The organism is Pseudoflavonifractor sp. An85 (assembly GCF_002161235.1).
Classification (GTDB): Bacteria; Bacillota; Clostridia; order Oscillospirales; family Oscillospiraceae; genus Enterenecus.
This window is the reverse complement of record NZ_NFHE01000019.1, coordinates 1-52046: the sequence shown is the minus strand read 5'-3', so window position 1 is coordinate 52046 and position 52046 is coordinate 1. Positions and strand designations below refer to the sequence as shown.

Here is a 52046-nt window from a genome sequence, read left to right as displayed (position 1 = left end):
GTGTGGGCTGGCTTTTGCATGCCCAAAACGCTGCGGAAGTTCCACATACTGGATTCGTTTTTGCTGTTGAGAGTAAAAAAGGATGTGCCACAAAACTTACGTTTTGCGACACATCCTTTTCGCGGATGAAATTACTCAGCCTCGGCCACCACGTTGGTAGCGCGCACGCCCTTGGCGCCGCGGGGATCGGGCTCGGTCTCGAAGGTGACCTTCTGGCCCTCCAGCAGCTTCTTGTAGCCCTCAGCCACGATGGCAGAGAAGTGCACGAACACGTCCTCGCTGCCGTCGTCGGGGGTGATGAAGCCATAGCCCTTCTCAGCGTTGAACCATTTGACAATACCGGTCATGTGGAATTCCTCCTGAATGATAAATTGCGGTTTTGAGGCAAAAGAGAAGCCCACCCCTTTCATGTACGAAAAGGGTGGGCGCAACAGTTCATACATCAAAACAACGTGGTCATTATAACATTCGTCCCCCAGAGGTGTCAAGAAATTTCATGTCGGACCCTGTCTGCCCCATCTGATATTCTCCTGGTACGGGGGTGTTGACATTTTCCTTGTCCATCAGTAGAATGTTATCTGCTCGTTTGCGAATATTATAATAATGTAGTAAGAAGGTTTTGCTGCTATGTCCTTGATTTACTTCGATTATGCCGCCACCACTCCCGTCTGTTCCCAGGCCAAGGAGGCTGTGGTGGAGGCTCTGTCCCACTTTGGCAACCCCTCCTCCCGCTATCCCCTGGGCCGGGAAGCTGCCCAAGGGGTGAAAACCGCCCGGGAGACCGTGGCCCGGGCTCTGGGCTGCACGCCCCAAGAGGTGTATTTCACCTCCTGCGGTACCGAGGGCAACAACTGGGCCATTCGCCGAGGGGTGGAACTGAACCGCCGGAGGGGCAAACACATCATCACCACCGCCATTGAGCACGCCGCCGTGCTGGAGACCTGCCGGGATCTGGAGCGCCAGGGCTACGAGGTGACCTACCTCAAGCCCGACCGGGAAGGGCACATCAACCCTCAGGATCTGGCCGCCGCCCTGCGCCCGGACACCGCCCTGGTGTCCATGATGCTGGTAAACAACGAGGTGGGTTCCATCCTTCCTGTTGCTCAGTGCGTAAAGCTGGTGAAAGCCTTTGACAAAACCATTCTGTTCCACTGCGACGCCGTCCAAGGCTTTTTGAAAGTGCCCTTCACCATGGCGTCCCTGGGGGCGGATTTTGTCTCCGTCAGCGGCCATAAAATCGGCGCCACCAAGGGCATCGGCGCTCTGATGGTGAAAAAGGGTGTGCGTCTCACCCCCTACATCACCGGCGGTGGACAGGAAAATGGCATGCGCTCAGGCACGGAGGCCACCACTCAGATTGCCGGGTTTGCCGCCGCCTGTCAGGCTACCATGGCCCAGGCTGATCGGTTACAGCGTACCGCCGCCATCAAAGCTTACACGCTGGAAAATCTGAAGAAAGCCATTCCCCAGCTGGAGATCATCGCCCAGGGAGACGCGCCCCATATCTGCGCCGTCACCCTGCCCGGGTACAAAAGTGAGGTAGTGGTGCGTGTGCTGGGAGACGCGGGCATCTGTATCTCCTCCGGCTCAGCCTGCCACAAGGGCAAGCCCAGCCACGTCTTCGCCGCTCTGGGGCTGCCCAAGCCCTGGCTGGACGGGACCCTGCGCCTGTCCTTCTCCCCTGCCTCCACCCAAGAGGAGGCGGACCAACTGGTGGAAGCTTTGAAAGAGGCGGCCACCACCCTGTTTACCACACTGTCTTAATCTGACGATTTTGGAGAGGTCTATCATGCGTTCCTTTTTCCGACGGGAGCCGGGCTTCTATCGCCACCTGGTCGCCTTGGCTCTCCCCATTCTCATTCAAAACCTGATCACCAACTCCCTGGGACTGGTGGACACCTTCATGGTGGGCACCTTGGGTGAGGGCCCTCTGGCGGGCGTCACCCTGGCCAACATCCCGGTGTTTGTGGTACAGCTGATGATGTTCGGCATCCAAAGCGGCTCGGCGGTGCTCATCAGCCAGTACCGGGGCAAGGGAGACTATGCCTCCATCAACCGAGTCATGGGTATCGGCATGTATGTGGCCGGGGCCATCACCCTAGTGTTTGCCCTCATCATGGGCTTTGCCACCCAACCCTTCATGCGCCTGTTCGGCAACGACCCGGAGGTCATCGCCACCGCCGCCCGCTACGCCCGCATTGTGGGCTGGTCCTACTTCTTTGACAGCTTTGTGCAGGTGTATATCGGGGCCCACCGTGCCATGGGCAAGCCCAACCGGGGCATGTATATCCTGGCCGTGTCCATGCTGGGCAACACCTTCCTCAACTGGGTGTTCATCTTCGGCAACCTGGGCGCTCCCCGCATGGCAGAAGAGGGCGCCGCTCTGGCCACCTTGCTGGCCCGTATTCTCTCCTGCACCATCGCCGTGGTGTGGGCCATCCGGGATAAGGGCTTCCGTATCCAGCCCGCCATCTTCTTCCGCCCCGGCCTGGAGATGACCCGGCGGTTCATCCGCTTCTCCACCCCCGTGATGTGCAACGAGACCTTCTGGGGCCTGGGCACTTCCCTGTTCCCCACCATTATGGGCCACATGGACGGTTCCAAGGAGATTCTGGCCGCCTACGCCATTGCGGGCAACATCACCAACCTGTGCACCGTGGGCGTGTTTGCCATCGGCGGCACCGCCGCCATTTTGGTGGGGCAAGAGATCGGTTCCGGACGCACGGACCGGGTGTTCAGTCTGGGTGCATTGCTGGATGTGCTGGCCTTTGCCTTCGGTCTGGTGTCCGGCGGCGTGTTCCTGCTCATCCTCTACTTTATCATAGCCCCCTATCTCTACCCCCTGTTCCATCTGTCCCCCCAGGCTGGGGACATCTGCACCATGATGCTCACCATCGTGTTCTGCTTTATGCCTCTGCGCTCCTTTGACACCACCAACATCGTAGGTGTGCTGCGCGGAGGCGGTGACGTGCGCATGGCCACCCTCATTGACCTGTCCCCCCTGTGGCTGGCCGCCATCCCCCTGGCTGCTCTGTGCGGTCTGGTGCTGGAGCTGGGCATTTTGTGGGTGTATCTGTCCATGATGAGTGAGAACATCATCAAATGCATCTTCGGCCTGCGCCGCTTCCTCAGCGCCCAGTGGATTCACGACGTGACCGTGGTCCAATTTGAAAAAGAAAAATCCTAACCACACTCCGCAACGCCGGAGGGGCGGGAACTCGGTTCCCACCCCTCCGGCGTTTTTTATTTCATTGGCACGGTACTGAGTTTCTTCAAACTTCCCATCAATCGCCGCAGAGGATGCTGATGGTGATAGGCCGCAACGATGCACGACTGCCCCCGGCAGCCCTTGGGCAGCTCAAACATGCGATACTCGCCTTCCCGTCGGCTGTACGTGTCACCCACCAATCCAAACGCCTCACCTCGGCGCAAAATTCCCATATATGTATCAAAATTATCCACGGGGAGCCGCTTGGCAGCTCGAACCTGAGGCATCAACTCCTGGGCCTTGATGGGACTACGGTCCCGGTAAATCAGCAGCTGCTCTTGGGCAATGTCCTCTTTGGTGATCTCCTCTTTGTGATACCAGGGATGACGCTCGGAGACAATGATATACAAGGGGCTGACATACAGAGGAATACAGGTGAAGTTTTTCCAGTGGTGTCCAGAGAATACCGGGAAAATGGCCAGATCCAAATTGTCCTGTTCCAACATCTTCTGCACCTTATGCACGTCGGTGGCCAGCAGCTCCACCCGCAGATGGGGAGACGCTTCCTCCAGACAAGAAATGGCGGGAGCCACCATGCGGGTAAAGGATAGTCCGTTGAAATACCCCACCCGCAGCCGTCCGTCCTTCTGTTGGATGTATTCCTGCACCTCAGTATATCCATAGCGCAGTGCTTGCAGCAACGGAGTGAACACCTCTCGCACCTTCTCCCCCGCCGGGGTCAAGGTAACCCGAGTGGTGGAGCGCTCCAACAGTTTGGCCCCCAGCTCCTGTTCCAACTGCTGGATCTGCTTGGACAAGGCCTGATGGGAGATGTGCAGCCGCTCCGCCGCCCGAGAGTAATTCAGTGTCTCTGCCACTTCCAAGAAATACTCGATTTTTCGTACATCCACCAGTTTCCCCTCCTTTTGAAGGTCATTATACCCCCTTTCCACCATTTCGTCAATCGCACTTGCAAGTTGTGATTGCAATCTTGGCACCAACATGTGCTTCCATCTTGGCGAGTTTTTGATACATTATCCACAGAACAAACAACAATTATTTCAATATTGTTGTGAATCTATGCTATTTTCAGGAGGTCTGCCCCATGTTTGAGTATCGCCCCATGCGCAGCGTCATCTATGCAGACTGTGTGCGGGAAGAGTACCGTCACAAGCTGCAGAGATGGCTTTATTCCGTGCATATCCCTGACAGCATCAGCAAATTTGGCCCTTATTGTACCAAATACGCCTTCTACAATGCTTTGCCCACCCCCCTCAGGGAGAACGCTTTGGCACCCGTAGGATGCAAATGACGGAACATTACTGGATGGTCAATGAGATGACCCCGGAGATGAGCGTCAATGCCTTTACCGAGCGCATGCCTGTGGAGGTGCTGCGCTGGCAGGGCATGATTCCCGACAATGGCACCGACCTGTCCCACGAGGCCAATATGGACGGAGACACCCACCGTGCCTCCGGAGGAGACAATGGCTGCCCGCCTTTCGTCTTTGCCCACGTTCCCATCAACTGGGCGGAAGATTACAAGGGCAAAGGCCGCACCATTGACGACGGCCCCAACTACCGTTGGCAGTTTGTGCTGCGGTGGCCCTGTGAGAAAACCGGCGAGAAGTGGTTCCACGAGGTGTTCGTCCCCTACTTTCAGAACCGCCCTGAGGTCAACCGCTTCGTCTCCAGCAAGATCTACCACGATGTGGTGGGTTGCTCCTTCCACCGGTTGGTGGAGATGTGGTTTGAGGGCCCCGAGGAGTGGTACACCGCTGCGGTTGAGGGCACCCAGAACATGGAGGCCCCCGATTGGGCACAGGAGCCCCAGTTTTCCTTTCTCAAATCCAACTACAACATCGTGGGCATGTTCCTCTCGGACATGGTCTCCAGCGATAACCTGACCCAATATCGGGGTTACATCACCATGCGCTAAGTTCATTGACATAATTCGAAACAGGAAAGGAAGATTCAATCATAAAAATTTTAGGTCTGTCCGCAGGTACTCCCAACGGAAGCAACGACTGCATGTGCAAGGAGGCCCTGATGGGCGCCAAGGAGTGCGGCGCTGAGGTGGAGTTCATCAACGTCACCCAGCTGAACATCAAGCACTGCACCGGCTGTAAGGCCTGCGTCGTGGGCCTGTTCAACGGCCGCGGCAACGCCTGCGTCATCAAGGATGACCTCCAGTGGGTCATTGACAAGATGCTGGAGGCTGACGGCATCGTGTGGGCCGCTCCCATCTTCGAGAAGTGCGCCCCCGGCATCTTCCACACCATCATGGACCGCTTTGGCCCCCGTCTGGACCGCGGCAACCTGATGATCGCCTCCAAGATCGCTGAAGAGAAGGGTGGCGTGGCCATTGACCCCCGCTATCTCCAGGAGAAAGTGGTCACCTTCATGGGCATCGGCGGCTCCGACTGGGCTACCCGCATCCAGTGCGACTTTGCCACCAACGCCCTGACGCCCAAGTGGACCGTCATCGACAACCAGTGCTTCCCCTGGTCCCTGAGCATCATCATGAACGATGAGGCCGTGGCCAAGGCCCACCAGATGGGTGTGGACGTGGCCAACGCCGCCAAGAAGATCGAGGACGGCACCTTCGTCCCCGGCCACGGCATTTACAACGAGGACTACAAGGGTCCTGCTGGTGTGTGCCCCCACTGCCACAGCAACAACTTCTACCTCCAGGAGGACGGTACCGCTGTATGCTGCCTGTGCGGCATTGAGGGCGAGATGAAGAACGTGGACGGCAAGTATGTCTTTGAATTTGACCATGAGAAGTGGATTCCCCACGCCCATGACTCCATCCCCGGCAAGTTCATCCACGGCGACGACATCCAGCGCAACGAGGCCGAAAACCGGGGTATCATGCAGAGTGATGAGGCCAAGGCCCGCAAGGCCCGTTACCGCGATTTCATCCAGTCTTCCAAACCCAACTGCTAAGAGAAGGAGGTTTCTCTTATGTCTATTCCCTTCTACGCCAAAAGTGAGCACAACCAGGGCTACATCAAGAACATGGAGGTCGTGGGTTTCAGCGACCTCAACGGCATCAACGCCTTTCAGATGGCCCTATATAAAACCGACGAGGGCAAGTACTACATGTACTGCGGCTCCTTCAAGGGCAACGGTGTGAACATCGTGGATGTCACCGACCCCACCCATCCCGAGGTGGTGGGCATCGTGTACGTCAGCGACCCCAATGTGTACTTCGCCCAGTCCACCCCCAAGGTGCAAGTGGCCGACGGCCTGCTCATTCTGGCCCTGGGCGGTGGCGTGCCCTTCCTCCATGGCATCAAACCCGGCGACCCTGCCCTGGGCGGGTTGCAGATCTATGACCTGAAGAAGGACCCCCTGCACCCCGAGCTGCTGTCCCACTGGGACACCGGCGTGCCCAACGGCATGGGCGTGCATCGCTTTGCCTACAACGGCGGCAAGTACGTGTACATGCCCGCCGAGTGCCCGGGCTTTGTAGGCTTCATCGTCCGCATTCTGGACATCTCTGACCCCCGCAATCCCGTGGAGGCTGGCCGCTGGTGGCTGCCCAAGCAGTTTAAGGACGGCATGGTGGAGGGCACCTACGCCGTGGGCCATGACGCAGAGAAGTTCTGGGGCATGTACCACGCCTGCAACATCAACCCTGAACGGCCCAATGAGCTGTATATGGGCTACTTCGGCGGCGGCGGTATCATCCTGGATATCTCCGCCCCCACCCGTCCCAAGCTCATCTCTCAGCTCATGGTGCAGCCTCCCTTCGCCGGCAAGTTCGACGGCGCTCAATGCCACACCTACATGCGCCTGACCGGCCGCAACTTCGCTGTACTCACCAACGAAGGCGAACGCTTCCCCTTCTTCACCAAGGAAAAGATTCTCAACGGTGTTCACAAGGGTGCTCAGCCCATGAACAACCTGCACATGATCGACGTGTCCGACCCTGCCGATCCCACTCTGGTGGCGGAGTTCCCCTATCCCGAAGTGCCGGAGGATTTCCCCTATCCCAACTTCAATGACTGCGGCATCGGCGCTCCCGGCCCCTTCGGCCCCCACAACATCCATGAGCCCATGGGTAAGGCCTGGCTGGAGGACAACCCCAACCGGATTTACTGCTGCTACTTCCACGCTGGTATGCGGGTGTTTGACGTCTCCGACCCCTACTACATCAAGGAGGAGGCCTACTTCATTCCCCCCAACCCCGAGAAGCTGCTCTTTGACGTGCCGGTCCCCGGCCCCATGATCGCCACCACTGAGGACTGTGTGGTGGACGACCGCGGCTACATCTACATGGACACTTGGCACGACGGCATGTACATTCTGCGCCTGACCAAGAAATAATGTTCCCCCCAAGTCTATGGAACGAATGGAGAGATGAAGATGTTTCGCAAAGATCAATTCGGCATTGTATTCAACACCATTTTCGCCATTGCTTTTGCCATTGCACTTCCTGTCTTTATTGCCTTTCGCAATGGAAACCTGAGTTTCGAACAGTTCTGTATGGATTTCATCCCAGCCTTTGCTGTCACCTTTACCATCGGTACCTACATCGACCTCAAAGGCTTGGGGGACGGCTTCGCCCGTTTCTGTCGGGTCAAGAATGAGAACGGCCTGCTCTTCCACATCCTGCGCGTGGCTTCCATTAGCTTTGTGATGACCTTCCTGATGAGCCTCATCATGCTCTTCATGAATGTGGGCTTTTCCCTGGGTCCTGTGTTCTTCCTGGCCTTCCTGGGCAGCTTTGGCCCCACCTATGTCTTTGCTCTGGTGGTTGCCTTTGTCACCTTTGGTGTGGGCATGCCCATCACCGGTGCGCTGTGCACCAAAACTCCCCGGGGTGTTCCCCAGCACTAATTCTTCCCAATGGGCCATTGCAGAAGCAATGGCCCATTTCTGTCATTTGGAGGTTGATTCATGAAACGACACACCGATACCTGGACCCTGGCCCTGTGCATCGCCCTGCTCCCCCCTTTGTGGGCGGTGGCCGCCCCTTACTTAGGAGTCACCACAGGCGCCGTGGCCCTCATCTGCGCCGGGGTTCACTCCGCGGAATGGGGGCGGCACAGTACCCCGGTCTCCCTGTCCCTTGGCTTCCTGTTGGGTGACTTCTGGGCCGTGATAGCCCTGTACACCATGGAGTGGATGGAGCTTTATCCGGATGTGGAGCTGTTTGTCACCCTGTTTGTCCTGGGCGGTCTGGCAGTGCTCCTCTCCGCCCTGGCTCCCCGCTGGATTTTCTGCCCTTCCTGGCTGTGTGGCTGGGCCATCGGCCTGACCATTCTCTCCCCCGTGGGTGTGGCCGAAATGGGCTCTCTGCCCGTGCAGATTGGCGTAGCCATGCTGGTGGGGGTGTGGTATGTGGGAGTCTTCCTGGGAACTGTACAGCGCAAGCTGTCCACCTGGGTCTCCTCATCCTGATATTACGCCAGCAGCTGGCTGGGACGTGTCCCAGCCAGCTGCTGTTTTAGATTCCCTTGTACTTTTTCCGGGTGGCCAAGCCGCCCCGAATGTGCCGCTGGGCCTTGTTGACCTCCAGCACCGCCTTCACCTGCTCATACAGAGGGCGGTTAAAGGTGGGCAACCGCTCAGACAGATCCTTGTGAACCGTAGATTTGCTCAAGCCAAATTTCCGGGCAGCACTGCGCACTGTGCCCTTCTCCTCTATGATGTACAGTGCCATTTCACAGGCTCGCTCTTCCATGTTCCCTTTCAAACCGGCAACACTCCCTCATGGTTCTCACAGGAGCATATATATGTGTCAATGCCTCCAAGTATGTGGCATTCCCAAGGTAAGCGTAAAACCTCCCCGCGGCTTGAATTGCGGGTCAGGGCATGAGACAATATCCCAAAACTTGAAATATCTCTCATGCAGTCCAAGGGAGGTATTTGACACATTGGAAGATGGTCAAAAGTGGAGCAAAGTCTGCAAGTAATGTCCAAGCAGGAACGTTTGGAGAATTGGACCGCCAGGATCATGGCCTGCCGCAGCAGCGGAATGACTGTCCGGGCCTGGTGTCAGGAAAACGGTCTTTCTGAAAAGACCTATTACTACTGGCAAAGGCGGCTATTCCAAACACTGTCGGAACAACAGCAGTCGATTCGGCAGCCTGCCTTTGCAGAAATTACACCAACACCTAATGTTCGGCCATCCAGCGGCTTAGCTGTCACGGTCCGGACTTCCGGAGTTGAGGCTGAGATTTACAATGGTGCGGATGCGGCCACCGTGGAAACGGTTCTGCGGATTCTGAAATCATGCTGAGCGATTTCACGGGAGCGGACAAGGTCTACATTGCCTGCGGCTACACCGACCTGCGGCGCGGCATTGACGGCCTGGCCGCCATGGTTCAGAAGCAGTTCCATCTGGATCCTTTCGCCAACACCCTTTTCCTGTTCTGCGGTCGACGCCGGGATCGGATCAAGGCACTGTACTGGGAAGGGAACGGGTTTGTGCTGCTTTACAAGAGGCTGGAGTCGGGTTCTTTCCAATGGCCCAGGAAAGAAAGTGAAGCCAAAACGCTAACTGCCCAGCAATATCGTTGGCTCATGGAGGGCCTGAGTATCGACCAGCCAAAGGCCCACAGGCCGGTAAAAGGTCTGGAAATTATTTGAGAAATTTCCTATTTTACTGTACTTTTCAGGCAGAATATGGTATAATCAACACATGAAAAGTACGAATGATTTCCAGACAAGCAACCCGGAAATGGTGACCATTTCCCGGGCGGAATATGAGGAAAAGAACGCTCGACTGGCATCTCAGGACGAGCGCATTTCCCGTTTGGAAAGTCAGATAGAGCTGCTGACGGAAGCCCTGCGCATTGCCCGGCACAAGCGGTTTGGCGCGTCCTCCGAGAAGACGGACGAATCTTTCATGGAGCAGCTGAGCTTCCTGTTCAACGAAGCCGAGGTGTTCTCCACTGCGGAAAAAGAGGAACCGGAAGCCACCGATGGGGCAGGCCACAAGCGGCACAAGAAGCATACCTACACTCTGGATACCATCCCGGAAGGAATCCCTACGAAGCAGGTGGAGCATCGTCTGGAGGGTGAGGATTTGGTCTGCCCTCAGTGCGGGGATACCATGACGGAGATCGGCAAGGAAGTGGTCAAGACACTGGAAATCATACCTGCCCAGTATATCGTCCGGGAGGATATTTACTACACCTACGCCTGCAAAAGCTGCAGTGAAAATGCTGACGAGGGCTGCGAGACGCCTGTTGTGAAAGCGCCCCGGGAAAAGAACATCATTCCCGGCAGCTTTGCTACACCGGAGGCCATTGCCCATATCATGACACAGAAGTTTGTTATGGGTTCTCCTCTGTACCGGCAGGAACAGGAGATAAACCGTCAGGGTATCCAGCTGAGCCGCCAGACTATGTCCAACTGGATTTTGAAAGTAACGGAAGATTACCTGACACCCGTGTATAAGCAACTGCACAAGGAGCTACTGAAAAGAGATGTCCTCCATGGGGATGAGACTACCCTGCAGGTGCTGCATGAACCCGGGAAAGCACCGCAAAGTGAGAGCTATATGTGGCTGTACCGGACCAGTGGCGATACGGACAAACCGATTGTCCTGTATGAATACCAGCCTGGTCGCGGTGCAAAGCATCCTAAGGAGTTTCTTGCCGGATATAAGGGGTATCTCCATACAGATGGGTACCAGGGATACCACAGCCTGCCAGAGGATATTACAGTGGTTGGATGCTGGGCTCACGCCCGGAGAAAATTCGACGAGGCAGTGAAGTCACTACCCAAAGGAAAGGCGAAAGGCAGTTCCGCATCCCAAGGACTTGCCTACTGCAATCTCCTGTTTGAGATTGAACAGGGATTGGCAGAGAAAACAGCAAAAGAAAGATATAACGAGCGACTGAAACAGGCAAAACCTGTTTTAGACGCGATGTTTGCATGGGCAAATTCCAAAACAGCGGCACCCAAGTCTGCCCTGGGGAAGGCGTTTACTTACCTGAATGAGCAGTGGCCTTACCTGACGAACTATCTAAAAGACAGCAGGCTGGAATTGAGCAATAACCGGGCAGAAAGAAGTATCAAGCCCTTTGTCATTGACCGGAAGAACTTCATGTTTGCCAACACGCCCAAGGGAGCGAAAGGAAGCGCCATTATGTTCAGCCTGATCCAGACCGCCATTGAGAATGGGCTGGATCCCTATCAATACCTGACCTGGCTGCTGAAAAACACAAACAAAGCCGACCTGAAAAATCCGGATATGCCCGAAAAGCTGCTGCCCTGGAACGCACCGGCAGGATGCAGAACAAAGTAGCGTTGGACACTTTCAAAATACACAAAGGAGCAAGATATGAGACTGGAACAATCTGATGCTGAGCTTTTTTACCAGTTATGGTTTCCACTGTTGGATTTTGTGAACAAGAAGTACCATGTGTGTCCCGAAACAGAGACGATAGACCAAAGGCAGGGAGTTGACGCAAGCGATGCCAAAGCAATTGCGGACTATTTGTGGTCACACATTGAGGTTATAGAGGAATATCTCGCTATAGCTGAGCTGCCGAAGGAATATGCGCAAATCGTTGCAGGATGGAAACAATGCAAACCGGGCAGATATATTCTGGAACGACATCTAAAAAAGGGTTCTGTGTTTATCTCAGCGGAAGATGGGTCGGTTTATGTGGTAAAGGGATTGTTCTCCACCTGGGCGGAGATGCTTGGAGAAAGTCCCGTGCTGCTGGATGCTGTGTTAATTCCTTTCCGGGGCAGCATTATTTCGGATGGACTGGTTGTACCGTACCATATCTACTTCGGCAAAGGTGCAAGAGAGGACTTCAAGGAAGCGTACATGAACGCAAAGAGAAACCATACAATACATTTCTCTTTCTAAGTGAATAACCCTGAGCCATCCCAGAGCACAAAACTCCGGGATGGCTTTTACTATGTGCTGCTAGGTTTGACGCTTACTTCCCAAGTTCCGGTTTGAGGATCGGGTGAGTGTTATCTCTCATAAAAACAACCTGGCTCCCCGTATGGGAAGCCAGGTTGTTTCATTTAGCCACAGAGGGTCTTCTCTGCTTCACGGTTGACCTCTTCGGGGTCTCGATAAGTGGGCACCAGCTGCTTCATCAGCGCGATAATTTCATCGTTAGGCCGCTCTGCCGTCACCAGGTTGTCCAAGGAAATCAATCCGCACATAATCTCTTTTTGAGGAATAAAGCTCTGCTCCTCCACAAAGATTTTTTGATTGGGGGTTTCAATCAGGTTCTCGCTGCGCATGAGCAGTTCCTCATACAGCTTCTCACCGGGGCGCAGTCCCACTTCGACAATCTGGATGTCCTCATAGGGCCTCAAGCCGGACAGGCGGATGAGGTTCTCGGCCAAAGTGAGAATCTTCACCGGCTCACCCATGTCCAGAACAAAGATCTGGCTCTGCTTGGCCATGGCCCCCGCTTCCAGCACCAGCATGGCTGCCTCGGGAATGGTCATAAAGTAACGAATGATCCGCTTGTCTGTAATGGTCACCGGGCCGCCGCTTTCAATCTGACGTTTGAACAGAGGCACCACCGAGCCATTGGAACCCAGCACGTTACCAAAGCGTACCGCACAGAACTCCGTGGCACTGTCCCGACGGCTTTGGAGAATCATTTCGCAGAACCGCTTGGTGGCACCCATGAGGTTGGTGGGATTCACCGCCTTGTCGGTGGAGATCATCACAAACTTCTGTACACCGAACTTCTCCGCTGCCCGCACCACGTGGTAAGTGCCAAAGACATTGTTCTTGATGGCCTCAGCCGGACACTCTTCCATCAGGGGCACATGCTTATGGGCTGCTGCGTGGAACACTACATCGGGACGATAGTCCTGGAAAATCTGATAAATGCGCTTTTTATCCCGAATGGACGCAATCTCTACCACAAGGTTCAACTGTCTGCCATACGTGCGCTTCAGCTCCTGCTGAATATCATAGGCATTGTTCTCATAGATATCCAGAACAATCAACTGTCTGGGACGGTACTTGGCAATTTGGCGGCATAACTCGCTGCCAATGGATCCACCACCGCCAGTGACCATGACCGCCTTACCTTGGAGAAACCGCGACACCACATTGGTATCCAACTTCACCGGGGTGCGGCCCAGCAGGTCTTCCACCTGCACGTCCTTCACAGCCGCCATACTGACCTCGCCGTTGAGCAGCTGATACAGTCCAGGCAGCACCCGGAGGTGACAGCCAGTTTGATTGCAGATATTCAAAATAGCGGTCCGATCCTCTTCCTTGGCGGTGGGAATGGCAAAGATAATTTCTGTAATTCCATATCGCTTGACCGCATCGCCAATACAGTTGCGACCACCTACAATGCGCACGCCGTCAATATACTTTCCCTGCAACTGGGGATTATCGTCAATGGCACAGCACAGCCGCCCATTCACTTTGCGACTGGCTCGCAGTTCCCGAGCCAGAATCTGCCCCGCCTGACCGGCTCCAATGAGCATCACTCTGGCCCCGTCCGCATCGTGCCGCACAAAGGTGGTGCGAAACACTCCCACAAACCGGAGGCTGCACCGCACTCCCACCAAAAGAATCATCTGGAACACCAGCATCATAAACCAAACACTGCGGGGCAAGTTTACATCCGCAAAGTTGCACACAATAAAGCCAAGAGCATAGGAAAGTAGAACAGAAGCAATCATCTGCGCCACATCCACCGCGTTCACCGTGCGCCAGATAAACTGATACATGCGCTGCCACCAGAACACCAACAGCATCACGATGCTCTGGATTAACACACAGTAGTACGCAGCATTGAGATACTGCGTCGGGATTTCCCGCCCCGTAAAGTCAAACCGAACCAGCAGAGCAACCCAGGCGGACAAGCACAATAGGATCACGTCCACCACCATGATAAACAATGACTTCCACAGCTTATTTAAGTTCATATTCCATCTCTCATTTCTCACAAATTTGTGTGTACCCTCTGCTCCATGAGTTTCGACCATACAGGATCACAGTCCGAACCGCTGGAGCAAACTGCAATCCTGTACAGACGAAGGCAAGCGCACCGAATTCGGCGCGCTTGCCCCCAGTCAGAAGCTTCTTAGGCGCGAGCCTTCTTCACGGAGAAGAAGAACACCACAGCGCACAGAGCCACGCCCATCACAGCGATGGTCTCGAAGCCCATGCCCAAGTCATCGTCTTCCACGACTCCGCCAGTCTGAGCGTCACCCACAACGATAGCCACGGGAGACAGGCTGGTGAAGGTGGCAGTCACAACATTACCGCTCACAGAGGAGGGTACAACCTCCCAAGCGGTGCCGTTGTAGTGAAGCACCTTCACGTCCTTGCCAGCAATACCAGCAACGGAGAAGGGGATCTTCACGGTGCCGCCGTTGGCAAAGACCTTGTCGGCGTTGGCCAGAGTCACGTCAAAGATGGAGTGCACCTTGGCGTTCTTCACGTCGGCCACGAGCTTGGAGACGGCCTCGTCCTTCAGGTCGAGGGCAACCTTGGACTCACCAATGGTGATATCCTCGGCCTTCACGACAGTGCCGTTGCTGGCAACGATCTCGCCCTTGATCTCAGGGACGATGGATTCATCAACGCTAGGAGCGGGAGCAGCCATGGCAGAAGCAGCCATAGCCACAACCAGCATCATAGCGCCGGCCAGCGAAATGAGCTTTTTCTTCATTTTGGATTTCCTCCTATTAAAATATTTCATAAAAACCTACCTCCCCCTCATCCGGTGGTGTAAGTTTATATGACACCTTAAGATGCCAGCGGGATCTCCTCCACCAGCTTTCCCATGACCACATATCGATAGGAAGCTTCGCCATTGAGGCAAGTGTACAACATCACGATCTTATCCCCAAATTCGGGTGCATACTCTTCGTTGATATTAGCATACAAGCTTCTGGTGTTCAATACTTTTTCAAAATATTGATTGAACTGGTCTTCTTGGCTGAAATCATTATAGTACAAAATATGCTTCTTGTCATGGGGTACTGCGGCAAAAATCTGATAGGTTAACTGCCGCCCAGGCAAATAAATGGTAAAAGTCGTGGTCTCGTCAATGGTGGTGCTCTGCATATAGGATTGCAGAGAACCAAACATACTGCCATCGCTGACGATAGCATGTCCATACACCACAGTCACCGGATCGTTAAAGTCTGTGCTGTTATAGCTGTATTTTGTGAAGATAGATCCAGGTACCGAATAATTCCCGTATACGTCACGCCGCAGATAGTAGCTATCTTCTCCCTCACGTTGGACAATGGGATAGGATATCTTGGCGCCCGGCATCTCAATGTATGCGTAGATATCTTCGGAAATGGCATGCAGCTTGTCCCAGTCCACAGGATCCTCCGCCAGCTCCGGAGTGGCAGAGGGCTGTGCCTGGGTGGGCTGAGTGGAATGCTGAATCACATCATCCGGCAATTCAGTCCGTCTGCTGGCGATCCATAGATAAATCGCTCCAGCCAGAATGCCCACTGCGGCCAACGCAGCAATGATGACCCAAATGCTTTTCTTTTTCATTTCTTGCGGCTCCCGTCATTGTCTTCGTAGTAATAACCATACTTGGTGTACTTCTGGTAATAGGGATTTCCATCTTCTTTTACCCGGTTGAGTACCACACCCATAAGCTCACAACCAGCACGGTCAAGCAACTTCAGGGAATTGGACACCAGACTACGGGGGGTGCCGCCGCCGTGCACCACCAGAAGAGCGCCGTCACAGAAGGATGCAATCAACTCGCCATCTGCCACGTTGGTCAGAGGCGGTGTATCCACCAGCACGTGGTCAAACCGTTGGGCCAGGGCATCCAACATCTCTTCCACCCGTCCATTTTGCAATAAGATGGACGGATTGAACACTGTGTGGGCTGTGGGCAACAGATACGCTCCGGGAAGATTGGTGGCGTAAACCACATCATCCAGAGACGCGCTGCCCGCCAGATAATGGGAGAGACCCACAAAATCTCCGCCGTTGCTGCTCATGCGATAGCGTGTGCGCATCATAGACTTGCGGATATCCGCATCCACCAGTACAACGTTACGCCCGGACTCACCTAGCATGCGCCACAGGTTGGTGGAAATGAAACTCTTGCCCTCACCGGGAACGCTACTGGTAATCAAGATCTTCTTAAAACGATCTCCACAGAAGTTAAAGTTAATACGCAGACGATTGAGTGCCTCTTCGGTGGCATAAGGGAGCGTATTCAGATTGTTCAGAGTCAAGGTCTTCATGGCTTGTTACGCTCCTTTCTTTGCCTTGCGCGTTTGAGGCTTCCTCGTTGGCCGGCCAGACACAGGCCGAGCGTCACCGTCAGCCTCCGGCACCACAGCCAAAGGAACGATACCAAAGTAGCGCTCCAACTCCTCGCTGGAACGGATGGTGTCATTCATCATGAATCGAACCACCACAAAGGCCACATAGAGCACAGCAAACACCAAGGCGCCCAGAGCAATATTGCGAACCAAACTGGGGCTGCTGGGAGAAGTGGGAGTCACGGCCTCCTCGGCAATATTGGGGGCATTGGAGTCCATGACCTCAGGCAGCCAGCTCACACCCAGCTTTGCCATCTCATTGGCAATGTCCCGAGCCTGCTGGGGGTCCGCGCTGGTGGCCTTAATATTCAAAATACGGGTACCAGTGGGATTGGAAATGCTGATCATAGACTTTAAATCCTCTACAGTTGTACCTTCGAGTTTCAAATTTTTGATCACACTCTCCATCATCGGCCGGCCCATCAGCAAGGTCTCATAGTCCGCTGTGAGAGAAGTGCCAATCTGCAGGTCCGTCAAGTCCACCACAGAGTCATTGGAGGCAGAAACCACATAGATGGAAGCCGTAGCCGTATACTTTGGCGTGATCACAAAAACGGTCACCAGACCGGCCACCACAGCTCCCAACACAAAAAATGCAATGATCTTCAACCACTTCTGCCGCAAAATGAAGAAAATGTCCTTAAGGTCAATGACATCTTCTTCTACCATTTGCTGTGACATACGATTTTCCATTTACTCTGTCTCCTCCTGAACTTGAGTGTAGAACAGACTGAACACTGCCTGCTTCACACTGTCTTCATCAGCGTAGAATTCCATAAACTTCTCGCCCATCTTGGACTCACCCTCAATGCTCACAACTCCACCATTGGTGTATCCTTTGCATTTCTGGGCCAGTTTGGTCACGGTTCCGCTTCCCATATCTGTTACCATGTAAGGCGTGATAGTCTGATACAACTCTGCCACGGTTCCGATGTCCTCATTCATCATCTTATGGACCTGAGAAGCCAGCCCATTGAAGTACTCCACCTGTCGGGCCATGCGGGAAATATTGGTGCTGTCACCCACGTAAAAGCGTCCACGGATGTAGGTGTACGCCTGTTCTCCCGTAAGTGTGATGGTCTCCCCCATCACCAAGGAAGGGTCTACCTGTGAGAAGTCATCTTTAATGGTGACGGTCACGCCACCTGCCCAGTCATTGATGAGTGGAATGGCATCCATTTGGATCGCTGCATACCCGTCTATCTTGACGTCGTAGAGGAAGGTTGACACAGCCTTCACGGTGTTTTCGCAGCTATCCTTTAGACCTGTGCCATAGCTGTGGGCCGCAGCAATCTGCATCTTCTCCGTACCAATCTCGTCACCCTGCATTCCCAGTACCGTGACGTCTGTCATGGTATCTCGGTTGATCTGCAACACATGATAGGTCTTTTCGGCATGATCAATGACCAGAACCATCAGCATGTCCGCTTGTCCAGCGCCATCGATGGGATTTGCTTCCGTGGCTTCGCCGTCCCGGTCCACCCCCATAATCAGATATGATTCCACATCTTTTGAGGGCTGGTACCAGTTTCCATCATAGTATACGCTTGGGGTACTGCCACTGTCAACACCCATCATCTCTTCCACGGTTTTTCCGCTGTCGCTACCTTGTTGGGGTTTGTTGCATCCGGCTAACATGCCCATAAACACAGCGACAGCCAAAGCAGCACACCCCAGTTTTCTCGCTTGACTTCTCATCATATCTCCTTATATCTATCACACATCACAGCTCCAGCAGCTTGTTGCCGGTTTGATCAATCCGCTCCAATACCGCTGAGCCCAGCTTGCGCTTCACCACGTCTCTGGCCTGTCCCAGATTGGGGGCACGATTGGTCAGGTTGTGGGTGTCGCTGCCTAACAAGTGCGCATCCCCACGGGCCAGCCAATCCATCCAGCGGCCTCGTTTGTTCCAGTGGAGCAATGTGCCTGCGTTGATCTGTAAGTAGACAAACAGCTCTTTGAGCCGTTGAGGCAAATTGGGGTCCTTCTGGAATTCGTAATACCGTTCAAAGTGAGCCAGCACGATCTGGAGATTGCGATCCAACGTCAGGGTTGTCAGCACGTTCCACTCGTATTCCGTCCAGGGAGCAAAGGGCATTTCCAGCAATAGCACATTGGTGCCTTGGATACAGAGCTGTTCAATTCCATCCAATTCTTCCAATCCGCTGTAAAAGGCCACCTCGGCCCCCAATCGAACACCTGGCATATCCGGCGTCAGAATCGTCCCCACGGCTCGTCTTGCCTTGCCGCGCCGCTCCAAGAACGCCTCCAGCGTATCCCGATGCCCGTAAAAATGGGGGGTGGCCACCATCAGATCGACCCCCGCTTCCCCCGATTGGAGAAGCATCTCCCGGGTCATATCCAGGTTTTGGCTTCCATCATCGATGCCAGGTAAAATATGACTATGGAAATCAATGATAAAGGGAGTTCCCATGTAACTGTCCTCCTAGTGACAGGCTCGCACAAGTTTCAACTATTATACCACGAGCCGTTTCCTCTGACAATCATTTAAAGCGAGTTTTGTCAGGTAATACTAGTCAGACTTCCCTGCATTTTCTACATTTATAGTCACCAATATTCACAATCCCCATTTTTTATTTTCTGCAGAAATCCCTGGCATGTTCTCGCCGCAAGCATTCCCAGTACGCATCCGCTTCCGTTGTGCAGAATATCATCCCACTCAAACAGCCCCAGCCGAAACACCAGCTGGCACAGCTCAATACACAAGGACAGTCCGAAGCCCGTCAGCACGATTGCCTTTGCCGACCGGCCACGGTTGAGAGCCAGCAAGGCCCCAAGAGGGACAAAGAGTAGGATATTCAATAGGATCTGCCAGAGCAACTGGAGATTGTGATGTCGAAGCACCATCTGCCAGGACCATAGGGGCGTCCAGGCCAGTTTTCCACCAGAGCCTATCTCACGGGTAAATATCGTTGTGAGAAAAATAAATGCAGTGTAGATAACTAGAGATTTATGCTTCAGTGTGACCACTACAGCACGTTTCCACATAGCACTGCTCAGCCTGTCACCCAAAAGTACAATTACCGTGAATATAATAAATCCAGCCCATTGAGCCATGGTAATACGACTTAAGATATTGCCTGCATATTGTATCATTGTTTCATCCTATTATCCTTGATTTCTAGCAACTCATACGAATACATCACTTGATGTAACAAAGTCACGTTATTCTGTATGCTGTAATTAGGCCCAGAAGGCCAGCATTTTGACCAAAGTCTTACAGAGGTATACTTGACAATCATGTCATCACCAACATAAAACATTGTTATTTCCAGCACCAAGAAGCATGTCGATCTCCAATAAAATCTAATTTACTTGCACCAAACGTGCTTATATCAATTTCTCACAACAGCTTCTATTTCCCTCTACTCAAAATTTGTTTTCCATATTGAATCAACTGAAAAACAGTATCCTTGTACATCACTAACAATACCGTTACACAAATGATATAGCCTAACACAGAAACAATGCAATTTTCTCCCACAGTGTTATATATGGCGTACACCCCCGTGATAATTGTCACCGCGTAGAATTTATTAAAACTAATATTTAATTTAAAGTATCGATTTGATATCAATGTGCGTAGAGTAAAAAAGATGATATACGAAACACCCGTAGAAAAAGCCGCCCCCCGTCCACCATAAATGGGTACCAATATAGCATTCCCCAGAAGATTTGCCAAGCAAGAAATCGCTGCGATTACCACCTGCATCTTACTTTTTTTCATGAACACTAGCCCACAAACGGTTGTTTCAGAAATAGTATACATAATTGGATGAAAAATCAGGAATGGCAAAATACATGCAGCTTCTCGATATTTTTCACCCAAAAGTAGCACAAAAATATCCTTAAACAATATTAAGGTGAGGCCAAAAAAGAACATCAGAACTGTAATTATTCGGTTTGCTATCTCATAGAAAGATGTGTCCTGCTTGTCTTTTGCATAGTGTTCCAAAGCCATTGGTGAATATAAGCTATTAAAAGTTGTCTGTAAAATAGAAAAAATATTTACAATTGACATTGCCGAAGAATATACACCTACTTCGGCGTATGTAGAGTAATAATTTAACGACATCTTATCGATGCCCTGAAAAAAACTCGAAATTCCCAGAGCAAACACATATGGATATGCATATCGTATCAATTCTTTAGTGGGAACTACACATCTCTTTTTAATTTCTTTTTCAAATTTCCATATATTCGCTTGCGCAATAATACCAAGTAACATAGCTATTCCAGTGGAAACCGTAATTGCTACCATCAATAACTCGCTTGGATAGGCATTCAATACTTTAAGAAATATAATGGCCAACACTACGAATAAAGTTTTAATCAATATTCCAAGAAAAGAATATAATTTTACTCGTCTTTCAAGACGTACAGTCAACGAACTATACCTCTGAATTACCAAAATAAGCGTATATACAAAAAATAGGATAGAAATAAAAAGTGGAATATGCTCTTCTGTCCTTAGAACACTGCAATTATTTAACGCCAAAAATGCCATAAAACAAGCAAGTATGATAATTAGTGGGATTCGAACACACTTATACAATAATGCATTCCTATAGCCTATGCTATTCTCCTCATAATAATACCTTACCAACGCTTGATCCAGTCCTAAACAGAATACAGACAATGCAATATTCCCATACATAATAAACAAAGAAAATCGTCCATATTCTTCAGGAGTTACCAGTCGCGTAATAATTGGTGTGGTGATAACGCTAATCACCATAGTCAAAATGGTCCCAATACCTACTGTCAGAAATTGTTTAAATATGGTTTTTACATTCATACGAAGTTCTTCCTATTATTCACTCCACGCCATATAACATCAGCCATTTTTTCTTTACTTCTAACCAACTAAAATTATCATTTAAATATTTTTTGCATTTTTCTGTTCGTGTCTTGGTACAATATTGTTCCAAATCTGAAAATATTTCTTTTAACTTTGAGGATAATGCCTCAATAGAACAAATTTCCTCGATGTATTCATTTAACTCGGTATAATTAAGCCATGCCCCTGTCACCACGATATTACCTGTGTAAATGTACTCCATCATACTTGCAGAAATTAAGTCTGTATCTTGTAACTGAATCATCATTTCTGAAGACAGCCGTAACCTCGCAATCATTTCCATATCATAGAATTCACATAGACATTTCCCATTTAAGCCTGAATGATTGAATTCCTCGACGATTCGCTCTCGATAAGCTGCATTTCCATATCCCATAGGCACCACCACAAAATAATTGCTCGGCAACCACTCTTTCGATTCCATCAGTTGCTTAAATATTTTTGTGTGATTTTGCTCTCTTGTTGCATTGTAGCCAACCGTGATAACAAAGCTGTCTCTAGGTATTCCAAACAGGCTTTTTAATTCTTCTCTATTACTTCCTGACTGGATTACCTGATCTATCACTCTGAATGTATCAATAGCCATTGATAGCCTTACTATTTTATCCAAGTATCTATTTTTATAATATTGATTAAAATCTTGCGTAATGGTCTTTGTGGCTAAAGTAATATAATCTGCTCTATCAAATAACTTTTTGTATTGTTGGCGCACCTTATTAGTTACTCGCATATAATCTGATCCATATATAGTGCAGATTAATTTATCACACTTTTTACGAATCAATGGTGCATATAGGCTTTCGATTTCTTTGATGGAGTGGATATGTATGATATCATAGTGTCCAACCGTAAGAATGTGGATAAAAAACAGAATATATGTCATAAGAGCTTGAATTTTACCCTTAAAAGGCGACGCACATGTATATACGCGATTATATAAATTCCTATATTTTTCATCACATTTTTCAAACGATAACACATCGTATTGAATCTGCTCATGCACAACATTTCGAACAAACTCTCTTCTAAAATAAGCATTGCAGTATCCAATTATAAGCACTTTTTTCCCCATAAAACTCACATCCATTCCGAGGCTATACAATAATTTCCGTAATTTTATCGCGATTTCATACTATCATATTTTAATTGAAAATGATCTACTTCTATTATTATTAGTCACGCCTAGTCATATCTCATATTGTGCTCAATATAAAAACACCGAGTACACGGCAGAGCATTAGCCTCTAGACCTTGAAAACATAGTTCTTCACTTTAGCTTTAGTTTTCTGGCCGAAACTTGTCTGTATCCCAGTTTGCTAAACTTAAATTGCTGCAGTCGTATCTTCATAAACTTCAGATTGAAATATGCCAACTCCGAAAATGTGAAACCTCTTTTCCGCAATTGCCTTGTATATCTCATATTAGTATCTAACTTAAATATTTTCAATGTATACGTCAAAAGAAGTTTTATATAAGGGCAGTCGCCTTTATAAGCAGCTAACCCCTGTCCATACGCAATTCTTTGTTCTTTTTTTTCAATCTCCCCGTAAGTCTTTCGAGACGGATGTACGACACTCATTTCCGGAACATATTTAATTTTTACTCCCTTTTCACTTGCACGCCTTGACCAATCATAATCTCCGCCTGAAAAGCGTTCTGTAAATTTCCCCACACGATCAAAATCAGCCCGTAGCGCTGCCATATTTGCTGTTGCAACCGACTTTGTGTGCACCATATTTTCTGTTTGCAAGTGGGCAATAGAGTCAAAATGCTCCCATATTGTATTTCGTACAATTTCAATTTTAATGGATCCCCCTAGAACAACTCCAGGCTCCAAATTCGCGTGAATCGCATCTATCCAGTGAGAGTCTGGCTTGCAATCACTATCTGTAAAAACTAGAACTTCGTTCCTAGCCTGTGATACGCCATAGTTTCTGGACGCATATGAATCTGCCTTCTCCGTATACCTGAAATATCGATATAGCGTCGGATCCTCCAACGCCCTATTCACACACATAATACTCGATTGATCTGTGGAACCGTTATCAATCAATAAAACTTCATCACCTTCGTTCCATTGGCATTTATCCAAACACGCAAAAAGCTCCGGCAAATATTTTTCAGCATTGTAAACCGGAATAATTACGGAAAGACACATTGTTCCCATTTGCTTTTCCCCTTTTTCGTCCTGTATCCAGCATCAAAACGACACCAATCAGCAATTGATAAAAGTAGCAGTTCATAGTTTCATAGGTCAAACCACATAGCAACCCTACAACCATTGCCCACCGAACTGCTTTCGAGGTGTCCTTCTCATCTGCATTTCGAAATTCCTTATAAACACACCAAAAAAGAATGACAACCAAACACAGTCCGAACAGTCCTCGTTCTGCAATCAACGTAACATAATTATTCAAGAAATGTGCTGGCAAATATGTATGCGCACCGCTCATGTACAGGCTTGACCCGAATCCAATTCCTATCAAGAAGTTTTTCATGGAACTCAGCCAGATAATAAGCCCATCTAGAGGCACTAGTAAATGGCGATCCATCATGAATAATTCAAGATCAAATTCACCGAATCGCTTTAACATAAATACCAGATATTCTCCCTTTAGCAACTGCGGACTCACTGCTGCTGCTAAAGCAGTACATATAAGTAATATGTATACTAATTTCTTAGAAATCCGCTTCATGAGAATACCATACAAAATCAATGTAACAAACAGCATCAACATTCCTGTCCGACTTCCAGTCAGCAACAAAATAACAAAAAAAGAAATCACTAAGCCAATCCTCTGCTTGGGTAAAAATAACCTTTTGTTCAGAAGCAATATTACAATACACATCCCCATAACTGCTGACAAAACTGGCCCAGTGTTATATGGTGCAAATAACCTCATCTTCCCTGCTGCTTGTCCAAATGTATCAAATGATTCACTTAAACTCCAATGGATTATTCCCATGTCAATATCGGATACATTTCGGTTGTAAACTGTAAATTGATATGCGCCATATATGGAAACTAAAATTGTAATATACTGACTTTGAATAAACGCTTTTAAAAGGCAATCACAATCATCCGCTGTAAAGTAGTTGGCAATCAGTACAAACATTCCCGCCATTAATATATTTAACAAGAAAAGAGAGGTCGCCCAACTACGATTCACGGAAACAGCCAATGCTACACAGGCGCTTATAACTGTTATAGTAGCATAGAGAAGATATGTCCCCTTTTTCAAATAATTTCTCCGCAATAGATCACAAATACCTACGCACAAGGTCGCAATAGCAATCATCTGAAAAATCGTAAGCGGCAAGTTAAGCACCGTAATTTGCTGAGTAGTATGCAAGGCTATAGAGACAAGTACTAACTTTCTGACAACACTTCTCAAGATATCACCTCTAAATAGCGATAATATTCATATAGACGGTAACTGACCGTGTGTGCATCATGACACCGCATTCCAAAACACTGCTTATCCGGATCGTATGTCAACTGAATCTGTTGCTCCAGAATTTGTTCTGCATACGATTGTTGCACGTAGTCCATGAGAATTGCTGAGATATACATCATTTCAAAGCCTGGAACATTGTAGAGGTACCCGTAAATATTCACGCACTTTTCCTCTGGATCCGTGATATTATTTTTGAGGGAGCAATCCAAGTCCACTCTTGGACTTTTTAATTTTTCCTGAAGTTCCCTACTGCATGTGTAATGCATCATTTTCTTGAACTTAACCCCAGAAAAAACTGGATGCTTAGAATACAGGCGATATAGTCTTGCAAATGCCATAATATTGAAGATATGATATCCTTCTTCCTTGTACGCATAGCTTGGCATTTGAAATTTTTCCTTACTGCTATCCAAGACACGCTTTACAAAGGACTTACCCTTTGACTTCAAATCTGCTTGGCTGGAAATACCATGTACAACTCTTCCATTTCCGTGTACGCGAAAATTATCTTGTAACTTATCCAAGCAGATAACAATTTGACGCTGATACTCTTGATTATGTGTCACTTCCACCAATTCAGCCAATGTTGCCGCATACCACAACTGATGATTGAATGTAAAATCTATACGATATTCGCCTCTGGGTGCGTGCCATAACCCTAGCTTTTCATCGAATTTATGTTTTTGAGCCAAATCAGTGGCTAACTCTATATATTGGGATTTCTCTGGGAAAACTTTATTCAGATAAATCAATCCCTCGATCAACCATGCATGCCCAATGACACCATTGCAATCGTCCTTCTCGGCTTTCATCCTCATGGTATACAACCCATCCTGCTCTCGGAGCGACAAGAGTTGCTCCCCCATATCGGCTAAAACATTCTTATACTGTGTTTGACCATATGTGAGAATTTCGATTGCAGTGAGAACCGCCAAATGAGCGAGATTGCGCACTGGCGTTTCCGGATCATCGTAGGGACCATTTACGCCTGCATCTACCTGTTTGCAAATTGCATAGTGATTGATTAAATCATGGCCACATCGACGTACTAACTCATCATGTGAGCTATTCATTTTTTCACCCCTATATGTCAAAGTCCCTTATTCCTCTAAATAGTTAAAATATTTTAATCCCTTTGGAACACGTCCCGCGTATAGACTTTTTCCATCACATCATCTAAACATGAGTCATAGCGATTTGCAATGATAGCCTGAGATTTGGACTTAAACTGTTCCAGTTCATTAACCACCTGGGATCCAAAGAAGGTGCTACCATCCTCCAGGGTAGGCTCATAAACAATTACCGTGGCTCCCTTGGCCTTAATGCGCTTCATTACACCTTGAATCGAACTCTGTCGGAAGTTATCCGAGTTAGATTTCATAGTCAGACGATACACCCCGATGACCACCATCTTTTCCCGACTTGCATTCCAGTCGTTCTCCTGAGAGTAGTCGTAATAGCCAGCCTTACGCAGCACCTGATCCGCAATGAAATCCTTACGGGTGCGGTTGGACTCTACAATAGCTGTCATCATATTCTGGGGAACATCTGCGTAGTTGGCAAGAAGCTGCTTTGTGTCCTTGGGAAGGCAGTAGCCTCCATAGCCGAAACTAGGATTATTGTAATGGGTACCAATCCGCGGGTCTAGGCACACTCCCTTAATAATCTGCTGGGTGTTCAGTCCCTTCATCTCAGCATAGGTATCCAGTTCGTTAAAATAGGACACTCGGAGAGCCAGGTATGTATTGGCAAACAGCTTCACAGCTTCCGCTTCGGTAAAGCCCATAAAAAGAGTATCCACATTTTCCTTGATGGCCCCCTCTTGGAGTAGGTAGGCAAAAGAGTGAGCGGCCTCCACCAGCCGAGAGTCCTCCATATCGGTGCCCACAATAATACGGCTAGGATAGAGATTGTCATAGAGAGCCTTACTCTCCCGGAGAAATTCCGGGCTGAATATGATGTTCTTACTTCCGAATTTCTCCCGGATTGAGGCAGTATACCCCACAGGAATAGTAGACTTAATAACCATAATGGCGTTAGGGTTATATTCCATCACAAGTCTAATTACCGACTCTACTGCTGAAGTATCAAAGTAATTCTTTTTGCTATCATAGTTGGTTGGCGCAGCAATGACAACAAAGTCCGCACCGCTGTACGCCATCTTGGCATCTAGAGTAGCAACCAGATTCAGTTCTTTCTCTGCTAGATATTTCTCGATATAGTCATCTTGAATAGGAGACTTCCTATTGTTGATGAGTTCAACCTTTTCGGGAATAATATCCACCGCCACAACCTGGTTGTGCTGAGCCAGCAGTGTGGCAATCGACAGTCCAACATAGCCGGTTCCGGCGACTGCAATTTTCAATGAATTCAGCTTCCTTTCTTACAACACGCTCGTATATAGGCGCATATATTGTTCAATGATGTGATTCCACTCAAATTCTTTTGCAACGTCTGCACATTTCTGTTGTAGCTCATTTTTATTCTGAGCAATATGCTTTATTGCATCTGCAATGAAACCTGGCTCTGGAGTTTCAACAAATTCTCCAACTTCTTTTTCTCGTAGATAACCACTCACACCTGCCCCAGATAACCCAACAATAGGCAGCGACTGAGTTAATGCTTCTATATACGCTATACCAAATGTTTCTCCCTGTGAAGGCATCACAAAAACATCAGCTTTTCGATACAATTCGATGAGATCCTTCTTATTTTCTATAAATCCCACCATATCAACTACATCTTCCAGGCAATTTACTTTTATCAACTGTATGAGTCTTGCCTCTTCGCTTCCTTTCCCCACAACAGTTAGGGTCACATCGATCCCCTCATCGCGCAGTTGTTTAATTGCCAAAATTGTCTTGTCCACATTCTTGGATTTTATAAGACGACTTACCTGAATTACATGTATTTCACTGTTTTCATGCGCACCTAAGCTTTCTCCGATTGAATATGTATTGCGAATCCAAAAGTCATCCACACCATTTGGTAGAATTGAGTGTCGATTCAACCATGGAACCACCCTCCGATTCCCGTACAATTTCTCAATCGTCTTACGCTTCAAATCTGGAGAAATAAAAAATACGTGCGCCGCATTTTCTAATATTTCCCTTGCTTTAGGGTTTAACCACTTAAAATATGTCATAAAACATTCTGTGTCTGTTCCTCTTACTGCAACAAAATACGGAATTCCACACATTTTATGTAATTCACATGCCACACCACCATCTGAATAAAGTGAATGTGCATGAATGACGTCAAAATTCTGTAGTTCTATTCCAACTTCATGCCGCACTGCTCTGGTATATTTCCTTATTTTTTTCCCGTACAAAAATCGATCAATTGGCTTTTTTACGGGAAGCAGCGCAACATCAATTAATTGTTTGTGATAGTTTGTTACACAATACTGCACATCCTCTGCAGAATTTGACTGGATGCTATAAGGTACTACAACCTTCTGATGAACTCCCTGTTGTTTGAGCAAATCGAAGAACTTTAAATAAAATCTGTCACAGATTGCTGATACGTTTACATGGAGAATCTTCACTCTCATACATTCCTTTTTTATTTACTACTTTTGTCAACCAATTCAACAATTTGAGGATACGTCTCTGCCCGATTAAAACGTTCTTCTGCCAGTCTTCGGTTATGTTTTCCCATCTCTACACGCAACTCATGATAGACAATCAACTGCTCTATAGCCTTAGCAAGACCTTGGGCATCACCATTGTCACAATTAATGCCTATATTGTACTTCGTAACTAGATTACGATACTCTGGGCACTCCTGAGTATTTACAACGGGTAACCCTGCCGCTGCATAATCTCCAACTTTGTTAATTATACTCTGAGCTGCACCGTGCGTAATAGGATTTACTGCAATATCGCAGGCGCAGAGCATGGGAACCATTTGCTCATAGGGCAACATCCCGGTAAAGATCACAGGGATATTCAATTGCTCCGCATACCGCTGGAATCTTTCCTGCAAAGGGCCACGCCCCATCACTATAAAGCGGATATTTTTAATTCCCTTTTGGTTGCAGAGAATATTCATCACATCCATTACACAGGTTAAATCATAACTGTGGCCTAGGGTACCCACATAGCCAATCCAGCACTCATTTTCAGGCTTCTGATAGGGAATTATACCGTTTCTCAACGCATCAAACTTTTCCAATCGAGTTCCCAAGTACACACTATACCCCTGTTTGCACTTTCGATTAACCCATAAAGCCCGGTTTGCATAGGTGTCAGACACAGCTACAATTTCATCCGCAGCTGCATATATTTTATTGGCCAGATACCGGAAAGGAGTAAATGCTACCTTACTCAGCACGGGTATGTTAAAAACGATCTCGAATGCCTCTGGCCACAAATCTTGTACATCAATGATAAAGCGCACCCCATGTTTGCTGCAATATTTTGAGGCCTCATAGGGAGCAACCAACGATGGTACTGCGCAGTAAATGACATCCGGTCTTTTCCTCTGCTTCAAATATTGTTTTACACTTTTCCCAAATACGTAGTCGCTGTAAAAGCGTTGTAAACACACATTTTGGGGGTAACCTGTTTCATGCAGGAGTGTAATTTTATATGGGAATTCCCCTTGGGGCGTCTCAATATGTTCTTTTCCCCCATGGTCGAAATCACTTGTCACGATTTCAACATCATGAACTTCGCTCAACATTTTTGCTAGCTCTGTAAAACGGTCATTTTTTGAAATATCCCAAGGATAACAGTATTGTGATAACACTAGTATATCCATTCGTCTTCTCCTTTATTGCCAAGAAAATCAGCTAACCTAGCCGTCTTACTGGCACACCCACGTAGGTTCCAGGCTCCTGCAAAGATTTAGAAACTACCGCACCTGCTCCCAATATAACATTCCTGGAAATATTCACTCCCTGAATAATTTTAGAGCCAGTACCTAACTCCGTCAGTTCCCCAACATTAACATTGCCAGATATATTTACACTTGGGTAAACAGTAACATAATCTTCAATGATATCATCGTGCCCCAGAGTGCAGTCCAAATTGACAATCACATGTTTTCCAATCTGAATATTCACCGTCAAAATCGTGCCGGCACAAATAATCGTACCTTCCCCAAGTTTCACTCGATCAGAACTAATAACAGATGGATCAACCAAGGTTGCAAACTTCACATGATGCAAATTATTAATCTTATCTATAATCATTTTTCGAGTTTTTGCAGCACCAACCGCGCACACAACCCATACTTCGCGATTTAAGCTGCTCAAAATTTCAGTTCCTCCTAGAACTTTATATCCATTGCACTCTAAGCCCCAGGTATTGGGGTTATCGTCGATAAAGCCTACCAAGTTCCACAAAGGATTCACCTGATTCACACGCTCAACCAACCAGGCAACTTCTCTTCCAAATCCACCTGATCCAATAATATACAGCTCTTTCATCATCACTTCTCCTCACATGCTCCCTTTAAATTCTTCCATGGTTGCCGCTGTCTCGGAGTTGATACCCTCACGCTTGACAAACGCTTTCAACACAGTATTCAGAATTACTTTTACATCACCCAAAAAAGTCACATGGTCTACATAATACACATCCATGCGGAACCGATCTTCCCAAGTTACCGCGTTGCGGCCATTCACTTGAGCATAGCCGGACAAACCCGGACGCACCTCATGTCTGCGCTTTTGTTCTTCGTTATAGAGAGGCAAGTACCTTACCAGCAGAGGGCGGGGGCCAATGATGGACATATCCCCCTTAAGGATATTGAACACCTCTGGCAGCTCGTCCAGACTGGTAGACCGCAGCAGACGCCCGAACTTGGTCAGGCGCACGTCATCGGGCAGCAACTCACCATTTTCGTCCCGGGCATCCGTCATGGTGCGGAATTTATACAGCTTGAAAATCTTCTCGTCCTTACCCGGTCGATCTTGGGTGAACAGCACCGGGCTTCCCAGCTTCACCCGCACCAGAATGGCCACAATGATAAACAGCCACCAGAACACCACAATGGCCAACAGGGAACAGAAAATATCCAGAGGCCGCTTCACGAACCGCTCATAAGGGCCGTAGGGCTTATGTTTGACTTTGGTCTCAACCATGTACTTCCAAACTCCTTATTCAAAACAACTTCTCACGATCTCAATGATCTGATCCTGCTCTTCCACCGTCATCTTGTTGTCGCTGGGCAGGCACAAACCGCGCTCAAAAATATCCATGCCCACATCCACGCCACTACCTGCAATGTAGGCATTGGTATTGGCACGGCCGTTCCCCTCCCGAGTGACAAAGCCGTGCATACGGTAGATGGGCTGCATGTGCATGGGCTTCCAGATGGGGCGTCCTTCAGCGTTGTACGCTGCCAACTTCTCCAGAATCTCGGTGGGGCAGCTCTTCCCTGCCTCGCTGATGTACAGAGCCTTTTGCTCGCCACGCACCTGGCGGCACATGGCCTCCCGGTCGATGAGCAGGCAGGACAGCCAGAAGTTCGGCTCACACACCGTCTCGTCATAGGGATTCATGGTCACAGGCAAATCTTTGAACCCCTCCTTATACCGCATATAGATGGCCTTTTTCTGGGCAATGTGCTCTTCCAGATAGGGGTACTGGCCACGGACCACACCAGCAATCACGTTGCTCATGCGGTAGTTATAGCCAATCTCCTCGTGCTGGTACCAGGGCGCATTTTCCCGGCTCTGCGTGGACCACTTGCGGGCCTTGTTGGCTGCATGCTCATCGTCAGTCAGGAGCATACCGCCAGAAGACCCGGTGATGATCTTATTCCCATTAAAAGAAATGGCACGGTAATTGCCGAAAGTACCAGTCTGCTGACCCTTGTAAGTAGCACCCAGGGACTCTGCTGCGTCCTCAATGAGGACAGCGCCATGCTTGTGGCAGATTTCCCGGATCTCATCCACCTTGGCAGGTGTGCCGTACAGATGCACCAGCACTACCACCTTCACCTCAGGATATAGTTCAAATGCCTTCTCCAGAGCCACAGGGTCCATGTTCCAGGTGTCACGCTCAGTGTCAATGAACACCGGCACGCCACCCTCATACACCACCGGATTCACGGTAGCCCCGAAGGTCATATCAGAGCAGAACACCTTGTCTCCAGGCTTCACGCCAGCCAGCTTTACACACAAATGAAGTGCAGCGGTCCCTGCAGAAAGAGCCACGGCATACTGGCATCCCACCTTCTCACAGGTCAAACGCTCCACTTCATTGATGTTTTGTCCCACCGTAGACATCCAGTTGGTCTCGTAGGCTTCCGTAATATATTTCAGTTCGTCCCCGTGCATCGTAGGGGTCGACAGCCACACTTTCTTCTCAAAAGGTTTCATAAAGAATAACACTCCTCTTGCTTGTTTCCACCGGGCAAAAACCCACTCCCAGTCATAACACAGTTGTAGTCTATTCTACTCCCTATTTCTTCTTTTTTCAACTACAATTCCCCTCAGTTTTTATTCCCATTTTTGTAACCTTAGTCATATTTTGTTTACTTCAAAGCGCATATTTATGTAATCAATTTTTTACTTGACAGCATCCGTTATTTTCATACCACATGAAATGACAGTCTTGTGAAATGCGAGACAAACTCCAACTATACTGTTCCTCGTTCGTACACAGCGTTTTTTTTGATGTGCCTGTCGAATTTTATGTGAGTAATTCTCAATGTCCACTTGCAGAATGCGTCATTCTATTGCATAATGCACAATAGAAGTCCAGCGCACCTGTGGATGCAGGCGCTCTCCATGTTCCCTTTCAAACCGGCAACAATCCCTCATGGTTCTCACAAGAGCGTACATATGTGGTAGAACACTCGATTATATGGCTCCCTCCGAACCTCCGGTAAAGTGCTTTGTTTGTCTCTTTGACTTCATTTCCGAAAAAGTTTATTAACCAGCTTACACAACCCATTTGTTTGTGCCTTTTCTTCATGATGTGTCCAAGTCAAGGATACATATACGTTCTCCCCGTCTTTTACCTTGCGGTGAAAACAGTAGGGGGCATCATGGGTAACGGGTTGAACTGTATCAAACACACTTTCGCCATTCACCCTCATGGTGCGATAATCAATATAGACTGGAATGCGATTGCCGTTTTTATCTCTAACATCCCGGCCTCTAAGGTTGATATTTAAAGTTCCATCACCCACACACTTCAGTGCTATGTCCAATCTTCCACAGCAAGATTCCAAGACGACTCCTACCCCATTGTTTCTAAACCAGCTTGGAGTCGATGCTTTGGCATCTTTGTCAGATACATCCAGCAATTCAATCCGATTCGAGTCACTGGAGACGTTTTGAAGATCCACACGGGCAGTAACATAATTCAGGAAATATGGTTTTTTCAACAGCTCATATTCATTTTCTTTCTTTTCGTTATCACCGCCACCATCATGCTGGTGTACAACTTCAAAGGGTAATTTTTTCAACTGCTCAGCTATAGATGAACATAAGCTCCTATTAGCAGCTACGTCTTGAATGAGTTTGCTGATACCCAGCACCGTATATGCATTCTCTAACGGCTGGTATTTTTTTGTTTTGACCTCATGAACAATGTAATCGTACACCTTTGGATCATACATTCTTCCAAACAAATGCTGTACGCTGTCAGAACGGAACAAACTCTCAACATATGCACTAACTTCACTGCTTTGGAGTGGTTGGTTTCTGCTTTCAGGGCAAGGTTTCGATTCTTCTGGCAATCGATTCGATGGATTGCAAAGCTTATTTACCCCCTGATCTTGTGTCAGAGCGCTTGGTACATACGGAATCTTCTGACTGATGCTTTGTGCATATTCTATTGTGGATTCATCAATCTTTCGTTGCCCCTCAAACGGGAAGGACAGAAGATCCTTGTCGTATCTTGAAAAAATCACTGCCATAAGCAGATTCTTATCTTGACAGTTCTCATCGTTCAGTTTTAGCTTGTGTAGCTCAGGATCCAACAAGGGTGTATATTTGATGAATCCGCCCAAATAATTCTCAACCAGATCTTTTCCAAAATGCATTCTGCATCTGGTTTCTCTGTAGAAGTTCAGGGTCAGATCCTGTGGATCAATACCTCTTCCAAATCTTTCGAATTTTCTCTGCATGCTCTCAAAAGAATTTTCTAATACGCGTTTGAGCGATTCTTCCAGCTGAGAGGATACTTCTGCAGGATATTTTTTGCATCGATTGAGACATTCACGAATATATTGTTCTTTGGATTTATTCCAATAGCTTCTGACACATTCACCACCAGAACCGCCAAAACAAGCTCGATTCGGCGACATGTAATTTAATTTCCAATACATTTGTTTATGGAAACAGAGCTTTATGTAAAATGAATCATTTATAATTTCATCCAGTGTATAATAAGACGGTGTACCGCTAATGACAGAACGATTATTCAAGGAAAATCCGTAATGTTCGCTAATACTGCTTGCAATTTTATAATCTTCAACATGTGTATGCAAGTTATCTTTGATCGAATTGACAAGCACATTGTTTAAATCAACCCCTGATCCATGCAAAAGCAAGAAGGTCAGTCTGGAATCAAAACCGCCTGACAGATCAGCTTGTATACTCATTCCTCGATCTTTGATATTTCTAATTAGACTTGTCCACTTGTGATACCAGCGATCCAGTGTCTTAAGTCCTTCTTCTGAACTGATGTTGATCGTATTTTCTTGATAGTCCATGTAGGAATACTCTAACTGTTTTGTCCCTATATTGATATGAATGACAGCATTTCTATCAACTTGTTCGATTTCATGAACCATCGTCTCTGAATACGCCACAGAGCACAGGTCTGATGCAAGCAACATGTTGCAATAGTCTTCATTCAAAGTAATGGTATAGTTTCTCTTTACATAATCGACCAAATATACAAACGAATTGCTCAGTGCAAAAAAGTCTTTATTTCTATAAATATAAATCCCATAACTTCCAATGAAATCCTGAAGAATACAGACTTGATTTCCCGTTCGTTTGATATAGACGTAGGCTCCTTCTCCCCAGCTGGCATAGCTCCCTGTAAATCGACTTCACTTTATGCCAATTTGTTGTTTACAACTGCAAATCCATACCATTTAGATGTAATATTATCCAGTTTTTCAGAATCTATAATGAAAAATTTCTGTTCTGGATAAAAAACATTTTGCTGCCCGAATTCCAACTAAACTTCCTCCTGTTCATTGTTGTCACTTATACCTTACGTATAAATCCTAAATACGCAAATTCTCCCAGAGTCTGGGATTTATTTGGTAGAATAAGATAGAAATTGTCATTCACTCCATATAGCGGACTTTTTATCCATATTCTATTAAATACCTTGTTATTTGTAAAGCCATCTCCGCGTATTTCCATGTAACTCCGGAGTCAATCCGCATATTTCTTTCGTTCACCCTCAAATCTGTGCTAAATTTGCAAAATTCTCTTGCAGAATGTGTCATTCTATTGCATAATACACAATAGAAATCCAGCACGCCTGTGGATGCAGGCGTTTCCCTGAAAGAGAAAGGTTGATGTTCCATGAGAAGTTCCGGTATTTTGATGCCCGTGTTCTCCCTCCCCTCTCCCTACGGCGTGGGAACGCTGGGACAATGTGCCCGGGATTTTGTATCCTTCCTGGCCCAGGCGGGCCAGAGCTATTGGCAAGTACTCCCGGTGGGTCCCACCGGTTATGGTGATTCCCCCTATCAGTCCTTCTCCTCCTTTGCAGGCAACCCTTACTTCATTGATCTGGACGATCTGGCCCAGGATGGCCTGCTACTGGCTGAGGAATACCAGTCTCTGCCCTGGGGGGAGAACCTCACCCAGGTGGACTATGGGACGCTGTATATCCAGCGCTTTTCCGTGCTGCGCCGGGCCGTGGCCCGCCTGCAAATCAAGCACCCCCAGGCCCTGGCTGCCTTCTGCTGGGAACACCATGGCTGGCTGGAGGACTACGCCCGCTTTATGGCCTTCAAAGAACACTTTGAAGGGATAGCCTGGTCCCAGTGGCCCGACCCCATCCGCCTGCGTGACCCCCAGGCAGTGGAGGAGCTGGCCCAAGAGCTGGCTCCAGACATTATCTTCTGGAAAGGGGTCCAATACCTTTTCTTTACCCAGTGGGAGGCCTTGAAGACCTACGCCAACGACCAGGGCATCTCCATCATCGGAGACCTGCCCATTTACGTGGCTGGAGACAGTGCCGACGTGTGGGCCAATCCCGGCCAGTTCCAGCTGGACGAAAACCTGGCTCCCACCGAGGTGGCTGGATGTCCACCCGATGGCTTTTCTGCCGACGGACAGCTGTGGGGCAATCCCCTCTTTGACTGGGAAGGCATGGCCCAGGACGGCTACCGCTGGTGGATGGAGCGCATCGCCTTCCAGTTCCGCATTTATGATGTGCTGCGCATCGACCACTTCCGGGGCTTTGAGTCCTACTACGCCATTCCCGCCGGAGACGAAAATGCCCGGCGTGGCCGGTGGCGGCCTGGCCCGGGCATCGCCTTTTTCAACCATTTGAAAGAGGCCTTGGGGGACCGTCCCATCATTGCCGAGGACTTGGGCTTCCTCACCCCGGCGGTGCATGAAATGCTGGCCCAAACGGGATATCCCGGCATGAAGGTGCTAGAATTTGCCTTTGACCGCCGGGACAGCGGTCAGAACCTGTACCTGCCCCACAACTATCCCGTCAACTGCATCGCCTACGTGGGTACCCATGACAACGACACCGCCTTGGGGTGGACCCAAACCGCTGACCCGGAGGACGTGGAACTGGCCCGCACCTACCTCAACCTCACCCCCAAAGAGGGGGAGAGCTGGGGCATGATGCGGGGCGTGTGGGCCAGCGCCGCCCAATACGCCATCATGCAGATGCAGGATGTGTTGGGCCTGGGCAGCGAAGGGCGGATCAACACCCCCTCTACCACCGGGGACAACTGGAAGTGGCGGGCTGCTCCCAGCTATCTCACCCCAGAGCTGGCCCAGCGGCTGCACCAAATGACCCGGTTGTATGGTAGACTTCCGCAATAAGTAAAAAAGGAGCGTTCCCTGCGGGAACGCTCCTTTTTTATGTCACTTCCGAAATGCCAAACAGCCGATCATATTGCAGCAGTTGGTAGTCCTCTTTGAGTTGGTCGTACTGGTTGCTCTCATAGTGGCTGTACGCCTTGCCCTGAGGATCGATGTACCCCACCGAGGTAAACACGGGAAGCTGCTGCTCCACCTTGCTCAGGAACTTGCCGTACAAATCCCGGTCCACCCCTGCGTAGTCCAGCAGGTGCTGACCCAGGAAGTTGAGGCTGGTGTACTCCCCGGCATTCTCCGTATCCAAGGGAGTGTTGGACCAGATCACATAGGGCACTTGGAACTTGGCCATGTACTGTTCCATGGTCATGTCCGACTGGGCAACCCCATAGGCTTTGTCCAAAAACTCCTGCTCCACCGAAGGGGGGTGGTCGCCGAACATGACGATGATGGTGGGCTCCTCATAGGTGGAGAAGTAGTCCACCAGAACCTTGAAGTACTCATCGGTCTTGTTGGCCAGGGTCAAATACTGCTCTGCCCGGGGGTACTGGCCGGGGCAGTCGGTGAGGGTCACTTCGGTGGGATAGTCCGGCTCCTCATAGCCACCGTGGTTTTGATAGGTGACGTTGAAGAGGAACAACCGCTCCCCCGGCTCCTTGTTTTCAAACTCCCAGATGATCTGCTGGAAGTCGGAGTAGTCGCTGAGATAGGCATGCTCCTCCAGCTGGGGTACATTCATGTCCGCGCGGAACTTCATCTCGTCAAAGCCCAGCAAGGGGTAGGCCTTGTTTCGGTTCCAGGAGCCCGCTTCACCAGGGTGGAAGGCCAGGGTGCGATAGCCCAGATCGCCCAGCAGAGAGGCCAGAGAGGGGGTCTCCTCGGTAATGTACTGCTGATAGGGGGCGCAGCCCGAGGGCAAAAATGCCATGGAGTGTCCGGTGAGGAACTCAAACTCGCTGGAGCTGGTACCCGCGCCAAACACAGAGGCATAGGCGTGACCATAAATGGCGTTGTCCAGAGAGTGAATGTAGTCGGTGACGCTCTCACTGAGGCTCAGGTTCCCAAAGCTCTCAAAGTCCGCCCAGGACTCATTCATAATGGCCACCACATTGTACTTGGGGGTCTCCTGCTGGGCAGATTCCTCCTCCCCTTCCACGTGAAAGGTCAGTCCCTCGCCATCGGCGTCTTCCACCTGGCTGAGGACATATTTCACGTTGTCAATGGTGGCGTTGGTGGGCTGCTCCACTTCCATGTACTTGGTGTTGTCAAAAAAGGCGCACAACGCCCCGTCGGTGCAATACCCCACCATCTGCTGCCAGGTGTAGGCGCCTACGCCCACCCGCTCCAGCACAGCAGGCTGGCAGAAGATGAACATCAGGCTCAAACCAGCCACCACACCGGCCAGACGAGGCATCACCGTCTTCCCCGTGGGTCGGAATTTGCCCCACAGGAGTTTTTTGCGCAAAAGAATCACGGCCAGCAACAGCACCGCCAGCCACAGATACATGGTGCGGTTCAAGGTCAGCTTATAGCTGCCCGACACTGCCGCTGCGGTCTGCAGCGCCGCAAAGTCCCAGGGGAGAATGGGGGTTCCCCGGAAGGTATTGACAAAATAGTTGGCAATTCCCCATAGGGCGCTGAGCAGATGTACCACCAAACTACTGAGAACCGGATAACCGGTCAAGGCGCACAGCAGCCAGTAAAGCCCCGCCAGCCACAAGCCGTTGGTCAGAACCGCCATGAATTTGACATCCACAAACTTGGTGCCCATGATCAGCTGCATCAGATAAAAGGCCGTCACGGGGGTCAGCAAGAGCAGGGTGACAAGTACGCCTCTACTTTTTCTGTCCATTTCTTTCCATTCCATCACGTTTTTTCTAAATTCCTTTCCTTTTTGCAAGCTTATGAAAACTATACACGATTTTTACATAAAAGTCAAACTTGCAACCACACAAAAAATTGCCGTAGACCTGGGAGCAGTCTACGGCAATTTGTCTTGTGATATGAATTTTAAGCGTGATTTTCCACGATTTCACCAGAGCGGTACGCCGCCACCAGGTCTTTCAAGTCTCGAATCTGCTCTTGCAGCTGACGGCCCACGTCGGTCTGTCGAATCTTCATGCGCTGCTCCATGCGCTCGAAAATCTCCGAACTGGAGGAGATGTCCCAGTTGTCGTGAATGGCCTTCTCCCGTCCGGCAAAGGGCTGGTGGGAGACCAGGCGCAGGCAGTTGGAATTATAAATGAGGGTGTATCCTGCAATGCCCGTGGTCTTCTGGTAGGCCTTGCAGAATCCGCCGTCGATGACGATGAGCTTGCCGCCTCCCTTCACCGGACTCTCCCCCTTTTTGGACTTGACGGGGATGTGTCCGTTGACGATGTGGCAGTGGGAGCCTTCCAGGCCGAATTCTTTGAGGATCTTATCACACACCGCCGGGTCTTGGTACAGCCGGTAGTAGGCATTTTTCTCCTCGGTCCAGGTGGACTCATCGGCAATGAGACGCCGCTCGAAGGTGGTCATGCGGTCACGGCCAAAGATGGGGCTGTTACGGCCTGCCCACAAAAACCACAGAAAATCCATGCCGAACTGCCGCTCCGGGGAGCCTACCTTATCGTAATATGCTCTGCGGGCTGCCAAGTCGGCAAAGTCCAAGAACTCCCGGCCGGACAGATTGTTGCAGCCAATGGAAAAGCGCATGAATTCTCCATCTTCGGTCATGGGAATGCAGCCGTGGAACAGCAGGTTCCCGTTGAACACCTGGTACAGGCTACCCTTGGAGTAGAGAAAACGCACATGGCGCTGGAGCTTCTCACTGTGTCGGAAGGAGCGGGTGAGCTGGTTGATGAGCTTCTCCTCCTCGGGGGTGAGGGTGTAGGGGTCGGCAGGGTCCACGGTGGGGAAGTCGGTGTCCTCCAGGGCATAGGTCTTGCCGTCAATGACAATGGTCTTGTCCTCGTAGTTGATCTTGTCCAGCAGCAACCGGTCGTCCATACGGAAGCAGGGGTTGCGCATGATCTTCTGCCCCTCCAGCTTGAAGAGGATGATGGTGATGGCCTTGTGCATCTGGGCGGCCAGACGCTTGTCCCGCTCGTTGAAGTTCTCCTCGTCCTCGTGGCTGATCTTCACCTCAAAGCGGCTGATGTCACAGTCCTTGTACACCTCAGCGGCAAACACCGACAGGGGGCGCAGGGAGATGCCGTAACCGGTCTCAATGACATCCAGGTTGTTGTAGCGCATGGAGTTGGCCAGCACCGTGGCCACCAGGGTGCGGGAGCCAGAGGCGGCACCCATCCACAGCACATCGTGGTTGCCCCACTGGATGTCCACGCTGTGGTGGTTCATCAGGGAGTCCAGAATGATATCCGCACCGGGGCCTCGGTCAAAGATGTCGCCCACAATATGCAGGTGATCCACCGCCAGGCGCTTGATGAGCCGGCACAGCTGCACCAGGAAGTTCCCCGCCCGGTCCAGCTCGATGATGGTGGAGATGATGTTCTCGTAGTAGTCCCGCTTGTCGGTGTCCTCATAGTGGGTGTGAATGAGCTCGTCGATGATGTAAGCATACTCTTTGGGCATGGCCTTACGCACCTTAGAGCGGGTATACTTGGCGCTGACCAGACAGCAGATTTCAATGAGTCGGTGGAAGGTGAGCCGATACCACTCCTCCATGTCCTCCGGGCTCATCCGCCCTTGCAGCTCCTCCAGCTTCTCCTTGGGATAATAGATGAGGGTGGCCAGCTGGTCCCGCTCCGCCTTGGACACGCTGGTGGCAAACAGCTGGTCAATCTTCTCCCGCACCACGCCAGAGGCGGAATTGAGGATGTGCTGAAATGCCTCGTATTCCCCATGCACATCCGAGATAAAGTGCTCGGTGCCCTTGGGCAAAATGAGAATGGCCTGTAGGTTGATGATCTCTGTACTGGCCGCCTGCACCGTGGGATACTGTTTGGCCAGCATGCGCAGGTAATGCAAGTTATCCGTTTCCACACCACGGGACGATATCTCCTTTTGTTTCATTCCGCAACCTCCTCTATATATTCACTTATGATGCAAGCAACAACTTAAATCCGGGCCACGCCAGTATCCCGGGCCGCCTGGGCCACCGCCTGAGCCACGGCGGGGCACACCCGCTCGTCAAAGGGCGCAGGGATGATGTAGTCGGGGGTGAGCTCGTCGTCGCTGACCAGCTCCGCCAGAGCACGAGCAGCGGCCTGCTTCATCTCCTCGTTGATGTCGCTGGCTCGCACGTCCAAAGCGCCCCGGAACACCCCGGGGAAGGCCAGAACGTTGTTGATCTGGTTGGGGAAGTCGCTGCGGCCGGTGCCGATGACGGCAGCGCCAGCCTCCCGGGCCAGGTCGGGCATGATCTCAGGCACAGGGTTGGCCATGGGGAACAAAATGGGGTTAGGAGCCATGGTCTTGACCATCTCGGGGGTGACCACGCCGGGGGAGGATACGCCGATGAACAGGTCGGTGCCCACCATCACATCGGCCAGAGAGCCGGACTTGTCCTCCAAGTTGGACAGCTCCAGCAGTTCCTTCTTCTCCGCATTCAGATCAGTGCGGGACGAGCAGATGGCGCCCTTGCGGTCGCAGATGATGGCATCCTTCAAGCCCATGGACTTCAGCAGCTTGAAAATGGCAGTACCGGCAGCGCCAGCGCCGGAAAATACTGCGGTGATGTCCTCCATCTTCTTGTTCACCAGCTTCAGGGCGTTGATGAGGGCGGCGGCCACAATGATGGCAGTGCCGTGCTGGTCGTCGTGGAAGATGGGGATGTCACACACTTCCTTGAGCTTGCGCTCAATTTCAAAGCAGCGGGGGGCGGAGATGTCCTCCAGATTGACCCCACCAAAGGAGCCAGCCAGCAGAGCCACGGTGTGGACAATCTCATCCACATCCTTGGAGCGCACACACAAAGGCACGGCGTTGACATCGCCAAAAGCCTTGAACAGCACACACTTGCCCTCCATCACCGGCATACCGGCCTCGGGGCCAATGTCGCCCAGGCCCAGCACGGCGGTACCGTCGGTGACCACCGCCACGGTGTTCCACCGGCCGGTGAGCTCGTAGCTTTTGCTGATGTCCTTTTGAATCTCCAGGCAGGGCTGAGCCACGCCGGGGGTATAGGCCAGGGAGAGGGCCTCACGATCCTTGACCTCCATCTTGGGCACCATATCCAGCTTGCCCCGCCACTGGTAGTGACGCTTCAACGATTCTGCTGCGTAATCCATATCTCTTAAACTCCTTTTTCCACTCTTCCATCTGGGATGGAAGGAATTGTTATGCAATAGTGTTATCATATCACACCATGTTTCAAAATAAAAGAACCCTTCCCACACGTCGCCTACCAAGGTCTCTGCTTTAATCAAACAGGACCTCCCAGTTGGGACTGTGGAACGCATCGAAGCACATACGGATCTGTTCCTCGCTGTTTTTTTCCGTTGCCAATGTTGGCAGTTCCTCCGCCGAGAAATAGGCAAACCCTTGGGTCTCGATGTTTTGTTCAAAGTGGCCGCCAACCACGGTACATAAGACAAAAATCTTGCATACACCGTAGGGGTATACGGGCAAATTGTGCTTTGACCGATCCTGTACGGCTATGATTTTGTCCGCAGTGACATCCAGGCCGGCTTCCTCCTTGACCTCTTTGATGGTGTTCTCTTTCACCGAGACATCCACATCGCACCAACCGCCCGGGAGCGCCCATCGGCCGTCATGCTCCTGCACCAGCAGGATTTTCCCCTGGTCAAACATGGCTGCCCTCGTGTCAATTTTCGGCGTTTGATACCCCGTTTCGTTGCAAAACAAATCCTTGACCTTATTGAGCGGAAGCTCCGTTTGATGGGAAACCATTTCTGCTGCCACCGTGCGGATTCTCTCAAACCGTTCCAAATCAAATTTGTCTTTGGAATAGAACAGGCCTGCCTGCGCGATGCTCTGTAATTCCATGGCCCACTCCAACCATTTTTCCTGTGTGTCCATTTCAAACTCCTCATAAAATTCCGATTTGTTTCCTTGAATATGCCTGTGAATGGAATTGTTGTGCAATAGTGATATCATATCATACCATCTTGCAAAATAAAAGAGCTATGCCCACAGTTTTCACGGCTTCATCTTGTAATTCCATGCCAAACCCTGTATAATCGTTGAGAATATATAACGTCTGAAAGGATGTCCTTATCTATGAAGCTCGGTATTGTGGGTCTGCCCAACGTGGGCAAATCGACCCTGTTCAACGCCATTACCAATGCCGGCGCAGAGAGCGCCAACTACCCCTTCTGCACCATCGACCCCAACGTGGGCATCGTAGCCGTTCCCGACCCCCGTCTGGACTGGCTCAGCGAGTTCTACAAACCCAAAAAGACCACTCCCGCCGTGGTGGAGTTCGTGGACATCGCCGGTCTGGTGAAGGGCGCCAGCCGTGGCGAAGGTCTGGGCAACAAGTTTTTGGCCAACATCCGGGAGTGTGCCGCCATCGTCCACGTGGTGCGCTGCTTTGACGACGAGAACGTCATCCACGTAGAGGGTTCCACCAACCCCATCCGTGACATTGATATCATCGACCTGGAGCTCATCATGGCCGACGTGGAGATGGCCGAGCGCCGCATTGACAAGGCCACCAAGGCTGCCAAGGCGGACAAGAAGTTCCTCCACGAAGCCGAGGTGTTCCAGGGCCTGCGGGACTGGCTCAACGAGGGCAAGTCTGCCCGCAGCTACCTCAGCCAGGTGGATGAGGAGGACGCCGCCCTCATCGCCACCAGCGAACTACTCTCCCTCAAGCCTGTCATCTACGCCGCCAACCTGGACGAGGAGGGCTTCTCCCACCCCAGCGAGGTGGAGTACTATCAGCAGGTGTCCCAGCGGGCTGCTGAGGAAGGTGCTCAGTGCATTCCCGTCTGTGCCCAGCTGGAGGCGGAGATCGCCCAGCTGGACGGCGAGGAAAAGGCCATGTTCCTGGAGGACCTGGGCATTGAGCAGTCCGGTCTGGACCGTCTGGTCAACGCCAGCTATACCCTGCTGGGCCTCATCTCCTACCTCACCGCTGGTGAGGACGAGTGCCGCGCCTGGACTATCACCAACGGCACCAAGGCCCCCCAGGCCGCCGGTAAGATCCACTCCGACTTCGAGCGTGGCTTCATCCGGGCCGAAACCGTAGCCTTTGAGGATCTGAAGGCCTGCGGCTCCATGGCCGCTGCCCGTGAGAAGGGCCTGATCCGCTCTGAGGGCAAGGACTATGTGGTCAAGGACGGAGACATTATTTTGTTCCGGTTTAATGTATAAACACCGCAGCGAGGGAACACCCTGTGTTCCCTCCTGCTGTTTTCATGAGAAAGACAAAAGAGAAGGAGTCAAGCAGATGAAACAAAACAATTCCGACGTGGTGTTTCAGTGGAAGGGTGTCCCACCTACGGGCCAGCTCATTCCCCTGGGACTCCAGCACGTGGTGGCTGCCGTTGTGGGCATCATCACCCCCGCCATTCTCATCTCCAACACTTGTAGCCTCAGCGAGGAGCAGAAGACCCTGATGATTCAGGTCTCCCTCATCCTCACTGCCCTGGCTACCCTCCTCCAGCTGTTCCCCATCTTTGGGCGGGTTGGAGCTGGACTGCCTGTCATCATGGGCATCAGCTTTGCCTACATTCCCACCCTCCAGGCCATTGGAGCTGAGTTCGGCATTGCCACCATCCTGGGCGCAGAGATCATCGGTGGCTGTGTGGCCATCGTCTTCGGCATCTTCGTCAAGTGGATTCGCCCCCTCTTCCCGCCTCTGGTCACCGGCACCGTCATCTTCACCATCGGCCTGTCCCTCTACCCCACCGCTGTGAAGTACATGGCTGGTGGGGCGGGCACCCCTGAGTTCGGCACCCCCAAGAGCTGGCTGGTGGCCCTGATCACCCTGGTGGTGGTCATTGCCCTGACCAACTTCACCCACGGCATCACCAAGCTGGGTGCCATCCTCATCGGCATGATCGTGGGCTACGTCATTTCCATCCCCCTGGAACTGGTGGACTTCTCCTCCATCGGCTCTGCCCAGTGGTTCGCCCTGCCCCAGTTCATGCCCTTTGAGATCAAGTTTGTCCCCTCCGCCGCTGTGTCTCTGAGCATTGTGTATGTGGTCAACGCCGTGCAGACCATCGGTGACCTCAGCTCCACCACCATGGGTGGTCTGGACCGCATGCCCACCGACAAAGAGCTGTCCGGCGGCATCATCGGTCAGGGCGTCATGAGCGTCCTGGGCGCCTTCTTCGGCGGCCTGCCCACCGCCACTTACAGCCAGAACGTGGGCATCGTCACCGTCAACCGGGTCATCAACCGCTCCGTGTTCGCCCTGGCCTCCGGCATCCTGCTGGTGGCGGGCCTGATGCCCAAGTTTGCCTCTCTGCTGACCACCATTCCCCAGAGCGTCATCGGCGGCGCCACCATCTCCGTGTTTGCCGCCATCACCATGACCGGCATCCGTATGATTACCCAGGGCGGCTTTACCCCCCGGAAGAGCGCCGTCATGGGCCTGTCCGTGGCCATGGGCGTGGGTATCACCCAGGTGTCCGGCTGCCTGTCCGGCGCGGGCTTCCCCGGCTGGGTGAACACCGTGTTCGGCTCCTCCTCTGTGGTGGTGGCCACCATTATGGCCATCGTCCTCAACCTCATCATTCCCAAGGAAGAAGATGCCCAAAAGTAAAATTTTTGCCGCCCGGCTCTGTACCGGGCGGCAATCTTTTTTATTTACTTCCGGTGGAACCGAAACCACCCTCTCCTCGGGCGGTGTCGTCCAGCTCCTCCTGCTGGGTGAACTGGGCGGTGAGATAGGGGGCAATGACCAGTTGGGCAATGCGGTCCCCCTGCTCCACGGTGCGGGTTTCTCCACTGTGGTTGTGCAGGGCCACCATCAGCTCGCCCCGATAATCGGCGTCAATCACTCCCACCTTGTTGGCAGGTGCCAGCCCCTGCTTGGTGGCAAGCCCCGAGCGGGCGTACACCAGACCCACAAAGCCCTGGGGAATGGCCAGAGCCAGCCCGGTGTGGATGAGCACCGTCTCGCCGGGGGCCACGGTGACCGGGCCGTCAGTGACGGCGTACAGGTCGGCACCTGCCGCGTCCACACTACCATAGGTGGGCATCTTGGCCCGGGGGTCTAAGAGTTTCACTGCAACGGATTGTGTCATAGGTGGATTCCTCCGTATATAAAAACTATTGTTTTTACCCCGGCAGCGGAGCTGCCGGGGTAAATTTCACTTTTGTATGGGCTGGATGGTGTGCTCGCCCTTCCACTCCACCACTTGCTGGGCTTTCAGACTGGAGGGCACGTCAATGATGCGCTGGTTGGCAGAACCACGAAAGCGCAGGCTCAAATCTTTCAACGCCTCCACAAAGCGGCCATCCACCAACACGTCGATGAGGGAGAGCATCTCGTCGGTGTGCTCACACCGGGCGCGGCTTTCTTGCCACAGCTCCCCATCCAGGGTATAGCCAGAGTAGCACCAGATCTCCTTGTCCGGGTAACGCTCCTTCACCCGCCGCAGGAAGGGCAGCAGCACTTCCTGATTGGACGGCTCGAAGGGCTCACCCCCCAGTAGAGACAGCCCCTTCATATAAGAGGGTGCCAGGGCTTCCAGGATCTTATCCTCCACCTCAGGGGTGAAGGGCTCGCCGTAGCAGAAGTCCCACGCCTCTTCATTGAAGCAGCCGGGGCAGTGGTGGGTGCAGCCGGAGACGAACAGAGACACCCGAACCCCGGGGCCGTTGGCCACGTCCGCCCATTTGATGGTGGCGTAATTCATACAAATCCTTCTCTCTTACAGGTGGAGCACCCGGGACTTGATCTCCTTGGTCTTACCCACATTCCAGAAGTTCTCACCCAGGTAGCCGCAGGTACGGCGGGTGACGTTCATCTTGTTGTGGTCCTTGTTGCCGCAGCTGGGGCACTCCCACTGGCCTTCGTCGTTGATCTGAATCTCTCCGTCGTAGCCGCACACCTGGCAGTAGTCGCTCTTGGTGTTGAATTCGGCGTACTGGATGTTGTCATAGATGTAACGCACCACATCCTCCAGAGCCTCCAGGTTGTGGCGCATGTTGGGCACCTCCACATAGGAGATGGCGCCGCCGGAGGAGATCTTCTGGAACTGGCTCTCAAAAGCGAACTTGGAGAAGGCATCCACATGCTCCCTCACGTCCACATGGTAGGAGTTGGTGTAGTAGCCCTTGTCGGTGACGTCTGGAATGGTGCCATACTTCTCCTGGTCGATGCGTGCAAAGCGGTAGCACAGGCTCTCGGCGGGAGTGCCGTACAGGGCAAAGCCCAGGCCGGTCTCCTTCTTCCACCGGTCGGTGGTCTCCCGCAGGTGGCGCATCACCCGCAGGGCAAACTCCTCGCCCTCGGGAGTGGTGTGGGAGCAGCCCTTCACCAGCTTCGTCAGCTCGTACAGGCCGATGTAGCCCAGGGACAGGGTGGAGTAACCGCCCTCCAGCAGCTTGTCGATGGTCTCGCCCTTCTCCAGACGGGCAATGGCGCCGTACTGCCAGTGGATGGGGGACACGTCGGAGTGGACCCCCTTCAGGGCATTGTGGCGGCACATGAGGGCCTCAAAGCACAGCTCCAGACGCTCGTCCAGCTCCTTCCAGAACTTGTCCTCGTCGCCACCAGAGACGATACCCACCTGGGGCAGGTTGATGGACACCACGCCCTGGTTGAAGCGGCCCTCGAACTTGTAGTTGCCCTCCTCGTCCTTCCAGGGGGAGAGGAAGGAGCGGCAGCCCATGGGGGAGAACACGTTGCCCTCGTAGTTTTCCTTCATCTTCTTGGCGGAGATGTAGTCAGGGTACATGCGCTTGGCAGAGCACTTCACCGCCAGGCGGGTGAGGTAGTCGTACTTGCCGCCCTTGAGGCAGTTGCACTCGTCCAGCACGTACACCAGCTTGGGGAAGGCGGGAGTGATGTACACGCCCTTCTCGTTCTTGATGCCCTCCAGACGCTGGGAGAGAATCTCCTCGATGATGGCGGCGTTCTCCTCCATGTAGGGGTCGCCCTCCCGCAGCACCAGGAAGAGGGTGACAAAGGGGGACTGACCATTGGTGGTCATGAGGGTGTTAATCTGGTACTGGATGGTCTGCACGCCGCTCTTCAGCTCGTCCTTGGTACGGGCCTTGGCGATCTTCTCCACGGTCTCGTCGTCCAGCTCAGGGGCGGCCTCCCGGGTACGGCGCAGGTACTTCTCATAGGTCAGGCGCAGATACTTGCCCAGGTGGCTCATCTCCACGGACTGGCCGCCATACTGGTTGGAGGCCACGCAGGCGATGATCTGGGTGACAATGGTGCAAGCCACCTGGAAACTCTTGGGGGACTCGATAAGCTTGCCGTTAATCATGGTGCCGTTGTCCAGCATATCCCCGATGTTCACCAGGCAGCAGTTGAAGATGTGCTGCACAAAATAGTCGGCATCGTGGAAGTGGAGGACGCCATCGTCATGGGCCTTGGAGATCTTCTCCGGCAGCAGCAGACGTCTGGTCAAATCCCGGCTCACCTCACCGGCGATGTAGTCGCGCTGGGTGGAGGCAATGGCAGTGTTCTTGTTGGAGTTCTCCTCAGCCAGATCCTTGTTGTCGTTGCGGATCAGAGCCAGGATGGACTCGTCGGTGGTGTTGGCCTTGCGCACCAGAGCGCGGGTGTAGCGGTAAATGATGTAGGCCTTGGCCAGCTCATACTTCTCCGCCTCCATCAGGCGCTTCTCCACCATATCTTGTATGTCCTCCACCAGCAGACGCTTACGCCCCTTGCTGGCTACGGAGTCGGCGATGGCCTCAATGGAGGCATCGTCCAGGCGGTAGGGCTCTTCCACCGCTAAATTGGCCTTCTGAATGGCCAGTACAATTTTCGCACGGTCGAAATCCACGGTGGACCCGTCTCGCTTGATTACTTTCATATGTAACGCCCTTTCTCCCGTAATTTTCTATCCTAAGCGGGACAAAGCGGCGGTCATTCCCTGTAGAACAACACACCGTCGTCATCGCATGCTATGGAATTCAGCGCCACCTTCCCCGGAAACTCTGGGATTTTCCCCGGTGCCGTGACGCTTAGACAGCATACCATATCTTGTGGCTGTTGTAAAGAGCAGCTTTTGTTTTTCCGAAATATTGTGTAGTTAGAATTTTTCCTGATATTCCTTTTTCTGGGACCCAACAACCTGTGTCCACATAGAATGGAGTGCACCCTGGTGGTTTCCCCTGGGAGACCACACGTCTGAAAGGAGCGAATGACATGAATCAAACCACTTGGAATCCCCAGAGCTGGGGAAGCCTGACGGCGGAGGAATTTGCCGCCCAGCAGTGTTCCGGCACCGCCACATCCAGCACTCAAACCGGCTGTGGCTGCCACAAACCCTGCACCTGCAACCCCTGCGCCAATCCCTGCCCCACCCCCTGTCAGCCCACCCAGATGATCTGCTGCTGTCAGCCGGTGGCCGCCCCCTGTCCGCCAGTGGTGGATGTGGAGGAGGGCTGCTGCTGCAAGCAGTCCTTCCGGGCGGCGCTCCAGCTGCTGTGCAACAGCCAGCTGGCCACCCTGCTGGACTTCAACCAGGCCGCCTTTGTCACCGATACCTACGTGGCAGGGGCCACCATCAACACCACCCCCGCTGGCACCACCCCTGCGGATAACCTGAACACCATGTCCGGGTCCTTCCGCCGCTTCTCCCCCTGCAACTGTGACCTGTTGGAGATCTCCGCCCTGGTCAACACCCCTCCGGAGACCAGCACCGGCGTCACCGCCACCCAGGTTCCCCTGTGCCAGCTCACCGCTGTGGCCCTGCAAACTGCTACCGCCCCCGCCTCCGGGGATATCACCTCTGACCAGGCCACCGCCAACAACTTCCAGACCATCCAGAAGATTCTCTCTCAGTGCCTCAACCCCTGCACCAATCCCTGCTCCACCCCCTGCGGGGCCTGTGCCTGCTCCTGCGCCTGCTCCGACGACGAGTGCTGCTGCGCCGCCGGTCTGCTCTCCACCCTGTCCCAGAGCAACCTCAGCCGCAAGGTCACCATCGTAGCCGGACCCTTGGTGCTCCAGGGCGTCACCCTGCTGGGCACTGTGGGTAACGTGCTGGTGCTGGCCAACTCCACCAACAACCGCATTTACTTTGTCTGCGTCAACCAGATTCAGTTCCTGGGCTGACTCAGATTTCTCTCCTCGAGCGGGACCGCCACGGTCCCGCTCGTTAGCCTTGTGAAACTTTTCACCATTTTTCCATTCTTACATTTACAACCGGTGTTTTTTGTTGTATTCTATGATTGACTATGTCTCATCGACAGCAAGGAGGAACTGTACAAATGAGAGGTGTAGAAACCCGTATTCAGGAGATTCGCCACCGCATTTTCCGCGAGGTGGCCCGCATGGCTTATCACACCGAGTGGCCGGTGGAGAAGCGCATTGAGGAACTGCCCTACAAGATCATTCCCGGTGAAGTGGGCAACTACCGCAACGACGTCTTTTTGGAGCGCGCCATCGTGGGTGAGCGTCTGCGTCTGGCCATGGGTCTGCCCTGCCGCGGCGCTGGCGAGCACGCCCCCCTGTCCGACAACATCGAGGCCGCCGCTAAGGACGAGACCTATTACACTCCCCCTCTGATCAACATCATCAAGTTTGCCTGTAACGGCTGCGCGGAGAAGCGGGTGCACGTCACCGACGGCTGCCAGGGCTGTCTGGCCCACCCCTGCGTGGAGGTGTGCCCCAAGAACGCCATCACCCTGGATCGCTTCAACGGCCGCTCTGTCATCGACCAGGACAAGTGCATCAAGTGCGGCCGCTGCGCCGACGTGTGCGAGTACAAGGCCATCATCGTCCAGGAGCGTCCCTGCGCCAAGGCCTGCGGCATGGACGCCATCCACACCGACGCCAACGGCAAGGCTGAGATTGACTACGACAAGTGCGTGTCCTGCGGCATGTGTCTGGTCAACTGCCCCTTCGGCGCCATCGCCGATAAGTCCCAGATCTTCCAGGTCATCCGCGCCATCCAGTCCGGTGAGCGGGTGTACGCCGCTGTGGCTCCCGCCTTCGTGGGCCAGTTTGGTCCCAAGGTCACTCCGGGCAAGCTGCGCGCCGCTATGAAGGCCCTGGGCTTTGCCGACGTGTTCGAGGTGGCCATCGGCGCCGACCTGTGCGCGGTGCAGGAGGCCGAGGACTTTGTCAACGAGGTGCCCGAGAAGCTGCCCTTTATGGCCACTTCTTGCTGCCCCGCCTGGTCCGTCATGGCCAAGAAGCTCTTCCCCCAGCACGCCGAGAGCGTGTCCATGGCTCTGACCCCCATGGTGCTCACTGCCCGCCTGATCAAGGAGCAGCAGCCTGAGGGCAAGGTGGTCTTCATCGGTCCCTGCGCTGCCAAGAAGCTGGAGGCTATGCGCAAGAGCGTGCGCAGCGAGGTGGACTTCGTTCTCACCTATGAGGAGATGTCCGGCATCTTCGACGCCAAGCACCTGGATCTGGAGTCCATGGAAGAGGACCCCAACGGCGTCAACGACGCCTCCACCGACGGCCGCAACTTCGCTGTGGCTGGCGGCGTGGCCAAGGCTGTGGCCAACGTCATCGCCGAGCGCTACCCCGACCGTGAGGTGAAGATCGCCAGCGCCGACGGCCTGAAGGAGTGCCGCAAGCTGCTGACCCTGGCCGCTGCCGGTAAGTACAACGGCTACCTGCTGGAGGGCATGGCCTGTCCCGGCGGCTGCGTGGCTGGCGCCGGCACCATGCAGCCTGTGAAGAAGTCCCAGGCCACCGTTGGCATCTACGCCAAGCAGGCCGGACACTCCACCGCTACCAGCACCGAGCACATCAAGGAGCTGGACAAGCTGGTGGACTAATCCACACCTTTACATGATACAAGCCCGTTGCATGTTTCGTGCAACGGGCTTGTTTTTACTTCCTCGTCCCTGGTACCCCCAGAAGGGGGCGCTCCGCTGGGGTGACTTTCTCCCCGATGAGAAAGTCACCAAAGAATCGCCTAGGGCGTTCCCCCCTAGGTACCCCCCTGAGGTCTCCTTGCATGGCGCTGGAACATTCCCCACCGACGCTGAGGGAAGGAGGATTGTCTTCTCTCCTTGCGCCGCTGCCGCTCATGCTCACCGTGTAGAACCGTGGTGCTTCTTTGGCAAAAGCGTCGGGATCAGGTGCAGACTGGCAGCCACCACCTTTGACAGGCCCTGTTCTTCTGGGGCAAGTGCTATCCACATTGGGACGTTGAGCGGC

General features: G+C 51.6%; 47 protein-coding genes. 17 read left to right on the top strand and 30 right to left on the bottom strand.

The features are described 5' to 3' along the window. Positions 1–131: 131 nt before the first annotated feature. A complete protein-coding gene (locus tag B5G37_RS09850; protein WP_087256981.1) occupies positions 132–347 on the bottom strand; it encodes a cold-shock protein in 216 nt (71 codons plus the stop codon). A 280-nt stretch (positions 348–627) separates the two neighbouring features. Here B5G37_RS09850 and B5G37_RS09845 point away from each other — a divergent pair, with 280 nt between their 5' ends. Together B5G37_RS09845 and B5G37_RS09840 are read left to right on the top strand one after the other, a co-directional pair. After that, on the top strand, positions 628–1764 hold the full coding sequence (locus tag B5G37_RS09845) for a cysteine desulfurase family protein (protein WP_242962860.1): 1137 nt from the start codon (positions 628–630) through the stop codon (positions 1762–1764). A 25-nt stretch (positions 1765–1789) separates the two neighbouring features. Next, positions 1790–3187, top strand: coding sequence for an MATE family efflux transporter (locus tag B5G37_RS09840; protein ID WP_087256979.1), 1398 nt, complete (start codon positions 1790–1792; stop codon positions 3185–3187). Positions 3188–3243: 56 nt separating this feature from the next. Here B5G37_RS09840 and B5G37_RS09835 read toward each other — a convergent pair whose 3' ends face one another. Then, on the bottom strand, positions 3244–4119 hold the full coding sequence (locus B5G37_RS09835; RefSeq protein ID WP_158099391.1) for a LysR family transcriptional regulator: 876 nt from the start codon (positions 4117–4119) through the stop codon (positions 3244–3246). A 194-nt stretch (positions 4120–4313) separates the two neighbouring features. On the opposite strand from B5G37_RS09835, the gene B5G37_RS15930 reads away from it, so the two are divergent. The 6 genes from B5G37_RS15930 to B5G37_RS09810 are packed head-to-tail and all read left to right on the top strand — an operon-like array spanning position 4314 to position 8619. Further along, positions 4314–4520: a hypothetical protein gene (locus B5G37_RS15930; protein WP_343229709.1), complete on the top strand. Its 207-nt coding sequence runs from the start codon at positions 4314–4316 to the stop codon at positions 4518–4520. Continuing rightward, positions 4511–5146, top strand: a complete 636-nt coding sequence (locus tag B5G37_RS09830; RefSeq protein WP_343229708.1) for an acetyl-CoA hydrolase — start codon at positions 4511–4513, stop codon at positions 5144–5146. Before B5G37_RS15930 ends, B5G37_RS09830 begins: the two co-directional genes overlap by 10 nt. 38 nt (positions 5147–5184) lie before the next feature. Beyond that, positions 5185–6156, top strand: coding sequence for a flavodoxin family protein (locus B5G37_RS09825; RefSeq protein ID WP_343229710.1), 972 nt, complete (start codon positions 5185–5187; stop codon positions 6154–6156). An 18-nt stretch (positions 6157–6174) separates the two neighbouring features. Further along, on the top strand, positions 6175–7542 hold the full coding sequence (locus B5G37_RS09820) for a hypothetical protein (RefSeq protein ID WP_087256973.1): 1368 nt from the start codon (positions 6175–6177) through the stop codon (positions 7540–7542). 39 nt (positions 7543–7581) lie between these two features. Then, positions 7582–8055 carry a DUF2798 domain-containing protein gene (locus B5G37_RS09815; protein ID WP_087256970.1) on the top strand — a complete coding sequence of 158 codons (474 nt, stop codon included), beginning with the start codon at positions 7582–7584 and terminating at the stop codon, positions 8053–8055. 60 nt (positions 8056–8115) lie between these two features. Next, positions 8116–8619, top strand: coding sequence for a DUF1097 domain-containing protein (locus tag B5G37_RS09810; protein WP_087256968.1), 504 nt, complete (start codon positions 8116–8118; stop codon positions 8617–8619). A 46-nt stretch (positions 8620–8665) separates the two neighbouring features. Here the strand turns inward: B5G37_RS09810 and spoIIID are convergent, their stop codons facing one another. Beyond that, the gene (gene spoIIID, locus B5G37_RS09805; protein ID WP_087256966.1) at positions 8666–8914 is read right to left on the bottom strand and encodes a sporulation transcriptional regulator SpoIIID; all 249 of its coding nucleotides are present in this window, start codon (positions 8912–8914) and stop codon (positions 8666–8668) included. Positions 8915–9133: 219 nt separating this feature from the next. Here spoIIID and B5G37_RS09800 point away from each other — a divergent pair, with 219 nt between their 5' ends. From B5G37_RS09800 to B5G37_RS09785, 4 genes are read left to right on the top strand one after another with little or no spacing between them, the layout of a single operon-like run. Further along, the gene (locus tag B5G37_RS09800) at positions 9134–9460 is read left to right on the top strand and encodes an IS66 family insertion sequence element accessory protein TnpB (RefSeq protein WP_242955107.1); all 327 of its coding nucleotides are present in this window, start codon (positions 9134–9136) and stop codon (positions 9458–9460) included. Then, positions 9454–9810: an IS66 family insertion sequence element accessory protein TnpB gene (tnpB, locus tag B5G37_RS09795; protein WP_087256962.1), complete on the top strand. Its 357-nt coding sequence runs from the start codon at positions 9454–9456 to the stop codon at positions 9808–9810. The genes B5G37_RS09800 and tnpB overlap by 7 nt, the downstream gene beginning before the upstream one ends. Before the next feature lie 52 nt (positions 9811–9862). Next, positions 9863–11476 (top strand): IS66 family transposase, encoded by a 1614-nt coding sequence (locus B5G37_RS09790; RefSeq protein ID WP_242962859.1) that lies wholly within the window; start codon positions 9863–9865, stop codon positions 11474–11476. 36 nt (positions 11477–11512) lie between these two features. Then, positions 11513–12049: a hypothetical protein gene (locus B5G37_RS09785; RefSeq protein WP_087256957.1), complete on the top strand. Its 537-nt coding sequence runs from the start codon at positions 11513–11515 to the stop codon at positions 12047–12049. A 164-nt stretch (positions 12050–12213) separates the two neighbouring features. On the opposite strand, the gene B5G37_RS09780 is transcribed toward B5G37_RS09785, so the two are convergent. The 20 genes from B5G37_RS09780 to B5G37_RS09685 form a co-directional block, all read right to left on the bottom strand. Continuing rightward, positions 12214–14097: a nucleoside-diphosphate sugar epimerase/dehydratase gene (locus tag B5G37_RS09780; RefSeq protein ID WP_087256955.1), complete on the bottom strand. Its 1884-nt coding sequence runs from the start codon at positions 14095–14097 to the stop codon at positions 12214–12216. A 158-nt stretch (positions 14098–14255) separates the two neighbouring features. Then, positions 14256–14846 carry a hypothetical protein gene (locus tag B5G37_RS09775; protein ID WP_087256953.1) on the bottom strand — a complete coding sequence of 197 codons (591 nt, stop codon included), beginning with the start codon at positions 14844–14846 and terminating at the stop codon, positions 14256–14258. 77 nt (positions 14847–14923) lie between these two features. Continuing rightward, on the bottom strand, positions 14924–15691 hold the full coding sequence (locus B5G37_RS09770) for a class B sortase (RefSeq protein ID WP_087256951.1): 768 nt from the start codon (positions 15689–15691) through the stop codon (positions 14924–14926). Beyond that, complete coding sequence (locus B5G37_RS09765; RefSeq protein ID WP_087256949.1) at positions 15688–16401, bottom strand: CpsD/CapB family tyrosine-protein kinase; 714 nt, start codon at positions 16399–16401, stop codon at positions 15688–15690. The genes B5G37_RS09770 and B5G37_RS09765 overlap by 4 nt, the downstream gene beginning before the upstream one ends. Before the next feature lie 6 nt (positions 16402–16407). Then, positions 16408–17175 (bottom strand): Wzz/FepE/Etk N-terminal domain-containing protein, encoded by a 768-nt coding sequence (locus tag B5G37_RS09760; protein WP_087256947.1) that lies wholly within the window; start codon positions 17173–17175, stop codon positions 16408–16410. Next, complete coding sequence (locus B5G37_RS09755; RefSeq protein ID WP_087256945.1) at positions 17176–18183, bottom strand: LCP family protein; 1008 nt, start codon at positions 18181–18183, stop codon at positions 17176–17178. It lies immediately after the preceding gene. Between the two features lie 22 nt (positions 18184–18205). Further along, on the bottom strand, positions 18206–18916 hold the full coding sequence (locus B5G37_RS09750; RefSeq protein ID WP_087256943.1) for a CpsB/CapC family capsule biosynthesis tyrosine phosphatase: 711 nt from the start codon (positions 18914–18916) through the stop codon (positions 18206–18208). Positions 18917–19050: 134 nt separating this feature from the next. Then, a complete protein-coding gene (locus B5G37_RS09745) occupies positions 19051–19599 on the bottom strand; it encodes a VanZ family protein (RefSeq protein ID WP_087256941.1) in 549 nt (182 codons plus the stop codon). A gap of 259 nt (positions 19600–19858) precedes the next feature. Next, positions 19859–21301 carry an oligosaccharide flippase family protein gene (locus B5G37_RS09740; RefSeq protein WP_087256939.1) on the bottom strand — a complete coding sequence of 481 codons (1443 nt, stop codon included), beginning with the start codon at positions 21299–21301 and terminating at the stop codon, positions 19859–19861. 19 nt (positions 21302–21320) lie between these two features. Next, positions 21321–22436, bottom strand: a complete 1116-nt coding sequence (locus B5G37_RS09735) for a glycosyltransferase (RefSeq protein WP_158099390.1) — start codon at positions 22434–22436, stop codon at positions 21321–21323. Positions 22437–22631: 195 nt separating this feature from the next. After that, positions 22632–23531, bottom strand: coding sequence for a glycosyltransferase (locus tag B5G37_RS09730; RefSeq protein ID WP_087256935.1), 900 nt, complete (start codon positions 23529–23531; stop codon positions 22632–22634). Continuing rightward, positions 23485–24759 (bottom strand): O-antigen ligase family protein, encoded by a 1275-nt coding sequence (locus tag B5G37_RS09725; RefSeq protein ID WP_087256933.1) that lies wholly within the window; start codon positions 24757–24759, stop codon positions 23485–23487. The genes B5G37_RS09730 and B5G37_RS09725 overlap by 47 nt, the downstream gene beginning before the upstream one ends. Next, positions 24756–25895, bottom strand: a complete 1140-nt coding sequence (locus B5G37_RS09720; RefSeq protein ID WP_087256931.1) for a hypothetical protein — start codon at positions 25893–25895, stop codon at positions 24756–24758. Before B5G37_RS09720 ends, B5G37_RS09725 begins: the two co-directional genes overlap by 4 nt. Positions 25896–25948: 53 nt before the next feature. Next, a complete protein-coding gene (locus B5G37_RS09715; protein WP_087256929.1) occupies positions 25949–27187 on the bottom strand; it encodes a nucleotide sugar dehydrogenase in 1239 nt (412 codons plus the stop codon). Positions 27188–27205: 18 nt separating this feature from the next. Next, positions 27206–28375 carry a glycosyltransferase gene (locus B5G37_RS09710; RefSeq protein WP_087256927.1) on the bottom strand — a complete coding sequence of 390 codons (1170 nt, stop codon included), beginning with the start codon at positions 28373–28375 and terminating at the stop codon, positions 27206–27208. Positions 28376–28386: 11 nt separating this feature from the next. Beyond that, positions 28387–29586, bottom strand: a complete 1200-nt coding sequence (locus B5G37_RS09705) for a glycosyltransferase family 4 protein (protein ID WP_087256925.1) — start codon at positions 29584–29586, stop codon at positions 28387–28389. 31 nt (positions 29587–29617) lie between these two features. Then, on the bottom strand, positions 29618–30256 hold the full coding sequence (locus B5G37_RS09700; protein WP_087256923.1) for an acetyltransferase: 639 nt from the start codon (positions 30254–30256) through the stop codon (positions 29618–29620). 12 nt (positions 30257–30268) lie between these two features. After that, the gene (locus B5G37_RS09695) at positions 30269–30913 is read right to left on the bottom strand and encodes a sugar transferase (RefSeq protein WP_087256921.1); all 645 of its coding nucleotides are present in this window, start codon (positions 30911–30913) and stop codon (positions 30269–30271) included. Between the two features lie 15 nt (positions 30914–30928). Continuing rightward, positions 30929–32155 carry an aminotransferase class I/II-fold pyridoxal phosphate-dependent enzyme gene (locus B5G37_RS09690; RefSeq protein WP_087256918.1) on the bottom strand — a complete coding sequence of 409 codons (1227 nt, stop codon included), beginning with the start codon at positions 32153–32155 and terminating at the stop codon, positions 30929–30931. A 536-nt stretch (positions 32156–32691) separates the two neighbouring features. Continuing rightward, positions 32692–34500: a hypothetical protein gene (locus tag B5G37_RS09685; protein ID WP_143482914.1), complete on the bottom strand. Its 1809-nt coding sequence runs from the start codon at positions 34498–34500 to the stop codon at positions 32692–32694. 832 nt (positions 34501–35332) lie between these two features. Between B5G37_RS09685 and malQ the strand changes: the two genes are divergently transcribed. Further along, positions 35333–36820, top strand: coding sequence for a 4-alpha-glucanotransferase (malQ, locus tag B5G37_RS09680; protein WP_087256913.1), 1488 nt, complete (start codon positions 35333–35335; stop codon positions 36818–36820). Between the two features lie 37 nt (positions 36821–36857). Here the strand turns inward: malQ and B5G37_RS09675 are convergent, their stop codons facing one another. The 4 genes from B5G37_RS09675 to B5G37_RS09660 form a co-directional block, all read right to left on the bottom strand. After that, entirely contained in the window at positions 36858–38666 is a 1809-nt protein-coding gene (locus B5G37_RS09675) for an LTA synthase family protein (RefSeq protein WP_242962858.1), read from the bottom strand. A gap of 158 nt (positions 38667–38824) precedes the next feature. Beyond that, positions 38825–40831, bottom strand: coding sequence for a fructose-1,6-bisphosphatase (locus tag B5G37_RS09670; protein ID WP_087256909.1), 2007 nt, complete (start codon positions 40829–40831; stop codon positions 38825–38827). A 44-nt stretch (positions 40832–40875) separates the two neighbouring features. After that, positions 40876–42048 (bottom strand): NADP-dependent malic enzyme, encoded by a 1173-nt coding sequence (locus tag B5G37_RS09665; RefSeq protein ID WP_087256907.1) that lies wholly within the window; start codon positions 42046–42048, stop codon positions 40876–40878. Between the two features lie 130 nt (positions 42049–42178). Next, positions 42179–42799 (bottom strand): NUDIX hydrolase, encoded by a 621-nt coding sequence (locus B5G37_RS09660; protein ID WP_087256905.1) that lies wholly within the window; start codon positions 42797–42799, stop codon positions 42179–42181. Between the two features lie 201 nt (positions 42800–43000). Between B5G37_RS09660 and ychF the strand changes: the two genes are divergently transcribed. Together ychF and B5G37_RS09650 are read left to right on the top strand one after the other, a co-directional pair. Continuing rightward, positions 43001–44098, top strand: coding sequence for a redox-regulated ATPase YchF (ychF, locus tag B5G37_RS09655; protein WP_087256903.1), 1098 nt, complete (start codon positions 43001–43003; stop codon positions 44096–44098). A 76-nt stretch (positions 44099–44174) separates the two neighbouring features. Further along, on the top strand, positions 44175–45497 hold the full coding sequence (locus tag B5G37_RS09650) for a solute carrier family 23 protein (protein ID WP_087256901.1): 1323 nt from the start codon (positions 44175–44177) through the stop codon (positions 45495–45497). Positions 45498–45537: 40 nt separating this feature from the next. On the opposite strand, the gene dut is transcribed toward B5G37_RS09650, so the two are convergent. From dut to nrdD, 3 genes are all read right to left on the bottom strand, one after another. After that, on the bottom strand, positions 45538–45981 hold the full coding sequence (dut, locus tag B5G37_RS09645) for a dUTP diphosphatase (RefSeq protein WP_087256899.1): 444 nt from the start codon (positions 45979–45981) through the stop codon (positions 45538–45540). Between the two features lie 66 nt (positions 45982–46047). Next, complete coding sequence (nrdG, locus tag B5G37_RS09640; RefSeq protein ID WP_087256897.1) at positions 46048–46596, bottom strand: anaerobic ribonucleoside-triphosphate reductase activating protein; 549 nt, start codon at positions 46594–46596, stop codon at positions 46048–46050. 15 nt (positions 46597–46611) lie between these two features. Further along, positions 46612–48735, bottom strand: a complete 2124-nt coding sequence (gene nrdD / locus B5G37_RS09635; RefSeq protein ID WP_087256895.1) for an anaerobic ribonucleoside-triphosphate reductase — start codon at positions 48733–48735, stop codon at positions 46612–46614. Positions 48736–49070: 335 nt separating this feature from the next. Between nrdD and B5G37_RS09630 the strand changes: the two genes are divergently transcribed. Continuing rightward, positions 49071–49982, top strand: coding sequence for a CotA family spore coat protein (locus B5G37_RS09630; protein WP_087256893.1), 912 nt, complete (start codon positions 49071–49073; stop codon positions 49980–49982). A gap of 155 nt (positions 49983–50137) precedes the next feature. Then, positions 50138–51661 (top strand): 4Fe-4S dicluster domain-containing protein, encoded by a 1524-nt coding sequence (locus B5G37_RS09625; RefSeq protein ID WP_087256890.1) that lies wholly within the window; start codon positions 50138–50140, stop codon positions 51659–51661. Positions 51662–52046 lie beyond the last annotated feature (385 nt).

Excerpts from the sequence above, each read along its gene's own strand:
- B5G37_RS09850 (WP_087256981.1), bottom strand. The coding sequence starts at position 347 with ATGACCGGTATTGTCAAATGGTTCAACGCTGAGAAGGGCTATGGCTTC.
- B5G37_RS09845 (WP_242962860.1), top strand. The coding sequence starts at position 628 with ATGTCCTTGATTTACTTCGATTATGCCGCCACCACTCCCGTCTGTTCC.
- B5G37_RS09840 (WP_087256979.1), top strand. The coding sequence starts at position 1,790 with ATGCGTTCCTTTTTCCGACGGGAGCCGGGCTTCTATCGCCACCTGGTC.
- B5G37_RS15930 (WP_343229709.1), top strand. The coding sequence starts at position 4,314 with ATGTTTGAGTATCGCCCCATGCGCAGCGTCATCTATGCAGACTGTGTG.
- B5G37_RS09830 (WP_343229708.1), top strand. The coding sequence starts at position 4,511 with ATGCAAATGACGGAACATTACTGGATGGTCAATGAGATGACCCCGGAG.
- B5G37_RS09820 (WP_087256973.1), top strand. The coding sequence starts at position 6,175 with ATGTCTATTCCCTTCTACGCCAAAAGTGAGCACAACCAGGGCTACATC.
- B5G37_RS09815 (WP_087256970.1), top strand. The coding sequence starts at position 7,582 with ATGTTTCGCAAAGATCAATTCGGCATTGTATTCAACACCATTTTCGCC.
- B5G37_RS09810 (WP_087256968.1), top strand. The coding sequence starts at position 8,116 with ATGAAACGACACACCGATACCTGGACCCTGGCCCTGTGCATCGCCCTG.
- B5G37_RS09800 (WP_242955107.1), top strand. The coding sequence starts at position 9,134 with ATGTCCAAGCAGGAACGTTTGGAGAATTGGACCGCCAGGATCATGGCC.
- tnpB (WP_087256962.1), top strand. The coding sequence starts at position 9,454 with ATGCTGAGCGATTTCACGGGAGCGGACAAGGTCTACATTGCCTGCGGC.
- B5G37_RS09790 (WP_242962859.1), top strand. The coding sequence starts at position 9,863 with ATGAAAAGTACGAATGATTTCCAGACAAGCAACCCGGAAATGGTGACC.
- B5G37_RS09785 (WP_087256957.1), top strand. The coding sequence starts at position 11,513 with ATGAGACTGGAACAATCTGATGCTGAGCTTTTTTACCAGTTATGGTTT.
- B5G37_RS09780 (WP_087256955.1), bottom strand. The coding sequence starts at position 14,097 with ATGAACTTAAATAAGCTGTGGAAGTCATTGTTTATCATGGTGGTGGAC.
- B5G37_RS09775 (WP_087256953.1), bottom strand. The coding sequence starts at position 14,846 with ATGAAGAAAAAGCTCATTTCGCTGGCCGGCGCTATGATGCTGGTTGTG.
- B5G37_RS09770 (WP_087256951.1), bottom strand. The coding sequence starts at position 15,691 with ATGAAAAAGAAAAGCATTTGGGTCATCATTGCTGCGTTGGCCGCAGTG.
- B5G37_RS09765 (WP_087256949.1), bottom strand. The coding sequence starts at position 16,401 with ATGAAGACCTTGACTCTGAACAATCTGAATACGCTCCCTTATGCCACC.
- B5G37_RS09760 (WP_087256947.1), bottom strand. The coding sequence starts at position 17,175 with ATGGAAAATCGTATGTCACAGCAAATGGTAGAAGAAGATGTCATTGAC.
- B5G37_RS09755 (WP_087256945.1), bottom strand. The coding sequence starts at position 18,183 with ATGATGAGAAGTCAAGCGAGAAAACTGGGGTGTGCTGCTTTGGCTGTC.
- B5G37_RS09750 (WP_087256943.1), bottom strand. The coding sequence starts at position 18,916 with ATGGGAACTCCCTTTATCATTGATTTCCATAGTCATATTTTACCTGGC.
- B5G37_RS09745 (WP_087256941.1), bottom strand. The coding sequence starts at position 19,599 with ATGATACAATATGCAGGCAATATCTTAAGTCGTATTACCATGGCTCAA.
- B5G37_RS09740 (WP_087256939.1), bottom strand. The coding sequence starts at position 21,301 with ATGAATGTAAAAACCATATTTAAACAATTTCTGACAGTAGGTATTGGG.
- B5G37_RS09735 (WP_158099390.1), bottom strand. The coding sequence starts at position 22,436 with ATGGGGAAAAAAGTGCTTATAATTGGATACTGCAATGCTTATTTTAGA.
- B5G37_RS09730 (WP_087256935.1), bottom strand. The coding sequence starts at position 23,531 with ATGGGAACAATGTGTCTTTCCGTAATTATTCCGGTTTACAATGCTGAA.
- B5G37_RS09720 (WP_087256931.1), bottom strand. The coding sequence starts at position 25,895 with ATGAATAGCTCACATGATGAGTTAGTACGTCGATGTGGCCATGATTTA.
- B5G37_RS09710 (WP_087256927.1), bottom strand. The coding sequence starts at position 28,375 with ATGAGAGTGAAGATTCTCCATGTAAACGTATCAGCAATCTGTGACAGA.
- B5G37_RS09705 (WP_087256925.1), bottom strand. The coding sequence starts at position 29,586 with ATGGATATACTAGTGTTATCACAATACTGTTATCCTTGGGATATTTCA.
- B5G37_RS09700 (WP_087256923.1), bottom strand. The coding sequence starts at position 30,256 with ATGAAAGAGCTGTATATTATTGGATCAGGTGGATTTGGAAGAGAAGTT.
- B5G37_RS09695 (WP_087256921.1), bottom strand. The coding sequence starts at position 30,913 with ATGGTTGAGACCAAAGTCAAACATAAGCCCTACGGCCCTTATGAGCGG.
- B5G37_RS09690 (WP_087256918.1), bottom strand. The coding sequence starts at position 32,155 with ATGAAACCTTTTGAGAAGAAAGTGTGGCTGTCGACCCCTACGATGCAC.
- B5G37_RS09685 (WP_143482914.1), bottom strand. The coding sequence starts at position 34,500 with ATGGACTATCAAGAAAATACGATCAACATCAGTTCAGAAGAAGGACTT.
- malQ (WP_087256913.1), top strand. The coding sequence starts at position 35,333 with ATGAGAAGTTCCGGTATTTTGATGCCCGTGTTCTCCCTCCCCTCTCCC.
- B5G37_RS09675 (WP_242962858.1), bottom strand. The coding sequence starts at position 38,666 with ATGGACAGAAAAAGTAGAGGCGTACTTGTCACCCTGCTCTTGCTGACC.
- B5G37_RS09670 (WP_087256909.1), bottom strand. The coding sequence starts at position 40,831 with ATGAAACAAAAGGAGATATCGTCCCGTGGTGTGGAAACGGATAACTTG.
- B5G37_RS09665 (WP_087256907.1), bottom strand. The coding sequence starts at position 42,048 with ATGGATTACGCAGCAGAATCGTTGAAGCGTCACTACCAGTGGCGGGGC.
- B5G37_RS09660 (WP_087256905.1), bottom strand. The coding sequence starts at position 42,799 with ATGGACACACAGGAAAAATGGTTGGAGTGGGCCATGGAATTACAGAGC.
- ychF (WP_087256903.1), top strand. The coding sequence starts at position 43,001 with ATGAAGCTCGGTATTGTGGGTCTGCCCAACGTGGGCAAATCGACCCTG.
- B5G37_RS09650 (WP_087256901.1), top strand. The coding sequence starts at position 44,175 with ATGAAACAAAACAATTCCGACGTGGTGTTTCAGTGGAAGGGTGTCCCA.
- dut (WP_087256899.1), bottom strand. The coding sequence starts at position 45,981 with ATGACACAATCCGTTGCAGTGAAACTCTTAGACCCCCGGGCCAAGATG.
- nrdG (WP_087256897.1), bottom strand. The coding sequence starts at position 46,596 with ATGAATTACGCCACCATCAAATGGGCGGACGTGGCCAACGGCCCCGGG.
- nrdD (WP_087256895.1), bottom strand. The coding sequence starts at position 48,735 with ATGAAAGTAATCAAGCGAGACGGGTCCACCGTGGATTTCGACCGTGCG.
- B5G37_RS09630 (WP_087256893.1), top strand. The coding sequence starts at position 49,071 with ATGAATCAAACCACTTGGAATCCCCAGAGCTGGGGAAGCCTGACGGCG.
- B5G37_RS09625 (WP_087256890.1), top strand. The coding sequence starts at position 50,138 with ATGAGAGGTGTAGAAACCCGTATTCAGGAGATTCGCCACCGCATTTTC.